The organism is Chromatiales bacterium (assembly GCA_014762505.1).
In the GTDB taxonomy this organism is placed as follows: domain Bacteria; phylum Pseudomonadota; class Gammaproteobacteria; order SpSt-1174; family SpSt-1174; genus SpSt-1174.
The window spans coordinates 1-55,800 of record JABURS010000019.1; the positions used below are offsets into that span (position 1 = coordinate 1).

Annotated in this window: 57 protein-coding genes (1 of these 57 only partly in view); 39 read left to right on the forward strand and 18 right to left on the reverse strand. The window is 65.2% G+C overall.

What is annotated here, in order from left to right; genetic code table 11:
- Positions 1-160 precede the first annotated feature (160 nt).
- The 7 genes from soxB to HUJ28_01675 form a co-directional block, all read right to left on the reverse strand.
- Positions 161-1,909, reverse strand: a complete 1,749-nt coding sequence (soxB, locus tag HUJ28_01645; protein ID MBD3618161.1) for a thiosulfohydrolase SoxB — start codon at positions 1,907-1,909, stop codon at positions 161-163.
- A 279-nt stretch (positions 1,910-2,188) separates the two neighbouring features.
- Complete coding sequence (gene soxA, locus HUJ28_01650; protein MBD3618162.1) at positions 2,189-3,025, reverse strand: sulfur oxidation c-type cytochrome SoxA; 837 nt, start codon at positions 3,023-3,025, stop codon at positions 2,189-2,191.
- A gap of 29 nt (positions 3,026-3,054) precedes the next feature.
- Complete coding sequence (gene soxZ, locus HUJ28_01655; GenBank protein MBD3618163.1) at positions 3,055-3,366, reverse strand: thiosulfate oxidation carrier complex protein SoxZ; 312 nt, start codon at positions 3,364-3,366, stop codon at positions 3,055-3,057.
- A 25-nt stretch (positions 3,367-3,391) separates the two neighbouring features.
- Positions 3,392-3,859, reverse strand: coding sequence for a thiosulfate oxidation carrier protein SoxY (gene soxY / locus HUJ28_01660; protein ID MBD3618164.1), 468 nt, complete (start codon positions 3,857-3,859; stop codon positions 3,392-3,394).
- A 28-nt stretch (positions 3,860-3,887) separates the two neighbouring features.
- Entirely contained in the window at positions 3,888-4,259 is a 372-nt protein-coding gene (soxX, locus tag HUJ28_01665; protein MBD3618165.1) for a sulfur oxidation c-type cytochrome SoxX, read from the reverse strand.
- Between the two features lie 252 nt (positions 4,260-4,511).
- Positions 4,512-5,882: a M48 family metallopeptidase gene (locus HUJ28_01670; protein MBD3618166.1), complete on the reverse strand. Its 1,371-nt coding sequence runs from the start codon at positions 5,880-5,882 to the stop codon at positions 4,512-4,514.
- 92 nt (positions 5,883-5,974) lie between these two features.
- A complete protein-coding gene (locus HUJ28_01675; protein MBD3618167.1) occupies positions 5,975-6,280 on the reverse strand; it encodes a hypothetical protein in 306 nt (101 codons plus the stop codon).
- 255 nt (positions 6,281-6,535) lie between these two features.
- Here HUJ28_01675 and HUJ28_01680 point away from each other — a divergent pair, with 255 nt between their 5' ends.
- The 14 genes from HUJ28_01680 to HUJ28_01745 all read left to right on the forward strand — a co-directional run bounded on the left by HUJ28_01680 (position 6,536) and on the right by HUJ28_01745 (position 19,195).
- Entirely contained in the window at positions 6,536-6,877 is a 342-nt protein-coding gene (locus HUJ28_01680) for a sulfurtransferase (protein MBD3618168.1), read from the forward strand.
- Positions 6,878-7,414: 537 nt separating this feature from the next.
- Positions 7,415-8,089, forward strand: coding sequence for a 4Fe-4S dicluster domain-containing protein (locus HUJ28_01685; protein ID MBD3618169.1), 675 nt, complete (start codon positions 7,415-7,417; stop codon positions 8,087-8,089).
- Between the two features lie 54 nt (positions 8,090-8,143).
- A complete protein-coding gene (locus tag HUJ28_01690) occupies positions 8,144-9,496 on the forward strand; it encodes a heterodisulfide reductase subunit B (GenBank protein MBD3618170.1) in 1,353 nt (450 codons plus the stop codon).
- Complete coding sequence (locus HUJ28_01695) at positions 9,496-10,545, forward strand: CoB--CoM heterodisulfide reductase iron-sulfur subunit A family protein (protein ID MBD3618171.1); 1,050 nt, start codon at positions 9,496-9,498, stop codon at positions 10,543-10,545. Before HUJ28_01690 ends, HUJ28_01695 begins: the two co-directional genes overlap by 1 nt.
- Positions 10,520-11,389, forward strand: coding sequence for a hypothetical protein (locus HUJ28_01700; GenBank protein ID MBD3618172.1), 870 nt, complete (start codon positions 10,520-10,522; stop codon positions 11,387-11,389). The genes HUJ28_01695 and HUJ28_01700 overlap by 26 nt, the downstream gene beginning before the upstream one ends.
- A gap of 35 nt (positions 11,390-11,424) precedes the next feature.
- Entirely contained in the window at positions 11,425-12,141 is a 717-nt protein-coding gene (locus tag HUJ28_01705; GenBank protein ID MBD3618173.1) for a 4Fe-4S dicluster domain-containing protein, read from the forward strand.
- Complete coding sequence (locus tag HUJ28_01710; GenBank protein ID MBD3618174.1) at positions 12,134-13,045, forward strand: CoB--CoM heterodisulfide reductase iron-sulfur subunit B family protein; 912 nt, start codon at positions 12,134-12,136, stop codon at positions 13,043-13,045. Before HUJ28_01705 ends, HUJ28_01710 begins: the two co-directional genes overlap by 8 nt.
- Before the next feature lie 101 nt (positions 13,046-13,146).
- A complete protein-coding gene (locus HUJ28_01715) occupies positions 13,147-13,593 on the forward strand; it encodes a glycine cleavage system protein H (protein ID MBD3618175.1) in 447 nt (148 codons plus the stop codon).
- 7 nt (positions 13,594-13,600) lie between these two features.
- Positions 13,601-14,002, forward strand: coding sequence for a DsrE family protein (locus HUJ28_01720; protein MBD3618176.1), 402 nt, complete (start codon positions 13,601-13,603; stop codon positions 14,000-14,002).
- A gap of 73 nt (positions 14,003-14,075) precedes the next feature.
- Positions 14,076-14,513 carry a glycine cleavage system protein GcvH gene (gene gcvH / locus HUJ28_01725; GenBank protein MBD3618177.1) on the forward strand — a complete coding sequence of 146 codons (438 nt, stop codon included), beginning with the start codon at positions 14,076-14,078 and terminating at the stop codon, positions 14,511-14,513.
- Between the two features lie 81 nt (positions 14,514-14,594).
- On the forward strand, positions 14,595-15,776 hold the full coding sequence (locus HUJ28_01730) for a radical SAM protein (protein MBD3618178.1): 1,182 nt from the start codon (positions 14,595-14,597) through the stop codon (positions 15,774-15,776).
- Entirely contained in the window at positions 15,773-16,882 is a 1,110-nt protein-coding gene (locus HUJ28_01735; protein ID MBD3618179.1) for a lipoate--protein ligase family protein, read from the forward strand. Before HUJ28_01730 ends, HUJ28_01735 begins: the two co-directional genes overlap by 4 nt.
- An 11-nt stretch (positions 16,883-16,893) precedes the next feature.
- Complete coding sequence (locus HUJ28_01740; GenBank protein ID MBD3618180.1) at positions 16,894-17,982, forward strand: NAD(P)/FAD-dependent oxidoreductase; 1,089 nt, start codon at positions 16,894-16,896, stop codon at positions 17,980-17,982.
- 58 nt (positions 17,983-18,040) lie between these two features.
- Positions 18,041-19,195 (forward strand): radical SAM protein, encoded by a 1,155-nt coding sequence (locus HUJ28_01745; protein ID MBD3618181.1) that lies wholly within the window; start codon positions 18,041-18,043, stop codon positions 19,193-19,195.
- Positions 19,196-19,319: 124 nt separating this feature from the next.
- On the opposite strand, the gene HUJ28_01750 is transcribed toward HUJ28_01745, so the two are convergent.
- Positions 19,320-19,637 (reverse strand): hypothetical protein, encoded by a 318-nt coding sequence (locus HUJ28_01750; protein MBD3618182.1) that lies wholly within the window; start codon positions 19,635-19,637, stop codon positions 19,320-19,322.
- A gap of 103 nt (positions 19,638-19,740) precedes the next feature.
- On the opposite strand from HUJ28_01750, the gene HUJ28_01755 reads away from it, so the two are divergent.
- The 25 genes from HUJ28_01755 (at position 19,741) to HUJ28_01875 (ending at position 45,894) form a co-directional block, all read left to right on the forward strand.
- Positions 19,741-20,172 (forward strand): hypothetical protein, encoded by a 432-nt coding sequence (locus HUJ28_01755; GenBank protein ID MBD3618183.1) that lies wholly within the window; start codon positions 19,741-19,743, stop codon positions 20,170-20,172.
- Positions 20,173-20,237: 65 nt separating this feature from the next.
- Positions 20,238-21,092, forward strand: coding sequence for a CbbQ/NirQ/NorQ/GpvN family protein (locus tag HUJ28_01760; protein MBD3618184.1), 855 nt, complete (start codon positions 20,238-20,240; stop codon positions 21,090-21,092).
- A gap of 66 nt (positions 21,093-21,158) precedes the next feature.
- The gene (locus HUJ28_01765) at positions 21,159-23,684 is read left to right on the forward strand and encodes a VWA domain-containing protein (GenBank protein ID MBD3618185.1); all 2,526 of its coding nucleotides are present in this window, start codon (positions 21,159-21,161) and stop codon (positions 23,682-23,684) included.
- Between the two features lie 12 nt (positions 23,685-23,696).
- Positions 23,697-24,914, forward strand: coding sequence for an acetoin utilization protein AcuC (locus HUJ28_01770; protein MBD3618186.1), 1,218 nt, complete (start codon positions 23,697-23,699; stop codon positions 24,912-24,914).
- A gap of 65 nt (positions 24,915-24,979) precedes the next feature.
- Positions 24,980-26,149 (forward strand): aldo/keto reductase, encoded by a 1,170-nt coding sequence (locus tag HUJ28_01775; protein MBD3618187.1) that lies wholly within the window; start codon positions 24,980-24,982, stop codon positions 26,147-26,149.
- Between the two features lie 25 nt (positions 26,150-26,174).
- On the forward strand, positions 26,175-27,752 hold the full coding sequence (locus HUJ28_01780) for a DNA mismatch repair protein MutS (GenBank protein ID MBD3618188.1): 1,578 nt from the start codon (positions 26,175-26,177) through the stop codon (positions 27,750-27,752).
- Between the two features lie 212 nt (positions 27,753-27,964).
- Positions 27,965-29,659 (forward strand): acetolactate synthase 3 large subunit, encoded by a 1,695-nt coding sequence (locus HUJ28_01785; GenBank protein ID MBD3618189.1) that lies wholly within the window; start codon positions 27,965-27,967, stop codon positions 29,657-29,659.
- Between the two features lie 3 nt (positions 29,660-29,662).
- Positions 29,663-30,157 carry an acetolactate synthase small subunit gene (gene ilvN, locus HUJ28_01790; protein ID MBD3618190.1) on the forward strand — a complete coding sequence of 165 codons (495 nt, stop codon included), beginning with the start codon at positions 29,663-29,665 and terminating at the stop codon, positions 30,155-30,157.
- A 74-nt stretch (positions 30,158-30,231) separates the two neighbouring features.
- The gene (gene ilvC, locus HUJ28_01795) at positions 30,232-31,248 is read left to right on the forward strand and encodes a ketol-acid reductoisomerase (protein MBD3618191.1); all 1,017 of its coding nucleotides are present in this window, start codon (positions 30,232-30,234) and stop codon (positions 31,246-31,248) included.
- A 56-nt stretch (positions 31,249-31,304) separates the two neighbouring features.
- Complete coding sequence (locus tag HUJ28_01800; GenBank protein MBD3618192.1) at positions 31,305-31,928, forward strand: phosphatidylserine decarboxylase; 624 nt, start codon at positions 31,305-31,307, stop codon at positions 31,926-31,928.
- Positions 31,929-31,966: 38 nt separating this feature from the next.
- Positions 31,967-32,758 (forward strand): CDP-diacylglycerol--serine O-phosphatidyltransferase, encoded by a 792-nt coding sequence (gene pssA, locus HUJ28_01805; GenBank protein ID MBD3618193.1) that lies wholly within the window; start codon positions 31,967-31,969, stop codon positions 32,756-32,758.
- A gap of 326 nt (positions 32,759-33,084) precedes the next feature.
- Positions 33,085-34,635 (forward strand): 2-isopropylmalate synthase, encoded by a 1,551-nt coding sequence (locus tag HUJ28_01810; protein MBD3618194.1) that lies wholly within the window; start codon positions 33,085-33,087, stop codon positions 34,633-34,635.
- 49 nt (positions 34,636-34,684) lie between these two features.
- Positions 34,685-35,470 carry a uracil-DNA glycosylase gene (locus HUJ28_01815; protein ID MBD3618195.1) on the forward strand — a complete coding sequence of 262 codons (786 nt, stop codon included), beginning with the start codon at positions 34,685-34,687 and terminating at the stop codon, positions 35,468-35,470.
- A 53-nt stretch (positions 35,471-35,523) separates the two neighbouring features.
- Positions 35,524-35,970, forward strand: coding sequence for a ribosomal protein S18-alanine N-acetyltransferase (gene rimI / locus HUJ28_01820; GenBank protein MBD3618196.1), 447 nt, complete (start codon positions 35,524-35,526; stop codon positions 35,968-35,970).
- A 68-nt stretch (positions 35,971-36,038) separates the two neighbouring features.
- On the forward strand, positions 36,039-37,625 hold the full coding sequence (locus HUJ28_01825; GenBank protein MBD3618197.1) for a peptide chain release factor 3: 1,587 nt from the start codon (positions 36,039-36,041) through the stop codon (positions 37,623-37,625).
- A gap of 172 nt (positions 37,626-37,797) precedes the next feature.
- Positions 37,798-38,373: an NAD(P)H-dependent oxidoreductase gene (locus tag HUJ28_01830; GenBank protein MBD3618198.1), complete on the forward strand. Its 576-nt coding sequence runs from the start codon at positions 37,798-37,800 to the stop codon at positions 38,371-38,373.
- A 127-nt stretch (positions 38,374-38,500) separates the two neighbouring features.
- Entirely contained in the window at positions 38,501-38,944 is a 444-nt protein-coding gene (locus tag HUJ28_01835; protein MBD3618199.1) for a hypothetical protein, read from the forward strand.
- Positions 38,945-38,954: 10 nt separating this feature from the next.
- Positions 38,955-39,155: a DUF2905 domain-containing protein gene (locus HUJ28_01840; protein ID MBD3618200.1), complete on the forward strand. Its 201-nt coding sequence runs from the start codon at positions 38,955-38,957 to the stop codon at positions 39,153-39,155.
- A complete protein-coding gene (locus tag HUJ28_01845) occupies positions 39,152-40,408 on the forward strand; it encodes an MFS transporter (protein ID MBD3618201.1) in 1,257 nt (418 codons plus the stop codon). The genes HUJ28_01840 and HUJ28_01845 overlap by 4 nt, the downstream gene beginning before the upstream one ends.
- Positions 40,408-40,626, forward strand: a complete 219-nt coding sequence (locus HUJ28_01850) for a DUF2970 domain-containing protein (protein MBD3618202.1) — start codon at positions 40,408-40,410, stop codon at positions 40,624-40,626. The genes HUJ28_01845 and HUJ28_01850 overlap by 1 nt, the downstream gene beginning before the upstream one ends.
- A gap of 330 nt (positions 40,627-40,956) precedes the next feature.
- Positions 40,957-41,409, forward strand: coding sequence for a cytochrome c (locus HUJ28_01855; GenBank protein ID MBD3618203.1), 453 nt, complete (start codon positions 40,957-40,959; stop codon positions 41,407-41,409).
- 51 nt (positions 41,410-41,460) lie between these two features.
- Positions 41,461-42,810 carry a cbb3-type cytochrome c oxidase subunit I gene (locus tag HUJ28_01860; protein MBD3618204.1) on the forward strand — a complete coding sequence of 450 codons (1,350 nt, stop codon included), beginning with the start codon at positions 41,461-41,463 and terminating at the stop codon, positions 42,808-42,810.
- A 51-nt stretch (positions 42,811-42,861) separates the two neighbouring features.
- Entirely contained in the window at positions 42,862-43,671 is an 810-nt protein-coding gene (locus tag HUJ28_01865) for an AAA family ATPase (GenBank protein ID MBD3618205.1), read from the forward strand.
- A gap of 38 nt (positions 43,672-43,709) precedes the next feature.
- Positions 43,710-45,641, forward strand: a complete 1,932-nt coding sequence (locus tag HUJ28_01870; protein MBD3618206.1) for a VWA domain-containing protein — start codon at positions 43,710-43,712, stop codon at positions 45,639-45,641.
- 4 nt (positions 45,642-45,645) lie between these two features.
- Positions 45,646-45,894 carry a hypothetical protein gene (locus HUJ28_01875; GenBank protein ID MBD3618207.1) on the forward strand — a complete coding sequence of 83 codons (249 nt, stop codon included), beginning with the start codon at positions 45,646-45,648 and terminating at the stop codon, positions 45,892-45,894.
- Here the strand turns inward: HUJ28_01875 and HUJ28_01880 are convergent.
- From HUJ28_01880 to HUJ28_01925, 10 genes are all read right to left on the reverse strand, one after another.
- Positions 45,891-46,337, reverse strand: a complete 447-nt coding sequence (locus HUJ28_01880; protein MBD3618208.1) for a hypothetical protein — start codon at positions 46,335-46,337, stop codon at positions 45,891-45,893. The two genes, HUJ28_01875 and HUJ28_01880, sit on opposite strands and share 4 nt — an antisense overlap.
- The gene (locus HUJ28_01885; protein MBD3618209.1) at positions 46,334-47,635 is read right to left on the reverse strand and encodes a nickel-dependent hydrogenase large subunit; all 1,302 of its coding nucleotides are present in this window, start codon (positions 47,633-47,635) and stop codon (positions 46,334-46,336) included. The genes HUJ28_01880 and HUJ28_01885 overlap by 4 nt, the downstream gene beginning before the upstream one ends.
- A 3-nt stretch (positions 47,636-47,638) precedes the next feature.
- Positions 47,639-48,445 carry a sulfhydrogenase subunit delta gene (locus tag HUJ28_01890; GenBank protein MBD3618210.1) on the reverse strand — a complete coding sequence of 269 codons (807 nt, stop codon included), beginning with the start codon at positions 48,443-48,445 and terminating at the stop codon, positions 47,639-47,641.
- Positions 48,446-49,279 carry an FAD/NAD(P)-binding protein gene (locus HUJ28_01895; GenBank protein MBD3618211.1) on the reverse strand — a complete coding sequence of 278 codons (834 nt, stop codon included), beginning with the start codon at positions 49,277-49,279 and terminating at the stop codon, positions 48,446-48,448.
- A 7-nt stretch (positions 49,280-49,286) separates the two neighbouring features.
- A complete protein-coding gene (locus HUJ28_01900) occupies positions 49,287-50,402 on the reverse strand; it encodes a 4Fe-4S dicluster domain-containing protein (protein ID MBD3618212.1) in 1,116 nt (371 codons plus the stop codon).
- Between the two features lie 73 nt (positions 50,403-50,475).
- Positions 50,476-51,030, reverse strand: coding sequence for a hypothetical protein (locus HUJ28_01905; GenBank protein ID MBD3618213.1), 555 nt, complete (start codon positions 51,028-51,030; stop codon positions 50,476-50,478).
- A 13-nt stretch (positions 51,031-51,043) separates the two neighbouring features.
- Positions 51,044-53,896 carry a valine--tRNA ligase gene (locus HUJ28_01910; protein ID MBD3618214.1) on the reverse strand — a complete coding sequence of 951 codons (2,853 nt, stop codon included), beginning with the start codon at positions 53,894-53,896 and terminating at the stop codon, positions 51,044-51,046.
- Positions 53,897-54,009: 113 nt separating this feature from the next.
- Positions 54,010-54,450, reverse strand: a complete 441-nt coding sequence (locus tag HUJ28_01915) for a hypothetical protein (GenBank protein MBD3618215.1) — start codon at positions 54,448-54,450, stop codon at positions 54,010-54,012.
- 4 nt (positions 54,451-54,454) lie between these two features.
- Entirely contained in the window at positions 54,455-54,883 is a 429-nt protein-coding gene (locus tag HUJ28_01920) for a DNA polymerase III subunit chi (protein ID MBD3618216.1), read from the reverse strand.
- Positions 54,884-54,890: 7 nt separating this feature from the next.
- A protein-coding gene (locus HUJ28_01925; protein ID MBD3618217.1) for a leucyl aminopeptidase crosses the window boundary here: on the reverse strand, positions 54,891-55,800 show its 3' portion. Its footprint extends 584 nt past the window's final position; the window shows 910 of its 1,494 coding nt (coding positions 585-1,494); its start codon lies off the right edge, out of view; it ends in the stop codon at positions 54,891-54,893.

Genomic DNA, 55,800 nt, shown 5'->3' on the forward strand with positions numbered 1-55,800 from the left:
GAGGCGTGAGGCGTGAGGCGTGAGGCGTGAGGCGTGAGGCGTGAGGCGTGAGGCGTGAGGCGAAAAGTCCTCTGTGCCCTCTGTGGCGCTTTGGTTTTTATTCCCAGCACAAAAAAGCCCCGCACGAGGCGGGGCTTTTTGTGCTCAGGACGGCAGCGGATCAGGCGAGGCCCGGGTTACCTGCCATGCCCTTGATCACCGGCTCGTTGAGCTCCAGGGACTTGATGGTGCCCTGGTTGCGCAGGTAGTCGGAGACCACGTCCCAGATCGGGATGCCGGTATCGCCGGCCGGCACTTCCTGCACGCTCGCCCAGCCAGCGACCACGTAGGTCTTGCTCGGGTCGATGGCCTTGCCGTTCAGGCTCATCTCGGAGATGCGGTTGCCGATCTGTGCGCTCGGGTCGATGGCGTATTTCAGGCCGCCAACGCGCACCATGTCGCCACCCTGCTGGTAGTAGGGGTCTTCATTGAAGATGTTGTCGGCCACGTCCTCGAGAATGGTCTTGATCATCTCGCCGCTCATTTCGTTGCGGGTGACGTTCGGGTAGGTGAGGCCGGTCTGCGTCATCACGTGCTCATAGGTGATGGTGTCGCCCGGCAGCACGCTCACGCCCCAGCGCACGCCCGGGGAGAAGGCAATTTCGGCGTCCTGGACCTCCATCAGGGCGTCGCAGATGAGCTGGTCGAAGGTGCCGTTGAAGTTGCCGCGGCGGTACAGCAGTTCCTCGGTGACGGCCAGTTCCTCGTTGAGGCGGTCGAGGTAGGGCGCGCGCACCTTCTCGATGTAGTCGGCCATTTCCTTGTCGGGTTCGATGAGGTTGGCGAACACCGGCAGCAGGTGATAGCGGTAGTCGACGATCTTGCCGTTGCGCACGTCGAAGTCCATGACACCGAGGAACTTGGTGTTGGAGCCGGCGTTGGTGACCAGGGTCATGCCGCCCGGGTTCTTCACTTCCACGGCCTTCGGCACGGCGTCATGGGTATGACCGCCGAAGATGGCGTCGATGCCGGAGACGCGGCTGGCCATCTTGAGGTCCACGTCCATGCCGTTGTGCGAGATCACCACCACGACCTGGGCGCCTTCCGCACGGGCCTGGTCCACGACCTGCTGCATGGCGTCGTCGCGGATGCCGAAGGACCAGTCGGGGATCATGTGGCTCGGGTTGGCGATCGGCGTGTAGGGGAAGGCCTGGCCGATGATGGCGACCGGCACACCGTTCATTTCTTTCATGACGTAGGGCTTGAAGACGCGCTCGCCCCAGTCGTTGTCGACCACGTTCTGGGCAACGAAGTCGATGTGGCCGGCGAAGTCGTTCTCGATGACTTCAACCACGCGGTCGGCACCGAAGGTCATCTCCCAGTGCGGGGTCATGATATCGACGCCGAGCAGCTTCTGCGCGTCGACCATGTCCTGGGCATTGGTCCACAGCGAGGTGCCGGAACCCTGCCAGGTATCGCCCCCGTCGAGCATGAGCGCGCCCGGGCGCGCGGCCTTGAGGTTCTTGACCAGGGTGCGCATGTGGGCGAAGCCGCCGATTTTGCCGTATTTCTGTGCAAGGTCTGCGAAGTCGATATAGGTGAAGGCATGGGCCTCACGGGTACCGGGCTGGATGCCGTAGTGCTTGAGGAAGGCGTCCCCCACCAGGTGGGGCGGGTTGCCCTTCATGCTGCCGATGCCCAGGTTGATGCTCGGCTCACGGAAATAGACGGGCAGCAGCTGCGCGTGGCAGTCGGTGTAATGCAGGAAGGAGACATTGCCGAAGGGCGGGATGTCGTAGGGATTGCTCTGCATCTGCTTGCCGGCCGTGCCCGGCGCAGCGTTCTTGTCCGTATCACAGCCTGTCAGATGAAAGCCCGCGGCGCTGGCGGCGGCCATCATCTGGAGAAATTCGCGACGAGATAAGCTCATGTCATCCTCCGAGGAACCGTAGTCGAGTGATCGAATTGGGTGTCGCAACGAAAACCGGTAGGTTTTTCTTTGTTCCGGGTCTTGTGCCCTGTTGGGCAAGGTTACCGTAATCAGATGCCGCGCGTCATGTATTTATTTCAAGGAAACTCGTTATAAATCATGATATTGCATTGTGCACCCCCGGTGGTTGCAGAATGCAATCGGCAGGCATGGGCCCGGAAATGAAAAAGCCCGGGATGCCCCGGGCTTTTTCTTCAGGTCTTGAAGCGGTCGGGTCGCTTACTTGCGCGCGCCCGGACCGTTCATTTCGATGCCGTTGCTCATGTAGGTGTGGAAGTACTCGAGCGCACGGTATTCCTCGCTCTGCGAGCCGAACTTCTTGGCACGGACCTGCTCGTTGCAGCCGCCGTAACGACGCTGGATGGTACCCAGGCCGCCCCACTTGGCGCGATACACCGGGAAGTGCGACACCTGACCCAGGGCGGGGCTCAGGATGTCCGCACGCACGCGGTTGCCGGCGTTGTACACGTGGCAGTCGGCGCAGGACATGTTCAGCTGGCCGCGCTTGGCGTAGAAGTGCTGCTTGCCACGCTCGTACCAGGCCTGGGCATCCGGGTCGTTGGGAACCTTGACGTCGATCTTGGCGCCGCGCGAGGTGTAGGCCATGTAGGCAGACAGATCGGCGATGGCGCCCTTGCTGTAGCCGAGCGGCTTTTCACCGTTCTGCACGCGGCACTCGTTGATCTCCTGCTCCAGGGTCTTCACCTGCTTGGTCTTGGCGTCCCAGTAGGGATAGTGCTGCTTGATGCCCTTGCCGCCGTTCTTGAAGCAATCCGCATAGGTCTTGCCGTTGGCGAACGGGGTGTTGAACATCTCTTCGCCCTTGGAGATGTTGAGCTCATAGGGCGGGAACTCCTCGATGGCTTCCCACTGTTCGCGGGAACCGGCATCGACGGCGTACACGCCGTTGGCGAAGTCCTGGAAGGGAACGCTCGGGAACCGGTCCTTGAAGTAGGCGCGGAATTCCTTCAGATCCTGTTCGGGGGTGGCCTGCGAGGCAATCGGCGCCATACCGAAGGCGACGATCGCTGCTGCCACAGCGAAGATTTTTTTCATTGTCTCTCTCCTCCAGATGTACCGATGGATTAGCCGATCTTGGTCTCGACCGAGTCGGACTTGCCCTCGTTGTCGACCCAGCTGATCTTCAGGGTGTCACCCTTGTTGCCGCCGGAAAACTTGAACGACAGGTAGGGGTTCTTGGAGATGGCCGGACCCCACAGGGCGGTGAGCACGTTGCTGCCGTTGTGCTCGGCATTCACTTCCTGGATGAAGTGGGCCGGGATCATCTTGCCGGTCTTGCTGTCCTTGCGCTGACCGGTTTCCATCGGATGGCTGATCAGGCACTTGACGGTGGTGCTGCCACCCTGTGCGTTCGCGCGAACCTTGATAGAAGACATTAGTTATACCTCTCTCCGAATTCGTTTAGCCGCCGCAGCCGCCGATGGTGACCTTGACTTCCTTGGTGGCGTTGTAGAGCTTGCCATCCGCCTTGACGACCGCGATGACGTCGGACGTCTTGCCCATCTTGATGCGGGTGGAGACGAAGCCCTCGGTGTTGCCACCGAGCATGTAGCTGGAGGTCAGGGGGTTGGCGTTCTCCTTGGCGAAGATGCTGATGGACTCGACGCCGGAGATGCTGGTGGAGACGGTGACCGGCACGACGGCGCCGGTTTCGGCGATGTCCGGGGCCTTGATGGAGATGGCGCCTGCGCGGGCGCTGGTGCCGCCCACGGTGGCCTGCATGGCGTCATCCATGCTCTTGGCCTCGAAGGCGTCCTTCGGCCAGGCGGCCATGACGGCGCGCGGAGTCAGCAGGCCGGCACTCACGGCCCTGCCGACGGTGCCGGCAGCCAGGGTACCCTTGAGGAAAGTTCTGCGTTTCATGCTCATGTGTATTCGCTCCAGTAAATCCCGTGCATTACAGGGTGTGGATGTATTCCACGACCTTGTCGATTTCGTCCTCGGTCAGGATGCGGTGCGCGCCGAAGGGGGGCATGATGGTGTTCGGGTTGGCGCGACGGGCATCCCAGATCTGTGCGCGCAGCACGGCCTTGTCGGGGAAGCGGGCCTTCATCGCCACCAGCGGCGGGCCGATATTGCCCGGCAGGTCCCCACCTTCAATGGCGTGGCAGGCCAGGCAGTTGCCCTTGCGGCGGTCGAAGGAAATCTTCTTGCCTTCCTCGATGACGGCAGCATCGGCTGCAGCAGCAGTCACCGGCACAAAAGCAAGCGTGCCGAGGATCGCGGCAACCGAAGCGACGCCCGAGATGAACTTTGCGGGGTTCCGCATGTGGTACCTCCTCACTTGGTTATTTCCAGTCTCGTCGGTTTTTCTTATATGAAGATCCATCTTCACTCACGAACCCTGAACCAGTAGCTAAAGCATGGTGCGGTTAGCATTCGTTAGCGATATAGCATACAGATCAGATGGGCGTTCGCAACAAAAAGTTAAGCTTTGGAATTTCGTGAAACGCTAATATACGTGTACGAATCGTCTGCTGCGCAAGCAGCATTACAAGGGGGGATGCACCACGGTGTGATTTTATTTCGTCGGGTTCAGTGCGCGCAGTTTCGAGCGGATGCGCGCCTCCGACGTACTGTCGAGGTCGCGTGCATCGAGCGCCAGTTCGAGCTGGCGCACGGCCGTGCTTACCTGGCCGTGCGCCAGGTAGTAATCGGCCATGGCCTCGTGGCTGAGCGAGACGAGGTCCTCTGCAGCCGCAGCCTCGGCACGCAGTTTGAGAAAGGCGGGCTCCTCGTGGCCGCTGGCCAGTATGGCCTCGATCTTGCGCCGTGCCTCGGTGGGCTTTCCGTTCGCCATGAGGGCGCGTGCCATGAGCGCGGTCACCGGGGCGTAGCGTGGATAGACGGCGTCCAGCGGCTCCAGGTTGGCGAGTGCATCGTGGGCCTTCGAGGCGCCGAGCTGCGCCTCGGCCAGCAACAGCTGGTAGGGCAGGGTGTCGGGTTTCTCGCGGTTGAGTGTCTGCGCCATCGCCAGGGCCTGGTCGTGGCGACCCGCACGTTGCAGGGCGATGGCCTGGGTGTAGCGTACGCGTGTCGTGCGGGCCGGCATCGGGGTCTCTTCGTATTCGCGCAGCAGGCGTGCCGGGTCGCTGCTCAGTGCGCGCGTCCTGGCCTGGATCAGCTGGAACTCCTCGCTGTCGCTGCGATAGTCACCCTGGTACTGGTCGGCGCGGGCGACGCTGTCGCTGATGCGGGAGGTGGTGACCGGGTGGGTGCTCAGGTATTCCGGGATGGCGTCCGGCGAGGTGAAGTTCAGTCGCTGCAGGCGCTCGAAGAAGGCGGGCATGGCATGCGGGTCGAAGCCGGCACCGGCCAGGGTGATGATGCCGATACGATCGGCCTCCTGCTCGTTCGCCCGGCTGAAATCGAGCTGCTGCTGGGCGCCGGCGGCGATGGAGGAGTACAGGGCCGCCTCTGCCGCCTCGGTGCTGTAGGCGCTGACCAGGATGGCAGCCAGTATGCCGAGCCCTGTGGCGAGGTCGATACGGCCGCTGCCCGCATAGCGCCGGGCGAGGTGACGCTGGGTGACGTGGGCGATTTCGTGCGCGACCACGGCCGCCACCTCGGCCTCGTTGCGTGCCGCGGTCAGCAGGCCGGTATTGATGGCCACCACGCCGCCAGGGGTGGCAAAGGCATTGATGGCAGGGTCCTGGATGACCAGGAAATGAAAATCCGGGTGGGCGTCGGGCCTGGCGGCGACCAGGCGCAGGCCGAGCGAGCGCACGTAGCTGGTGACCTCGGGGTCCTCGATCAGCGGCAGGTTGCGCCGGATCTCCTTGAGGATTTCGCGACCCAGCGCCTGTTCCTGCGCCAGGGTCAGAGCCTGGCTGGCCGGGTCGCCGATGTCGGGGAGTTCGATGTCCGAGGAGAAGGCGGGCAGGGGCGGCAGCCCCAGGCACACACAAAGCAACAGGGCCAGTGCCGCGCGTAGGCGGCCTCTGGCCCTGTTGCTGATGCGGGACGGAGTCAAGTGTCCCGTAATTACTTGCCCAGCCCGGGGTGGGAGGTGTAGGTGTGCATCACGTCCCGGTCCTTCCAGTTCTTCTCTTCCAGTACCACTTCCGGGAGCTTGAACTGGTGGTAGTTGGCGACCTGGATGGTCTTGACGATCTTGACGACGTCCTCGTACTTCAGCTTGTGCAGCAGGCTGGACTTGTCGGTGTTGCGCGCGATCATGTACTCGTCGTAGAGGCGGTAGACATAGAAGTTGCCCGGACGCAGCTTGCCGCTGCTGTCCTTGTAGGTCACCACGTACTTCGTGTTTACGGCGAAATCGTTCTTGGTCAAGGGATTGCTCCTCAGGATCGTTGGCCTAACGGGAAACCTGAAACATAACTGCGCAAGTTATCATGCCTGTGCGCGGGCTGACAATTCCGAATTCCCCGGGGTTCCGGCGGCCCTTGGGCACACCATATATATCGTGTTGAGAATCATTCTCGAAATCGCTGGTCCTGCTCCGCGGACAAGGCTTGACGTCTGCGGAGTCGGGCTAGCAGAATATCCTGATTTGCTAATAAATTCACCTCCGGGTGCAGGGTTACTATGTTCGGTTTCAACGAGATCGATGTCGCCACGCTGGAGCAGTGGCGCACCCAGGGCGAGGCGTTCCGCCTGATTGACGTGCGTACGCCGGCGGAGATCGCGCGCGGGGGCATCGGGGGTGCCGAGCCCCTGCCGCTGCATCTGATTCCCCTGCGGCTGTCCGAGCTGACAGGGGCCGACGGCAAGCTTGTGTTCTATTGCCAGAGTGGTGCCCGTTCCGCGCAGGCCTGCGCCTTTCTCGCGCAGCATGGGGTCTCGGAGGTATACAACCTGCAGGGCGGCATCATGGCCTGGGCAGGCAGTGGGCGACCCCTCGCGGAACTCCCCCTTGAAGGCGTCTGAACGGGATTTTGTGAAAATGATCAAGTCTTGCGTTTTGCAATGGCTTGGCATATAAGGTGCGAACTTTTTTTCAGGGCCATCCCCGGTACAGTGATTCGCGTGTAGCAATGACTCTTGCCCGTCACGAACAATCCGCTGTTTTTTCGCACCGCCAGCTGGCGGTGGCGCTGCCGTGGCTCGATGCCTGGATCTGTGGCGGGCATGGTCAGTGCGGCTCCCGCGGGTGAAATGATTTTCGAGAAGTCTTGGTGTCTGACAGATGCCAGGACTTTTTTATTGGCCGTAATCCTGCCGTTTCGGAGTGCCGGTGATCCCGCGCCCGGAGTGGTGTTTCGGGCCGCGTTAGCGGCTTCCCCCGGGAGATCCCGGGCGAGGCAAACTCTCATGCATGGATAACATCGGTTTCCATGCGGTAATTGGTTGAGGTTCAGAACTTTCGTGTATACTCTGGCAAACTCGAAAAGTTGAGCTTTTTGCTAGGGTTTACCGAGCTAAGGACCACTCGAACGAGGTGCATCTATGGCGACTTATGCTGAAATGCAGCAGATCTACGACGACATTCGTGGTGATTTCCGTTACGACCACGAACTGAACGGCTGCCTGAACTGCGGTATCTGCACGGCGACCTGTCCGTCTGCCCAGTTCTACGATTACAGCCCGCGTGAAATCGTTCAGCTTCTGTGGACCGAAAACGTCGAGCAGATCTACGATGCGATGCAGGAAAAGATCTGGGCCTGCGCCCAGTGCATGACCTGTGCGGCGCGTTGCCCCTTCAAGAATTCCCCCGGTGGTCTCGTCGCCATCATGCGCGAGGTCGCCATCAAGCATGAAATGCAGTCCGCCAAGGATGTGCTGCGTCCCTTCGGGCGCGTCATGCTCAAGCTGATCACGACCGGCAACCAGCTGTCTCCGGACATGATCCAGCCCGACCACTTCCCCGACTGGGGTCCCAACATCCAGAAGGTGGAGGGTGATCTGAACATCCTGCGCAAGGCGATCCCGGTCAAGACCCTGCAGACCGTGGAAACCGCGTGGGAAGTGTCGCTCAAGACTTCCGTCGAAATGTATACCATCTGGGAGATGACCGGCGTCCTCGACGCACTCGAACTGATGGATGAAAACCTCTTCGACGTTATCGAAGACTTCATCGACGAAAAGCGTGAAGACTACGAGGACTGGCTCGAAGAGCAGGAAGAGGACGACGACGATTAATCGGGTTCGGTTGTTCGCTAGCGACTGCTGAACAAGACAACGAGGAGACTCATTATGAATCCCACAGATCAGACTCCGGAAAACGAAGGTCAGGGTATTGCCGGTCACGGTTCCTTCTTCCAGGAAACCGACCTTTCCCGTGAAGACGCCATTCGTGCTACCGACTGGGTGCGCAAGCACGTCGACCGCCGCACCATCGATCTCGGTGATCGCATGGACGACGTCCGCGAGCACATGTACGAGCTCGAAAAGGAAGGCGAAATCATCATTCACCGCATTGGTGACGAGCACGACCCGAAGATGGTGAAGACGCTGTTCGGCTGGGACAAGAAGATCCCGACCCGTCAGCTGTGGCACCACAAGTCCTGCGGCCAGTGCGGCAACATCCCGGGCTACCCGACCTCGCTCATCTGGTTCATGAACGAGTTCGGTTACAAGCCGGGTGTCGACTACCTCGACGAAACCGACCAGACCTCCTGCACCGCCTGGAACTATCACGGTTCCGGTATCGGTAACGTGGAGGCCCTGGCCGCGGTGTTCCTGCGCAACTTCCACCAGGCCTACGTGTCCGGCAAGCAGCACGGCTACGAGCTGGGTCACTTCTTCCCGCTGGTGCATTGCGGTACCTCCTTCGGTAACTACAAGGAAATCCGCAAGTACCTGATCGAGTCCGCCGAGCTGCGCGAAAAGGTCACCAAGATCCTCGGCAAGCTGGGTCGCCTGGTCGACGGCAAGCTGGTCATCCCGGAAGAAATCATCCACTACTCCGAGTGGGTGCACGTGATGCGCAACCGCATCGCTTCCGAGCTGCAGAAGATCGACGTCTCCCACATCCGCGCCACTGCGCACGTTGCCTGCCATTACTACAAGATGGTGCACGAGGATGCGGTCTATGATCCGACCGTTCTGGGTGGCAACCGTACCGCCATCATCACCTCCACCGCCCAGGCCCTGGGTGCGCAGGTGATCGATTACTCCACCTGGTACGACTGCTGCGGTTTCGGTTTCCGTCACATCATCTCCGAGCGCGAGTTCACCCGTTCCTTCACCATGGATCGCAAGATTCGTGTGGCGCGCGAAGAAGCCAATGCCGATGTGATGCTGGCCAACGACACCGGTTGTGTCACCACCATGGACAAGAACCAGTGGATCGGTAAGGCGCACGGTCAGAACTTCCAGATTCCGATCATGGCTGAAGTGCAGTTCGCGGCCTTGGCTTGCGGCGCCGATCCGTTTAAGATCGTGCAGCTTCAGTGGCACGCCTCTCCCTGCGAAGATCTCGTCGAAAAGATGGGTATGAGCTGGAGTGAGGCCAAGAAAAACTTCCAGGAATATCTGAAGGAAGTTGAGGCAGGTAACATTGAGTACCTGTACAATCCCGAACTTGCTTATGGGGGTAAGGCTTAATGCAGGATACAGTGCTTGTTGTCGGCGCGGGCCCCGCGGGTCTGTCGGCCGCATCCAGCGTTACCGCAGCTGGTTTCAAGGTGGTGATGGTCGAGAAGGAAGAAGTGCTCGGCGGTGCCCCGATTCTGTCGGGTTACGCCAAGCTGGTTCCTTCCGGTGAATGGGCGAAGGACGCCATCGGTCGCATGGTCAGCCGTGTGGAAACCGACGGTAGCGTCACCGTTCACAAGAACACCAAGGTCACCCAGCTGGAAGGTGAGGCTGGCAACTACACCGCCACGCTGAGCAATGGTGAGAAGGTCGGTGCGGGCGCTATCGTCCTGGCTACCGGCTTTACCCACTTCGACTCCATCAACAAGCCGGAATGGGGCTTCGGTACGTACGAAGACGTGCTGACCACCACCCAGATGGAGCAGATGGTTGCCAGCGGCAAGATTGCCTGCCCGTCCGACGGCCGTGTGCCGGAGCGTGTGGCGATCCTGCTCTGCGTCGGCTCCCGTGACCGCCAGATCGGTCGTGAATGGTGCTCCAAGATCTGCTGCACCGTTTCCGCCAACCTGGCCATGGAAATCAAGGAAATCTCGCCGCAGACGGACGTGTTCATCTACTACATGGACATCCGCACCTTCGGTCTGTACGAAGACAAGTTCTACTGGAAGTCCCAGGAAGAATTCAAGACCAAATTCGTGAAGGCACGTATCGCGGAAGTGACCCAGGGTCCGGATGGTCGTCTGCTGGTCAAGGGTGAAGACACCCTGGTCAAGCGTCCGATCATCATTCCGTTCGATATCGTGGTGCATGCCATCGGCATGGATCCGAACGAGGACAACCCGGAAATCTCCAAGATCTTCGGCGTCGGTCTCGAGAAGCATGGCTTCATCGAGCGTGCTGAGCACTACACCAATACCTGTGGCACTACCCGTAAGGGTATCTACTCCTGTGGTGCGGCCTACGGTCCGGAAACGATCGATGACGCAATTTCCCAGGGTGCTGCCGCCGGTTCGCGTGCAGTTGCGGATCTGAATGCTCTGGTTCGGAAAGCAGGCTAAATCTTCGGGTGGCGGGGGTGATGGCGATGCCATCGTCCCCGGCCAGCTCGAAGTAACCTTCGATAAGGATATCGCGGGCAGTAAGCTGGATGATCTGTTGAAGCTCACCAGTGAGCGCAACAGTACGCTGGAAGTCTTTACCGAGGCCCTGGGTCTCAAGCGTGAGATGTTCCAGCGTCTCCTGCCGCCCGAAAAAACGGAAGCCGCTTTTAGCCGCGACGGTTTCAATGCCGTGCTGGAAACAGTGTTTCCGGCACGGCGCAAGCTCGGTGAGACCTTCGCCGCGCTCAGTGACGACGAACTGCAGTATGCGGTTCTGACACTAGTATATGGCGAAGGTGCAATTGGTGACCGTATGGTCGCCTTTTGCGAGCTTGTGCCGAAGGACAAGGAACATCGCAAGGCCAGGCGTGCCATCTGGGATCTCGCCGCCGAGCTGCTGCATTTTCGCGACCCCGACCGCATACCGTTGATGACGCGGTGGGTCTGGGATGTGAATACCAGCACCGGTGCGTTACGCGAGTTCATCCGCGGGAATGACTCCATGGAGACCATTCCCCTGGAACCCAGGCCCGAGACCTTCGAGGGTGCACGCGTCTGGTTTGCCGAGTTTCTCGGTGAGCGCGGTTTTTACCGCGACCTGCCGTTTCTTGTCGATCTGCTGCAGGCGCATGCCTACAGCGATTACGTGAAGGCGATGTCTTCGCGTATCGGCATGATCGACGCGGAGTTTGGAGCAAAGCACGACCCGCTGGAGCTGGTGCTCAAGCTGCTGGGTATCGATGTCCGGACGCGGGACCTCAAAGAGGCCGAGTCCGGTGATCAGCAGCCGACGCTTCATTAAAGAACACGATATTTGATTGATATTCGGAGAAGATCATGGCTATTCATGAGAAGTCACTGATTGAGCCGGAACGCCTCCTTTCGCAAGATTCGTTGGTGGTGGACGGTGTTGACGTGTCCGGGCACTGGAACACGATGATCATGCCGCGCACCCTGCGTGACTACGACGATGACTTCGAAAAGATCATCCAGAAGTACAGTGGGGGTGAAAACGTCCACCGTTGCTGGCAGTGCGGTTCCTGCACCAACTCCTGCACCATGTACGGTCAGAATGTGCAGTTCAATCCGCGTTTCTGGATCTACCTCACCCGTCTGGGTCTGAAAGACGAGATCCTCAAGGACAAGGACATCATCTGGCAGTGCGTCTCGTGCAACAAGTGCACGAACATCTGCCCGAAGGACGTCCGTCCGGAAGGCGTGATGAAGGCGCTGGCCCACTGGATGGAAGACGAGGGCATCACCGAAAAGGCGCCGTCCACCATCTTCGATGAGGAGTTCTGGTCGCAGATCTACAAGACCGGACGCATCGAGGACAGCCACGTGATGATGCACTTCTTCCAGAAGACCAACCAGCCGCTGATCCAGGACTGGCTGAAGGTGTTCGTCATGCGCATGATGAAATACCTGCCGGTCACCCAGCTGATGAAGATGGGGCTGAATCTGGTCTTTACCCCCAAGACCAAGTCCTGGGGCAAGACGGGCGACGTGCTGGCCAACTACGTGCGTGAACAGAAGGAGGCCGCTCATGGCTAAGGTTGCATACTATCCTGGCTGCGCGCTGGAAGGTTCCGGCGGTCCTTACGACAAGTCCACCCGTGTGCTGGTCAAGTCGCTGGGTCTGGAGATGGAGAACCTGCGCGACTACAACTGCTGTGGCGCGATGGAGGTCAAGAACATCCATCCGATGCTGCAGACCTATCTCTCTGCCCGTAACCTGGCCATCGCCAGCGAGCAGATGGGTCTGGATGCCGTGATGGCGCCGTGCAACGGCTGCTACCACAACCTGAAGAAGGCCGAGTACGAGACTGCCACCTCCGAGAAGGCGATGCAGACCGTACAGGATCTGGCCAAGAAGGCCGACGATCCGGTCTACAAGGGTGATGTTCGCACCCTTCATCTCCTGGAATGGCTGATGGAAGAGCTGGGTCCCGAAGGGATCAAGCAGAAGATGAAGAAGAGCCTGAACGGCATCAAGATCGCCAACTACTACGGCTGCATGTACACCCGTCCGCGCCAGATTTTCCCCGAGAAGGATCAGGGCCCGGATTCGGAATCCAGCTACAAGCCGCACTTCATGGATGACCTGCTGGCGGCTGCCGGCGCGGTGAATGTCGAGTTCCCGCTGAAGACGGCCTGCTGTGGCGGTGCCCACACGCTGTCCGATTCGGATACCTCGACCCAGCTGGTGCTGAACATCCTGCAGGCTGCAGAGGAGAGCGGTGCCGAGGTTATCGCGACCGAGTGCCCGACCTGCCATTCAGGTCTGGAGATGCACCAGGTGCGTGCCGAGACCGAATTCGGCATCAAGACCGGCGTGAAGGTGCTTTACTTCACCCAGTTGCTCGGCCTGTCCATGGGCCTGTCCGCGCGCAAGCTGGGCATCCATGAAAACGTCAGTGACTCCATCGGGTTCCTGAAGGACAAGGGCGTCATCTGAGGATGAGAAGCGGGGGCGGGCGCAAGCCCGCTTCCCGCTTTTGCTTTTGTCGCCAAGAATAATTCTCGTTTATTCAGTTTTCCGCTTTGCCGTGGGGTCCCATGGATTGTAACGGTTGCGAATTCCACCCCGAGTTGTTTTACGACGACGAGTTCCAGATCTGGGTCCGTCGTGAGGATGACGACTCGCTGACTGTCGGCATGACGGACATCTCACAGACCATTGCGGGCAAGATCCTGCACGTGCGTGTGCGTCGTCCGGGTACCATGCGCCCGCCGGGCAAGCCGGTGGCCACCATCGAGAGCGGCAAGTGGGCCGGTCCGATCCCGAATTTCATCGAATGCGAGATCGTGGAAGGCAATGCCGAGGTGCTCGAGAACCCCGTGCTGCTCAACAGTGATCCGTACAACGCCTGGATCGCGCGTGTGAACGCGACCGGCGGTGTGGACAAGGCCCTGGAAGTCTTTCTGACGGGGGAAGAGGCACGCAAGGGTTATTGCGAGCGCGCCACGCGTGAAGACATTCACTGCCAGCGCAAGGTCCGGTAACGACACGATGGCCTACGAAGAACATTATCTCGACAACGACGAGAAGACCGTCGTGTTCATCATGACCAGTGGTCCGAGTACGCCGAACCGCTGCGCGACGCCTTTCTATCTCGGTGCCATCATGGCCTCGATGGATGTGGACGTGCATATCTTTTTCACCATGGAAGGGGTGAAACTGATGCAAAAAGGCGTGGCGGATGACCTGGTCGCAATGGAAGGTGGCAAGAAAGTCATTGATTTTATTAGAGATGCCAAGCGTGCCGGTGTCGTCCTGCATGTTTGCCAGCCTGCATTGCCAGGGTATAAAATCGACGAGGACACGGACATCATCGAGGAGGCAGATCACGTCTCCCGTGCCAGTGTTCTGGCCGATCTGCTTCTGACGTGTGACAAGGTGATCACGTTTTGATGGGTTCTAGGGCTGTCTAGGCCCGTTTTTTGTTTAAGTGCTTGTTAATCAGTCTCATTAGGAGGAAATAAAAATGGGCGCTGTACGCGGATGCAATATCCCGGAAGACCTGCTCTACAACGTCGATAACAACGTGTGGGTCCGTAAGGAAGCCGACGGTAACGTGACGGTTGGTCTGACCTCTTATGCCTGTTCGCTGGCTGGCCAGATCGTTTCCTACACCCCGAAGAAGGTCGGCAAGTCGGTGAAGGCCGACAAGTCCTGCGCCACTGTCGAATCCGGCAAGTGGGTGGGTCCGGCCAAGACCCCGATCGGTGGTGATATCGTCGAAACCAACGACAAGGTGGCTGCCAACCCGGGTCTGATCAACGAAGATCCCTATGGCGAAGGCTGGCTGGTCAAGCTGTCCGCCGAAAACTGGGACGGTGATTCCGCCTCCCTGAAGACCGGTGGTGACGCCCTGGCTGCCTTCGAAGCCAAGATGGAAGCCGACGGCTTCGGCGGCTGCTGATCGGTCGTTAAGCTGTGCTGCTATCCCCCCGCACTGCGGGGGGATAGTGCTTTCTGGAATTGCAAAGACGGGTGGATTTCCATGAGTGACTGGTACGATCTCATCCAGCATGTCGAGCCGCTGGAAGACCTGCCGCTCGATTCGGGCCTGATTCGTTCGTTCGAATCCGACTGGGCGTCGCTCGATGCGAATGCCATTCCTCCCGTTAATTTCTATACCCCGACGTTCAAGGCCTATCAGACTTCCGAGCTGAGCGACTGTGGCAAGAGCGCATGGCCGGCCGTGTCGATCACGGGCGGTGACTGCAAGCTGCAGTGCGACCATTGCAAGGCCAAGATTCTCGAACCGATGATTCCTGCCCGTTCCCCCGAAGATCTGTGGCGCGTGGTCAACGGGATCGTCGAGGATGGTGGTCAGGGCATGCTGCTGACCGGCGGCTCCAACCATCAGAACCATGTCGAGTACGACGACTACTACTCGACCATTCGTCGTATCAAGGACGAATTTCCCGATTTCAAGATCGCGATGCACACCGCACTGGTGACCGAAGACATCGCGATGAGCATGGAACAGTCCGGTATCGATGCGGCCATGATGGACGTGATCGGTTCCCAGGACACCATCACGCAGGTCTATCACCTGCGTCGTACCGTGGATGACTTCGAGGCCACCCTCGAGCATCTCGTCAATACCAAGATGAAGGTCGTCCCGCATATCGTGATCGGCCTGCATTACGGGCGCCTGCTGGGCGAGTGGAATGCACTGGAAATGATCTCCCGCCACCTGCCGGATGCGGTGGTGCTGGTCGTGGTCATGCCCTTCTACGCCCCCGAGAGCCGCCCCTTCGAGACACCCGACACCTCCGCCGTCGGCCGTTTCTTCATGGATGCCCGCCAGGCGCTGCCGAGCACCCCGCTGCTGCTGGGCTGTGCGCGCCCGCCGGGCAAGGCCAAGATGCAGATCGACGCCTACGCGGTGATGGCCGGCCTCAACGGCCTGGCCCACCCCTCCGATGGCATGGTCGAACTGGCCGCCCGCCTCGAGCGCCGCGTGAAGGTCACGCCGGCCTGCTGCTCGATCGCCGTGGGCGACGAGGTCATGGCGCTGGAAAACCTCGACGCCGGCCTCGAGATCGACATCAACGCGATCATCGAGTCCGAGCGCGAGCGCCGGCGCGCCGCCAAGCTTGCCGCCAAGGGTCTCGGCGGTATCCGCATCGTCACCGAAAACGCACCTGCCGCGGGCGGCTGCTGCAGCGCATGAGCGGGCGTAACCCCACAACATGGCGTCTGATCGATACCGGCGTGCGGCGCGCGGCGGAAAATTTCGCGCTCAACCGCGCCCTGCTCGAAGGGCACCAGGAGGGCGTCTCGCCGCACACGCTGCGCTTCCTCAGCTTCAAGCCCTCGGCGCTGCTCGGCTTTCACCAGGATGTCGAGCAGGAGCTCAATGTCGACTACTGCCGTGAGCAGGGCATCGACATCCAGCGACGCGTGACCGGCGGGGGGGCTCTGTACTTCGACGAGACCCAGATCGGTTGGGAGCTCTATCTCGACAAGCAGACCCTCGGTACGGCCGACATGTCGGCCATTGCCCGGCGCGTCTGCGAGGCGGCGGCACGCGGCATCAGCTCGCTGGGCGTGGCGGCCAAGTACCGCCCGCGCAACGACATCGAGGTGGACGGGCGCAAGATCTCCGGCACCGGTGGCGCCTTCGATGGCGACTCCATCCTGTACCAGGGTACGCTGCTCATCGATTTCGACGTGGAAAAGATGCTGCGCGTGCTGCGCATTCCGGCCGAGAAGCTCTCCGGCAAGGCGATCGCATCGGCGCGCGAGCGCGTGGTGAATCTGAAGGAGCTGTTGGGTGATCTGCCGAGCGTCGAGGCCGTCGAGGCGGCCATGGCGCAGGCCTTCGCCGATGAGTTCGGCGTCAGCTTCGAGCGTGCCGAGGATATCAGCGCGCGCGAGCAGGAGATCTTCGCAGAGGCCCTCGAGGAGATCGACTCCGAGGAGTGGATCTACCAGCACAATCGCCCGGTCGATACCGCGCCGATGGTGGAGGGGATCTACAAGTCCGCCGGTGGTCTGATGCGCGCCAACGTGATGCTGGACCCGGAGAAGGGGCGCCTGAAGCAGCTGTGGCTCACGGGTGACTTCTTCATCAAGCCGCGTCGCCTGGTGGTGGATCTGGAAGCTGCGCTGCGCAACACGAAGATCGACGAGCTCGACGCCAACCTGGATGCGTTCTTCGCCGACTACGGCGCGGAAATGCTGCAGCTCACGCGTGACGACTTCGCGACGGTGATCCGCATGGCGATCGACAACGCACAGAATCCGAACGCCCAGGCGGCGTCCGGCGCGGCCTGAGCGGGTAGGACATGGAGCGCTTCGACGTCGTCGTCATCGGTCTGGGCCCGGGTGGGGCGAGTGCCGCCCGCACGGCCGCCGAGGCCGGCCTGCGCGTGCTCGGTATCGACAAGAACAAGGCCGTCGGCGTGCCCGTGCAGTGCGCCGAGTTCATTCCGCTGCCCATGGGTGCCTATGCCCAGGCCGAGGGGGTGTTCAGCCAGAAGATCGTCGGCATGAAGAGCTTTCTGCCATCCGGCGACCGGCACGACTCCGATTTCCCGGGGATGATGATCGAGCGCGACAAGTTCGACCAGGCCATCGCCGCACGGGCCGAAGCGGCTGGCGCGCAGTTCTGGATGGCCTCGCGCATCGTCGGCCTGGACACCGCGGCGCGTACCGTGACCGTGCGCCGGGGGGATGACGAGATCGAGGTGGGTTACGAGGTCCTGGTGGCCGCCGATGGCCCGCATTCGCCGGTGGCAAAACTCATGGGCCTGCCGCCGCTCGAGATCGTGCAGACACGCCAGTACACCGTGCCGCTGCTCAAGCCCTACGAGGACACCGACATCTGGCTGTCGGACGAGTATCCGGGTGGTTATGCCTGGCTGTTCCCCAAGGGCGACGTGGCCAACCTCGGGCTGGGGGCGGATCGTGAATTCGAGGCCGATCTCAAGGTCCCGCTGGACCGGCTGCACCAGCAGCTGGTGGCGGCCGGTCTGCTGGGCGAAGACATCCTCTACCGCACGGGCGGGGCGATCCCCGTGGGCGGTTTGCGGGAGCACCTGGTGGAGGGTAGAGTCCTCTTCATCGGTGATGCCGCCGGGCTTACGCATCCGATCACCGGCGCCGGCATCGCCGCCGCGGTGGTCTCGGGGGAGCTCGCCGGCAAGGCCGCCGCCGCCTTCCTCAGGGATGGTGACGAGGAGGCCTTCGAGGATTACGAGGAAGACGTGCGCGACCAGTACGAATCCTCGGTCGAGCGTGCCGTCGAGCGGCGCCAGTACCTCAGGCAGTACTGGCGTACGGAAAAGGCCAACACGGACGCCGTCCAGCGCAAGGGCTGGGTGGCGTTCGACGAATATTTCAGCCGTGACGCCTCGCAAGGGGCGGCGGTCTAACTTTTAAACGTGCATTCGCGTCGGTAGTGAATACCGCAGAACATCGGGAGGTTTCGTCATGAGCGCTAGCGCCGATACCATCGTCCAGCCGGTGAATTTCTACCGGCCGGATTATCACATCAAGACCCCGGAGATGCGTTCGCCGGAATACGTGCAGATGTCCACCGCCGCCGCGATCTCGCTGGGTCTGGTGCCGGGCAACATGCACCGTACCGCCTGCACGCACTGTCTCAACCTCCTGGTCACCTACCCGGAAGGCTGCCGTGCCAACTGCACCTACTGTGGTCTGGCCCGTCATCGCGAGGAATCGCGTGATTATGCCGACCGCAACTTCATCCGCGTCGACTGGCCGACCGCCCGTTACGACGAGGTGATCGAGAAGGTCAAGGCCGGTCACGACAAGGGTCAGTTCGAGCGCATGTGCATCTCCATGATCACGCATCCGAACTCCGATCACGACACCATGGTACTGCTCAAGCAGTGGATGAAGGAGTTGTCGCACATCCCGGTATCCATCCTCTCCAACCCGACCAGCATGAGCTACGACGACCTGGTCGCCCTGCGTGACGAAGGCGCCGACATCTTCACCGTTGCGCTGGATGCCGTCACCCCCGAGATCTTCGAGCGCACCCGCGGCAAGACCGTCGACTCCCCGCACCGCTGGGACAAGTACTGGCAGGCCATCGAGTGGGCCGCCGAGATCTTCGGCCCCGAGAAATTCGGTGCGCACCTGATCGCCGGCATGGGCGAGACGGAAAAGGAAATGATGGAGGTCTGCCAGAAGATCCGCGACATGGGTGGTCACAACCATATGTTCGCCTTCTTCCCCGAGCAGGGCTCCATGATGGAAGACTGGCCGGCCTGCCCGAAGGACCAGTGGCGCCGCGTGCAGCTGGGTCGTTTCGTCATCGACTACGCCGGTGGCCACGTCAACGACATGAAGTTCAACGAGCAGGGCCAGATCGTCGACTTCGGCCTGGACCAGCAGGAACTGGAAGCCCTCATCAACTCCGGCAAGCCGTTCCAGACCTCCGGCTGCCCCGGCAAGTCCGACGAGGAAGTCTCTGCCTGCAACCGCCCCTACGGCGACTCCAGCCCGACCGACATCCTCTCCTTCCCGTTCGCGCTGAACGGCAAGGACGTCGAATTCGTCAAGCGCCAGATGGCCGGCGAAAACATCGGCACCTTCGATCACGATAGCCTGGACGACTGAGTCCGGCCGTTGTCCGTATCGGCATAAAAAGGCCCCGCCATGCGGGGCCTTTTTCTTGCTGGAGGCCGGCAAACAAAAACGCCCGCGATGTGCGGGCGTTTTGCATGAACAGGCCGGGAGGCGCTTAGCCGATCCAGTCGTGTTCCATCACGTCGATGCGGATGTCTTCCTTCACGCTCTCGCCGTTGCCCTCGATGACGAGGGTGCCGATGCGGGTGCCGGCGGTATCGTAGCTGAACTTGGTTTCGAAGGTGCCGGGCAGGTCGACCTTGCCTTCACCGACGACCTTGCCGTCCACTTCGAACTTCGCACTGGCGGTGCCGCTGCCGTTGAGGAGGGCCTGCAGACGGAAATCCTTGTTCACCGAGCGACGGTAGACCTGCGGGTCGCGGTTCATGTTGTACTGCAGGTTGTTCAGTTTGATCATCTTGAGCAGTTTCATCGCGGCTCCCCGTGAACTATTTCGTTGAACTATTTCTGAGTATATTAGTAGGATATAATACAGCCGATCATCATACCGCATTTGAGAGGATTTTCGTACACCCATGCCACATGACATCCCGCAGGACCCGCAGCAGCGCAATCGCTGGCTGGAAGACCGTCTCGATGACCTCGACGCGCGCATTGGCGCGCTGGAGGCCGCAGAACGCGAGGGTTCGCTGGGCGAGCTGGGGTCGGTCTTGCCCGAGGGGGCTGGTATCATGCGGGACCTGCTGCTGGCCTATGCCGGGCATGCGGGCAAGCCGATGCCGGCCTCGGACGACCTGCTGGAGGTGCAGAAGGCCTTCGTCAAGGGTGATCCGAGCCTGAACGCGGTGCGGGACAACGTGCGCGAGCTGGTGTTCTACCAGAACTGTCTGGCCAGCGACCGGGCCGATGCCCTGCCGCCACGTCCCGCGACCATGATGGTGCGCACGCTGCGTCACGTGTACCTCTATCTGCGTACGCGCTGCCTGCAGGAAGACCGGCTGCCCTAGCCCCTGCAGACCAATCCCATGCCGGGCCCCTGGCTGCGGCGCCGAACGACGTTTGGAGTATTTCGATGAAGAATCTGATCAATCGCCTGCGCGGTGTGGAACAGGATGCCGTGCAGAAACCGGTGGCCGGGCAGGAGCCGTTCTACGTCGCCCAGGGTAACGAGATCGAGCTGTTCGAGGCGGCCTACAAGAAACGTCTGCCGGTGATGCTCAAGGGCCCGACCGGCTGTGGCAAGACCCGCTTCGTCGAGTACATGGCCTACCGGCTCACGCGCCCGCTGGTGAGCGTGGCCTGCCACGAGGACCTGACCAGCTCCGACCTGGTCGGCCGCTACCTGCTGGAAGGCGACGAGACCGTCTGGCACGACGGCCCGCTGACGCGTGCGGTGAAGGAGGGGGCCATCTGCTACCTGGACGAGATCGTCGAGGCGCGCACCGACACCACCGTGGTCATCCACCCGCTCACCGACCACCGTCGCGTGCTGCCGCTGGAGAAGAAGTCCCAGATGATCGAGGCCCACGAGGACTTCATGCTGGTGATCTCCTACAACCCGGGCTACCAGACCGTACTCAAGGACCTCAAGCCCTCCACCAAGCAGCGCTTCATCGCCCTGCAGTTCGACTACCCGAACGAGGAGATCGAGCGCCAGATCGTGGCCAAGGAATCGGGCGGGCTGGACGCGGAGATCGTGGACAAGCTCGTGGCCGCCGGCCGCAAGGCCCGCGCCCTCAAGGACCACGGCCTGGAGGAGGCCACCTCCACCCGCGCACTCACCTACGCCGGGACGCTGATCCAGGCGGGTGTCGATCCCATCGAGGCCTGCCGCGCGGCGATGATCCACCCGCTGACCGACGATCCGGAGCTGGTCGAGGCCATCGAGGAGATCGTGCGCGCCCATTTCGGCGCCGCCGACGAGTAGGCCGCCCCGTCCATCCTGCAGGCAAACGCCCCGGCCGGTATGCGCCGGGGCTGACCGACGAGCCCCATGACCGACGCAGAAGCCCTCGTAGAGATCCAGGAGATCCTCCAGCACCTGGAGCAGATCAGTTTCGTGGCGCAGCGCGATGCCCGCGAGGCGCTGCCAGTGCTGGAGCCGCTGGGCGCCCAGCCGACCCTGCGCTGGCTGGAGGCCGCCCGCGACCTGTTCTTCCACGATCGCGAGGCCGGCAAGGTCTTCATGCGCGCCAGCCCCGCGGTGGTGGAGAAGACCGGCGAGGTGGACTTCTGGGTGGCGCAGGCCCGCGGCTTCTCGAAGTGGGTGAATTCCTGGGGGGCGCTCGAGGGCTTCATGGCCCAGGTGGGCGACGTGACGGCCGAATGGGGCCGCGAGGCCGAGCAGCGCTGGTACGACATCGGCCTGCGCTGGTGTGAGCGCCACCTGGAGGACGCCGCGCACTACTTCCGCGCCCCCTTCCGCGAACTCGGCGACGGGCGCGGCATCGAGGGTATCGAGGACCTGATCGCCCCGGCCGAGAAGCTCTTTGACGAGCGCGGCCTGACGCTGGATGCCTATCTCGAGGGGGCGGTGATCGCGCGCAACATCGTCGGCGTGGCGGGCATCGAGAGCTGGGCACGGCGCGGCGCCGACATCATGCAGGCCGGCCGTTCGCGCGGCGAGGAATACTTTCGGCTGGAGAGCGAGGAGAGCCTGCGCCTGCTGCTGGACGGCATGCCGGGCTACCGCCCGCGGCGCCACAGCCGCTTCCTGCAGCTGCTGACCACGGCCTGGTTCGGCCACCTGGTGCCGCTGGCCGATGGCGACTGGCGTCCGGGCCGGGGGCGCCCGATGATGGACACCGACGGGCATACCCTCTACCTGCCCGCCGTGCTGGAGGGGCGCGAGGAGGCCATCGTCGCGGTGCTCCACACCATGGGGCACCTGCGCTTCGACACCTATTTCCTCGACCACATCGAGGCGCTGTTTGGCGAGCTGGGCATGGAACACCCGCCCGTCGACGCCGATCAGCGCATCACCTGGCGTCCGCTCTACGCCCACTTCGAGGAGCGCATGTTCCGCTTCCAGGTGCTGTTCGACCTCTGCGAGGACCTGCGCGTGGACGCGCGCCTGGACACCCTCATCCCCGGTTACCTCAGACGCGTGGTGCACCTGGCCGACGCGCATGAGCAGCCGCAGGGTCCGGCCGGCGTGTTCTACCGCTACGCGCTGGCCCAGTACGAGGCCCTGGCCCTGGGGCGCGGTCTCGATGCACGCCTGCAGCCGCTGCTGGCGGAGGACGCCAGCGTGGTGGATGCCTTCCGCGTGTCCCGCGGGCTGTTCGACGAGGCCGAGTTTCCCGAGATCGGTATCGACGCGCGCGACGACGCCTACCTGCCGGGTCACGGGCACAACACCGGTCGCCCGGTATACCCGCGCCGGCGCTGGCAGGACGAGGTCTACGTCAACGACTACGACGTGCACGCCGACAACAAGGCCGAGGCCGAGAAGCAGAAGGAAGAGCAGCCGCAGACCACGCAGGAGATGCGCCAGGTCGACCCCGACCCGGACATCAACGTGCCGCAGGAGAACACCTCCGGCAGCGGCGGGCGCATCGGCGTGGGCATCCCCATGCCGGCCCAGGTGGTCGGCCGCGGGGCGACCGTACACGAACTCACCGAGGGCTATCCCTATCCCGAGTGGGACTACCGCGAGCAACGCTACATCCACGAGTGGGCGCGGGTGCAGGAACGCCGGCTGGAGGAGATGGAACCCGAACGCGCGGAGATGATCCGCGCCGATCATGCCGGGGCGCTCAAGCGCCTGCGCCGCGCCCTGGAGATGCAGCGCCCGAGCCGCATGGCGCCCCTGCGCCGCCAGCTCGAGGGCGACGAACTCGACATGGAGGCGGCGGTGGGGTTCGTCGCCGAGAAGAAGGCCGGGCTCTCGCCCAAGCCCTTCATCTACCGCCACCGCACCCGCCAGCACCGCGACACGGCCGTGATGCTGCTGGCCGACATGTCCACCTCCATCATGGCGAGCCATGCCGGCGGGCAGGGCAAGCTCATCGACCACCTGCGCGCGGGCCTGATGATGTTCGCCGAGGCGATCAACGACGTCGGCGATCCGAACGCGATCTGCGGCTTCGCCTCGAAGAACCACGACAACGTGAACTACTACGTGCTCAAGGACTTCGACGAGACCATGAACCCCGACGTGCGCGCGCGCATCGCCGCCGTCTCCGGCCGCCTGGCCAGCCGCATGGGTGCGGCCATCCGTCACTCCATCGAGCGCTTCAACGGCGTGTCCGCCCATCATCGTCTGCTGCTGCTGCTCACCGACGGGCGTCCGGCCGACTACGACGACGGCGGCGACACACGCTACCTGCACGAGGACACGCGCATGGCGATGAAGGAGGCCGTGGATCGCGGCATCCACCCCTTCTGCGTGACGCTCGACCCCTCCGGCAGCGAGTACCTCCCGGCGATCTTCGGCCCCGGGCACTACACCGTCATCGACCACGCGGCGGACCTGCCGGCCCGACTGCCCGAGATCTACCTGCGCCTGCGCCGCTGAGCGCCCCTGTCCATGAGCCAGACTGCCGACGATCTCAACGCGAACCCCGTGGCCGTCCCGCCGACCCGCAAGGCGGTACTCACCGCCGCCGCGCGCTATCGCCGGCACTCCTACGGTGACAACCACCCGCTCGGTATCCCGCGCGTGTCGCTCACCCTGGACCTGATCCGCGCCTACGGCGCCCTGGACGAGGCCACCGAATACCTGCCCTCGCGCAAGGCCCTGCCGCGCGAGCTCCAGTGGTTCCACACCCGCGAGTACGTCTCGGCCATGCAGCGCTGCGAGGCCGTGGGCAAGGTGTTCGACAAGTACCGCCAGCGCCACAACATCGGCAATTACGAGAACCCGTATTTCCCGGATTTCTTCGCCACGCCCGCCACCGCCACCGGCGGCAGCATCCAGGGCGCCGAGGAGGTGCTGAAGGGCCGCGTCGCCTTCAGTCCGGCCGGCGGCATGCACCACGCCCTGCCGGATTCCGCCCAGGGCTTCTGCTTCTTCAACGACCCTGCGCTGGCCATCCTGCGCCTGCGCCAGGAAGGGCTGCGCGTGCTGTACGTCGATATCGACGCGCATCACGGCGACGGCGTGGAATACGCCTTTCGCGACGACCCCGGCGTCTGCACCTTCTCCCTGCACATGGACACCGAGTACGCCTATCCCTTCAAGGGCGGGCAGGTGACGGATACGGGGCCGCAGGGCAATGCCGTGAACGTGCCGCTGCCCCGCGAGATGAACGACAGCGAATACCGTCACGTCTTTACCCGGGTCTGGCCCGCGGTGCTGGCGGCCTTCGAACCGGAGGTCGTGGTGCTGCAGACCGGTACCGACATCCTGCGGCCGGACCCGCTCGGCAAGTTCCGCATCTCCACGCAGCTGTTCCTGGAGCTGGTGCAGCGCATCCTCGACGACAGCCCGACGCATGCCGACGGCACGCCGCGCCTGCTGGCGGTGGGCGGCGGCGGCTATCACCCGCTGGTGCTGGCGCGCTGCTGGGTCGGCGTGTGGGCCATCCTCTCCGGGCGTGAGCTCCCCGCCGAGCTGCCGGATGCGGGACAGGCCCTGCTGCGCGCGGTGGACTGGGACCAGGACGAGGACGAGGAGTATTTCGAAGGCCTGTTTGCCAGCCGGCTCGACCCCGCCTACGAGGGCGAGCTGCGCGCCGAGGTGCGTGCGCTGGCCGACCGGGTGCTGGACACGCACCCGCTGTTCGCCGGGGCCGCCGTGCGCTGAAGCCCGGCCCCGATTCTGATAACCTTCTGCGGTTTACGACCGCAGTCCAACCGATACCCGTGACGATGCAGCCAAAACCGACCCTGATCACCGGACATGCCAACGCCAAGGCCACCCGCGCCTACGCCGAGCAGCACCAGCGCGAGGGGCACGCGGCCGAGGGCCATTACAGCGAGTTCCTGCGCGCACGCATGCAGCTCTCGAGCCTGGGCGTGGGCACCTTCCCGGGCGCGGCCACGCCCGAGGTGGATGCGAAGATCGCGGCCATCGTCACCCGTGCCCTGCTGTCCGGCGTCAACGTCATCGACACCGGTGCGCATTACCGCTACGGCCGTTCGCTGGCCGCGGTGGGGGCGGGCGTGCGTGCCGCGGTCGAGGCCGGCGTGCCGCGCGAGGCCATGTTCCTGATCTCCAAGGGGGGCTTCCTCACCCTGCGCGGCGGGCCGCCGCCCGACATGCAGGCCTGGTTCGAGCAGGAGATCGTGGCGCAGGGCTACGGCAGCATGGAGGACCTGGCCAAGGGCTGCCATCTGCTCACGCCGGCCTACATCAATTACCAGATCGAGCTCTCGCGCAACCTGATGGGTGTGGAGACGCTGGACGCCTTCCTCGTCGACCAGCCCGAGGTGCACATCCCGGAGATCGGCAAGGAGGCGCTCAACCGCAAGCTGCTGCCGGTGTTCGAGGTGCTGGAGCGGGCCGTTGCCGAGGGCCGCATCCGCTACTACGGCATCGCCACCTTCGACAGCCTGCGGGTGGAGACCGACGACAAGCTGTTCCAGTCCATCACCTCCATGCAGGGCCTGGCCGAGAAGGCGGCGCAGGCCGCGACCGGCCAGGACATGGCGCGCCACCACTTCAAGCTCATGACCATGCCCTTCAACCAGGTGATGCTGGAGGGCTTCACGCGCTTCAACACCGCCACCGGGCAGGGCAACGTCGGCTCGCCGGTGCAGGCCGCGCATCAGCTCGACGTGTACATGATGGCCAGCCACAGCATGTTCAAGGGCCATCTGGCGCAGCAGTCCATGGACGTGGTGGAGCGTGCCATCGGCAACGTCGCCAATCCCGCGCAGCGCGCCCTGCAGTTCAACCGGTCCACGCCCGGCATCGGCACCTCGCTGGTGGGCATGAGCACGCCCGAGCACCTGGACGACGTGCTGGCCGTGGCCAAGCTCCCGCCGCTGCCGCGCAAGGACTACCTCGCCATGTACCAGAAGGCCGAGGGCGTGTAACCGCCCCGCCCGGAGACGAGACCCGATGCAAGCCGACCTCAAGGCCCTGGAGTTCGACGCCATCCGCCGGCTCCTGGAAAAGCTCACCGCCACCCCCTACGGGGCCGACGCGGCCCGCGCCCTGGAGCCCGCGCCGAGTCTGGACATCGCCCGCAACATGCAGCAGGCGGTGACGGTGGCCCGCCAGCTCGTCGACGCCGGCCAGGCCCCGTCCATCGGCCAGCTGCCGGACGTGCGCGCCGCCCTGCGCCAGGCCGCCTCCCCGGGCGCGGCCCTGAGCAGCCAGGCGCTGTACAACCTGCAGGTGGTGATGAACGCCGGCAGCCGGCTGGCCGATGCCCTGGCCGGCCGGCCCGGACTCTATCCCGGCGATCTGGCTGAACTGCGTCCGCCGCAGCCGATCGTCGACATCCTCGCCCGTACCCTGGTGGGCGCGGGTACCCTGCGTGACGATGCCAGCGAGGCCCTGGTGGGCTATTTCGGCGAGCGCCGGGCGCTGCGCGAGCAGGTGGAGGACGTGGTGCGCAAGCGCATGGCGAAGGCCGACATCAAGGACCAGTTCGAGGATGCGAACCGGGTCGACTGGTACAATGAGCGCGCCGTGATCACCCTGCGCGGTACCGAGGCCGACAAGGTCAAGGGGGTGCGCCGTGGCTCGGCCATGGGCGGGCGCGACGTCATCATCGAGCCGATGGAGGCCGTGCCGCACAACAACCAGCTGGAGACGGTGAACGGCAAGATCACCGGCGAACAGCAGCGCCTGCTGCGCGAGATCACGGGCGTGATCCGCGAGCACGTCGAGTCCCTCCAGCAGCTGCTCGCGGCCATCACCTGGGTGGACCTCGCGCTGGCCGCCGGCGAGCTGAGCCGCGCCATGCACGGCCACGCCCCCACGCTGAGCGAGTCGGCCGGCGTGGAGCTCAACCAGGCCTATCACCCGCTCCTGCTGCTGCAGTTCGCCGGCGGCCGCGGCCCGCAGCCCGTGCCGCTGTCGATCCGTCTGGGCGGCGAGGACACCATCCTGCTGATCACCGGGCCCAACACCGGTGGCAAGACCGTGGCGCTCAAGACCCTGGGGCTGCTCACGGTGATGGCCTACTGCGGCCTGCACATCCCGGCCGAACAGGATTGCGTGATCGGCAACTACCGCAAGGTGATCGTCGATGTCGGCGACCACCAGAGCCTGTTCCACCACCTGTCCACCTTCGCCGGCCACGTGGAGGTGCTCAAGCGCATCCTCGACGAGGCCGACGGCGACACCCTGGTGCTGCTCGACGAGCTGGGCACCGGCACCGACCCGGAGGAGGGCGCGGCACTGGCCATGGCGGTGTTGGACGAGCTGCTGGAGCGCCGCGTGCAGGGCATCGTCAACACCCACCTCTCGCCGCTCAAGGACTACGCCGACCGTCACGCCAACATCGTCAACGCCTCCATGCAGTTCGACCACGAGCGCCTGGTGCCCACCTACCAGCTGCAGATCGGCGTACCCGGCGTCTCGCTGGGGCTCACCATCGCCGAGAAGAACGGTCTGCCCCGCGACCTGATCGGCCGGGCCCGCGAGCACCTGGCCGAGATCTCCGAACTGAGCGCCCGCCACGGCTGATGCCGTCGGCGGCCCGCCCGCGGGGCCGGATCTCCCCCGGCCACGCGCAATATTAATAGTTCGTGAAATCTTGAATCGAAGCGGTTAAGATTAAAGTCTTTCGCTTTCCGTACCCTCGGCGGCAATCGTGTTGATTTTATGGGGTTTTTTCTCCCGGCCGGTTATGGGACGGTAGGCGTGTTTCTGAGAAACTTCCGTATGGGGACTTGCAAGTGGAACTGACCGGTGCCGAAATCTTCGTCCGTTGCCTCAAGGAAGAGGGCGTAGATGTCATTTTCGGGTATCCCGGTGGTGCGGTCCTGCACATCTACGACGCGCTGTACAAGCAGAAGGACGTGACCCACGTCCTCGTGCGTCACGAGCAGGGCGCGGTGCACGCCGCCGAGGGCTACGCGAAATCCTCCGACCGTCCGGGCGTGGCGCTGGTCACCTCGGGCCCGGGTGCCACCAATGCCATCACCGGCATTGCCGACGCCTACATGGATTCGGTACCGCTGGTCGTCTTCTCCGGCCAGGTCAATACCGCGCTCATCGGCAACGACGCCTTCCAGGAAGTGGACACGGTGGGCATCACGCGCCCGATCGTGAAGCACAACTTCCTGGTCAAGGACGTGAAGGACCTGGCCGAGACCATCAAGAAGGCCTTCTACGTGGCGACCACCGGCCGTCCCGGTCCGGTGGTGGTGGACATCCCCAAGGACGTGACCGCCAACAAGGCCGAGTTCAAGTACCCGCGCACGGTGAAGATGCGCTCGTACAACCCGACCGTGAAGGGGCATCTGGGCCAGATCAAGAAGGCGGTGGATCTCATCCTCGCGGCCGAGAAGCCCATGATCTACAGCGGCGGCGGTGTGATCCTGAGCCATGCCTCCAAGGCGCTGACCGACTTCACGAAGTACCTCGGTTATCCCATCACCAACACGCTGATGGGCCTGGGCGCCTATCCGGCCACCGACCGGCAGTTCGTCGGCATGCTGGGCATGCACGGCACCTACGAGGCCAACATGGGCATGCACCATGCCGACCTCATCATCGCCGTCGGGGCACGTTTCGACGACCGCGTGACCGGCAACATCGAGAAGTTCTGCCCGCATGCGAAGATCGTGCACCTGGACATCGACCCGGCCTCCATCTCCAAGAACGTGAAGGTGGATGTGCCGATCGTGGGCGACGTGGACCATGTGCTCAAGGAGCTGATCAAGGAACTCAAGGCGCGCAAGGAAAAGCCCGATGCCAAGGCGCTGGACGCCTGGTGGAAGCAGATCGAGGAATGGCGCGCCATGGACTGCCTCAAGTACGACCGCGAGAGCGAGCTGATCAAGCCGCAGTACGTGATCCAGAAACTCTGGGAAGTGACCAAGGGCGATGCCTTCGTGACCTCGGACGTGGGTCAGCACCAGATGTTCACGGCGCAGTTCTACAAGTTCGACAAGCCCAACCGCTGGATCAATTCCGGGGGACTCGGCACCATGGGCTTCGGCCTGCCGGCCGCCATGGGCGTGCAGATGGCCAACCCCAAGGAGCTGGTCTGCACCGTCACGGGCGAGGCCAGCATCCAGATGTGCATCCAGGAGCTGTCCACCTGCCTGCAGTACCAGCTGCCCATCAAGGTCGTGAACCTCAACAACCGCTACATGGGCATGGTGCGTCAGTGGCAGGAGTTCTTCTACCAGGGCCGCTACGCCATGTCCTACATGGATGCCCTGCCGGACTTCGTGAAGCTGGCCGAGGCCTACGGACACGTCGGCATGCGCATCGAGAAGCCGGCCGATGTCGAGGGCGCGCTCAAGGAGGCGATGAAGCTAAAGGACCGCCTGGTCTTCATGGACTTCATCACCGACCAGGGTGAGAACGTCTATCCCATGATTCCCGCCGGTGCGGGGCAGAACGAAATGATCCTGGTGTAAGTCATGCGGCACATCATCTCCATACTGATCGAAAACGAGTCCGGGGCCCTGTCGCGTGTGGCCGGCCTGTTCTCGGCGCGCGGCTACAACATCGAGTCGCTCACCGTGGCGCCCACCGACGACCCGACCCTGTCGCGCATGACCCTGGTGACCCGCGGGTCCGACCAGATCATCGAGCAGATCACCAAGCAGCTGAACAAGCTGGTGGACGTGGTCAAGCTCATGGATCTCACCGAGCATCGCCATATCGAGCGCGAGATGATGCTGGTGAAGGTCAAGGCACAGGGCTCGGCGGAACGCGATGAGGTCAAGCGCCTGGTCGATATCTTCCGCGGCCGCATCGTCGACGTCGCTGCCACCACTTACACGGTGGAGCTCACCGGCACCGGCGACAAACTCGACGCCTTCATCACCGCGCTGGAAGGCAGTGTCATCCTCGAGGTGGTGCGTTCCGGCGTCATGGGCATCGCGCGTGGCGACGTGGCGCTGAAGATCTGAGCATCGATTTCCGACGCCGCCGACCGGCGGCGTCCAGAACCTTTGAATCACTGGCTTTACGTGGGGAACATCCAATGAAGATCTATTACGACAAAGACTGCGACCTCTCCATCATCAAGGGGATGAAGGTCGCCATCATCGGCTACGGCTCCCAGGGCCACGCCCATGCGAACAACCTCAAGGATTCCGGCGTCGACGTCACCGTCGGCCTGCGCCCGGGTTCCGCCTCCGTGGCCAAGGCCGAGAAGTCCGGCCTGACCGTGAAGCCGGTGGCCGAGGCCGTGGCCGCCGCCGATGTGGTCATGATGCTGACCCCGGACGAATTCCAGTCCCAGCTCTACAAGGCCGAGATCGAGCCCAACCTGAAGAAGGGTGGCGTGCTGGCCTTCGCGCATGGCTTCGCCATCGTCTACAATCAGATCGTGCCGCGTGCCGACATGGACGTGATCATGATCGCGCCCAAGGCCCCGGGCCACACCGTGCGTTCCGAGTTCACCAAGGGCGGCGGCATCCCGGACCTGATCGCGATCGAACAGGATGCCTCCGGCAAGGCCCGCGACATCGCGCTGTCCTACGCCTCCGCCATCGGCGGTGGCCGCACCGGCATCATCGAGACCACCTTCCGTGACGAGACCGAGACCGACCTGTTCGGCGAACAGGCCGTGCTCTGCGGCGGCGCCGTGGAGCTGGTGAAGGCCGGCTTCGAGACCCTGGTCGAGGCGGGCTACGCGCCGGAGATGGCCTACTTCGAGTGCCTGCACGAGCTCAAGCTCATCGTCGACCTGATGTACGAAGGCGGTATCGCCAACATGAACTACTCCATCTCCAACAACGCGGAGTACGGCGAGTACGTGACCGGTCCGAAGGTCATCAACGAAGAGAGCCGCTGGGCGATGAAGGAAGCCCTGCACAACATCCAGACCGGTGAATATGCCAAGCGCTTCATCCTCGAGGGGCAGACCAACTATCCCGAGATGACCGCGCGCCGCCGCCAGAACGCCGAGCACCCCATCGAGGAGGTCGGTGAGAAGCTGCGTAGCATGATGCCCTGGATCACGGCGAACAAGATCGTCGACAAGACGAAGAACTGAGCAACAGGGGCCGGCGGGGCAAAAGTACCGCCGGCCTTTTTCGTTGTGGAGGACTGATGTTCCCGATCGCGCGCGAGGCCCGTCTGTTCGTACTGGTGCTGCTGGCCGTGGCCGTGCTGGCCTCGATCTATCTGCCGCTGGTCGTGGCGGCGGTGTTCTGGTTGATGCTCCTGCTGCTGGCCTTTCTGCTGCGCGACCTGCGGAGGCTGGTGCCGTCGCGACCGCTGGCCGTGGTCAGTCCGGTGGATGGCGTGGTGACCTCGGTGTCCGAGGCACGTGACCCCTATCTCAAGCGCGAGGCCCTGGTCATCCGCATCCGCCAGCACTGGTTCGGCGAGTTCAACGTACATAGCCCGGTGGAAGGCAAGATCACGGAGCGCTGGTGGCCGGAACGCACGCGCGAGGACGAGGACGAGCTCCCCCCCGGGCACTTCGCCATCTGGATGCAGACCGACGAGGGCGATGATGCCGTGGTGGCCATTGATCTGCAGGGACGGTTCCGGCTCATGCACTGCAGCGCACAGGCGGGCGAACGCACGGGGCAGGGGCGGCGCTGCGGCCTGATGGGCTTCGGCCGGCCGGTCACCGTCTATCTGCCGGCCACTGCCCGCGTGGCCGTGGCGCCGGGGCAGCGCCTGCTGGCGGGGAGCGACGTGATTGCTTCCTTCGTGCATGGCTAACATAATCGGTCCGACATACACGTCTATGCAGGATGCGCATGAGCACTGAAGACCAGAAGTCGCATCGCGCGATCTATCTCCTCCCCAACCTGTTCACCACGGCGGCGCTGTTTGCCGGTTTCTACGCCATCGCCGCCGCCATGGCCGGTCGCTTCGAGGCGGCGGCCGTGGCCATCTTCATCGCCATGGTGCTGGACGGCGTGGACGGGCGCGTGGCGCGCATGACCAATACCCAGAGCGCCTTCGGTGCCGAGTACGACAGCCTCGCCGACATGGTCTCCTTCGGCCTGGCCCCGGCCCTGGTGATGTATCAGTGGGCACTGGTCTACCTCGATCCCCTGGGTTTTGGCTGGGCCAAGACCGGCTGGCTGGCCGCCTTCCTCTATACGGCCTGCGCGGCCCTGCGGCTGGCCCGGTTCAATACCAAGGTGGGCGTCGCCGACAAGCGCTTCTTCCAGGGGCTGCCGAGCCCGACGGCGGCGGCCGTGCTCATGGGCATGGTCTGGGTGCTGAACGACCTCGAGGTGGAAGGGGAGGCCCTGCGCTACGTGGCCCTGGCGGTCACCGTGATCGTGGGCCTGCTGATGGTGAGCAACATCAGCTACTACAGCTTCAAGGACATCGATTTCCGCAACAAGGTGCCGTTCATCGCCATGCTGCTGGTGGTGGTGGTCTTCGTGGTCGCCTCGCTGGACCCGCCCAAGATCCTGCTCGCGGCCTTCGGCATCTACACCCTCTCGGGGCCGGTACTGGCCGTGATCCGCTGGCGGCGCAAGCGTGAACGGGCGCAGGAGTCCTCCGAGGAGCCCGATGCCGGGGACGGCGGCTAGAAAATCCCGCCCCGATACTTGGCAAGGCCGGTTTCGGCCGTTATAGTGGATCCAACTGCAACTGATTATCGATTGACCAATCAATGCCCCATCCGATGTCACAGACTGCGTTCCCGCACACCGCCTCCGCCGGTGTCGCGCGTCTGTGCCTGTCCGATCTGTCCCTGCTTGTGCTGCGACTGCCGCTGTAGCGGCGTCCATCTGGCCTGGCGAGGCGAAACGCACCCATTCTTTATCTATTTCGGAGTCCTGCTGGCCAGGACGATCCGGTACACTATCCCGATTCAGACGATCCGCCCGGCGCGGGTCGAACGGAGAATGTGAACATGGCGGACAAAGACAAACTCATCATCTTCGATACCACCTTGCGCGACGGCGAGCAGAGCCCGGGCGCCTCCATGACCAAGGACGAAAAGGTGCGTATCGCCAAGGCCCTGGAAAAGATGCGCGTGGACGTGATCGAGGCCGGTTTCCCGATCGCCAGCCCCGGCGACTTCGAGGCCGTGCAGGCGGTGGCCCGCAGCATCAAGGACAGCACCGTGTGCGGGCTTTCCCGTGCGCTGGACAAGGACATCGACCGTGCCGGCGAGGCCCTGAAGGACGCCAACTCGGCGCGCATCCACACCTTCATCGCCACCTCGCCCATCCACATGCAGGCGAAGCTGCGCATGGAGCCCGACCAGGTGCTCGAGCAGGCCGTGCGCGCGGTGAAGCGTGCCCGCCAGCACACCGACAACGTCGAGTTCTCGGCCGAGGACGCGGGGCGCTCCGAGCTCGATTTCCTCTGCCGCGTGATCGAGGCGGTGATCGACGCGGGTGCCACCACCATCAACATCCCGGACACCGTGGGCTACAACATCCCGCAGCAGTTCGGCGAGCTCATCGGCAACCTCATGTCGCGCGTGCCGAACGCCGACAAGGCCGTGTTCTCCGTGCATTGTCACAACGACCTGGGCCTGGCCGTCTCCAACTCGCTCGCCGCCGTACTCAACGGGGCGCGCCAGGTGGAGTGCACCATCAACGGCCTGGGCGAGCGTGCCGGCAACGCCTCGCTGGAGGAGATCGTCATGGCCGTGCGCACGCGCCAGGACGTCTTCTCCTGCGACACCGACCTCGACACCACGCAGATCGTGCCCTGCTCGCGCCTGGTGTCCGGCATCACCGGCTTCCCGGTGCAGCCGAACAAGGCCATCGTCGGCGCCAATGCCTTTGCCCACGAGTCCGGCATCCACCAGGACGGCGTGCTCAAGTCGCGCGAGACCTACGAAATCATGCGTGCCGAGGACGTCGGCTGGAGCGCCAACCGCATCGTGCTCGGCAAGCACTCGGGCCGCAATGCCTTCCGCACCCGCTGCCAGGAGATCGGCATCGAGTTCGAGACGGAGGAAGAGCTCAACCTGGCCTTCTCCAAGTTCAAGGACCTGGCCGACAAGAAGCACGACATCTTCGACGAGGACCTGCAGGCACTCGTCAGCGAGGCCAGCACGGCGGTCGAGGACGAGTGCTACAAGCTGCTGGCCCTGCGCGTGTGCTCGGAGACCGGCGAGACGCCGGTGGCGGGCATCACGCTCAGCGTCGACGGCGAGGAGAAGGCCGGCGAGTGTGCCGGCAGCGGGCCGGTGGATGCGGCCTTCCGCGCCATCGAGGAGATTGTCTCCAGCGGCACCCAGCTGCAGCTCTACTCGGTGAACAACATCACCAGCGGCACCGATGCGCAGGGCGAGGTGACCGTGCGCCTGGAGAAGGCCGGGCGCATCGTCAACGGCCTGGGGGCGGATACCGACATCGTCATCGCCTCGGCCAAGGCCTATCTCAACGCGCTGAACAAGCTGGTGGACCAGACCCAGCGCGCCCATCCCCAGCGGGACGGCGTATAGGAACCGAGGGGCCGGCATGACCGGCCCCTCGCGTGTGCGAGACCCGACCATGCACGACGAACGACAACGCCGTTACCTGCAGGCCATGGGCATCCCGCTCTGGGTGCCGCGAGGTCCGTTGCCACGCGCGGCCACATCGGCGCAGGCCGTCACCGCACCGGTCCCGTCCCCGCCATCACCAGCGCAAGAACCGGAGCCGGTGGCGCCCGTCGCCCCGCCACTGGTCGAGGTGCCGCATGAGGCGGCATCACCGGCCGTGGCCATCGAACAGCTCGACTGGAATGGGCTGCGGGAACAGGTCGCCGCCTGCACACGCTGTGCGGAACTGGCCGCCAGTCGTACCCAGACCGTGTTCGGCGTCGGCAATCCGGATGCCGACTGGCTGGTGATCGGCGAGGCCCCGGGCGCCGAGGAGGACCGCCAGGGCGAGCCCTTCGTCGGTCGCGCCGGCAAGCTGCTCGATGCCATGCTCGCGGCCATCGCGCTGGACCGCCAGCAGGCCTATATCGCCAACGTCCTCAAGTGCCGTCCGCCGAACAACCGCGACCCGCGGCCCGAGGAGGCGGCCAACTGCCGGCCCTGGCTCGATCGCCAGATCGCGCTCATCCGGCCGAAGCTCATCCTCGTGGTCGGCCGGATCGCCGCACAGACCCTGCTCGGCACCGACGCGCCGCTCTCGCGCCTGCGCGGCCAGGTGCACCGCCTGCCAGGAGCGGACATCCCGGTGATCGTCACCTACCACCCGGCCTATCTGCTGCGCATGCCGAAGGACAAGCGCAAGGCCTGGGACGACCTCAAGCTGGCCTGTCGGGTGATGGCCGGCGAGGTCGGCTGAAGGGGGCGGGCGTGAACGCCGTCCGCGACCTGCCCAACCCGCTGCTGCGGCGCATGCGCACCGACGACCTGGACGCCGTGATGGCGATCGAGGTCCTTGCCTACCCCTATCCCTGGACGCGCGGCATCTTCCACGACTGCCTGCGCGTGGGCTATTCCTGCTGGGTGTACGAGGATCGTGGCACCCAGGCCCTCATGGCCTATGGCGTGATGACCTTTGCCGTGGACGAGTACCATGTCATGAACCTCACCGTGCGCCCGGAGCTGCAGGGGCAGGGGCTGGGCCGGCGCCTGCTGCGCGACCTGGTGGAGATGAGCCGGCTCGCCGGCGCCGCGCGGGTGCTGCTCGAGGTGCGCCCGAGCAACGAGAACGCGCTTGCGCTCTACCGCTCCGAGGGCTTCGCCGAGGTCGGCCGGCGCAAGAACTACTACCCCTCCGCGGCCGGACGCGAGGACGCCCTGGTGCTGATCCGTGAGCTGCTGCCCGCCGCGGATGCCTGATGCCGCCCGCGTGAATCCGGTATAATGCCGGACCGTTTCTTCCGACCCATACCCACACAGTCCTGTCCATGTCCGACTTTCTCGAGGAACTCGGCCGTCGTCGCACCTTCGCGATCATCTCGCACCCCGACGCCGGCAAGACCACCATCACCGAAAAACTGCTGCTCTACGGCGGTGCGATCCAGCTCGCCGGTACCGTCAAGGGCAGAAAGTCGGCGCGTCACGCGACCTCGGACTGGATGGCCATGGAAAAGGAGCGCGGTATCTCCGTCACCTCCTCGGTGATGCAGTTCCCGTACAAGGGACGCATCGTCAACCTGCTGGATACCCCGGGGCACGAGGACTTCTCGGAAGACACCTACCGCACGCTGACCGCCGTCGACTCGGCGCTGATGGTCATCGATGCCGCCAAGGGCGTCGAGGAGCGCACCATCAAGCTGATGGAGGTCTGTCGCCTGCGCACCACGCCGATCATGACCTTCATCAACAAGCTCGACCGCGAGGGCCGCGAGACCATCGAGCTGCTGGACGAGGTCGAGAACGTGCTCAACATCCGCTGTGCGCCGGTCACCTGGCCCATCGGCATGGGCAAGCGCTTCAAGGGCGTGTACCACCTGCATCGCAATGCCGTTCACCTGTTCAGTCCCGCGCACGGGGGCAAGGTGCAACAGGGCGAGGTCATCGAGGGCCTGGACAATCCGCGCCTGGACGAGCTGCTGGGTGACCAGGCGCGCGAGCTGCGCGACGAGATCGAGCTGGTGCAGGCGGCGAGCAACGAGTTCGATCACGCGGCCTACCTCGCCGGCGAACTCACGCCCGTGTTCTTCGGTTCGGCGATCAACAACTTCGGCGTCAGCGAGCTGCTGGACGACTTCGTCGAGTACGCCCCGGCGCCGCAGCCGCGCGAGACCACCACGCGCGTCGTCGAGCCCCAGGAGGAAAAGCTCACCGGCTTCATCTTCAAGGTGCAGGCCAACATGGACCCGCAGCATCGCGACCGCATCGCCTTCATGCGCATCTGTTCCGGCACCTTCACCAAGGGCATGAAGCTGCGCCAGGTGCGCATCGGCAAGGACGTCAAGATCAGCGACGCGCTGACCTTCATGGCCTCGGATCGCGAGCATGTCGATGAGGCCTTCCCGGGCGACATCCTCGGCCTGCACAACCACGGCACCATCCGCATCGGCGACACCTTCACCCAGGGCGAGGACCTGGCCTTCACCGGCATCCCCAACTTCGCGCCCGAGCTCTTCCGTCGCGCGCAGCTGCGTGACCCGCTCAAGATGAAGCAGCTGCAGAAGGGCCTGTCGCAGCTCTGCGAGGAGGGCGCCACCCAGCTGTTCCGTCCGCTCACCAACAACGACCTGATCCTCGGTGCGGTCGGTGTGCTGCAGTTCGACGTGGTCGCGCAGCGTCTCAAGGACGAGTACAACGTCGACTGCCAGTTCGAGGCCGTGAACGTGAACACCGCGCGCTGGGTGACCTCGGACGACAAGAAGCGGTTCGAGCAGTTCAAGGACAAGGCCGCCACCAACCTCGCCCTGGATCATGCCGGTGAACTCGTCTACATCGCGCCCACCCGCGTGAACCTGCAGATGGCCATCGAGAAGTGGCCGGAGATCGAGTTCCACGCGACCCGCGAGCACGGCGGCTGAGTGCAGCGTTCCGGGGGAATGCGCCACCCCTGATCGCGCCTTGCAGCGCTCCTACGGTTGCCTGTGTTCGGGGCCGGGCGGGAGTCCCGTCCGGCTGACTTTGCACCCGGTGCCCCGATGCGCGACCATGAGGCCGTTGGTCCCGTTGCCCCGAGGGGCAGAGGAGGGGAGTATGGCCAGGCGCATCGTCATCATCCAGGGGCATCCGGACCCGGACCCTTCGCATCTCGACCACGCGCTGGCAGCGGCGTATCGCGAGAGCGCGGAGGCGGCCGGCCACGAGGTGCGTGTGATCGAGGTGGGACGACTCGATTTTCCACTGCTGCGCAACAAGCAGGACTTCGACCACGGCGAGGCACCGCCGGCGATTATTGATGCACAGCAGCACATCGAGTGGGCCGAGCATCTGCTGGTCCTGCATCCGCTCTGGCTTGGCGACATGCCCGCGCTGCTCAAGGCCTTTCTCGAGCAGGTGTTCCGGCCGGGATTCGGTTTCGAGGGTGGGCGGCGCATGCGCCCACGGCTCAGGGGGCGCAGCGCGCGCGTGGTGATCACCATGGGCATGCCGGCCTTCATCTACCGCTGGTATTTCGGTGCCCATAGCCTGAAGCTGCTCAGGCGCCATATCCTGGGCTTTTGCGGCTTCGGGCCGGTACGCAGCACGCTGCTGGGGCTTGTTGACACCAGCGATGCCCGCCGGCAGCGTTGGCTGGAACGGATGCGGGCCCTCGGGCGTGCCGGGGCGTAGGGATCGGGATGGCCCGGGAGAAGACTGTACAACGCCAAACCAAGGGTAGGCACAGGCATGGTCCTCTGTGATCCCTGTGCCCCCTGTGGCCAAATGATCCAACTCACGACGGGATGCTGGAGGACGAATGCTCAAGCTTCGGGTGCTGTTCGGTCTGCTCGCGCTCTCGCTGTTCGCCAACGCCTATCTCTTTGCCCGTTCCCAGGCGGCTTTACCGGCGCCACGGCCGGCGGTGATGCTGATCGCCCCCGCCGACCTCGGTCTCACCCCCGACCAGGCCCTGGCGTTGGAATCGGTGCGCCGCTTCGCCGAGATCCGTGCCGCGCGCCGCGAGGAGCAGCGCGCGGTGCCCGAGGCGCGGTTGCGGCAGGCCCTGACCGATGCGACGGTCTCGGCACAGGCGCTGGACGAGGCCCTGGAAGAGATTGGCGCCATCGATGCCGAATACCGCTATCGTCTGGTGGGCGAGCTCATCCACTGGCGCGACGGCCTGAGCCCGGCGCAGCGCGGGCGGCTTGCGACCGAACTGGAGCAGCGGGGCCTGGGGGGCCTGATCTCACAGTGGCGTTGAGAGGATGGCCATGCAGAAGACCCTGGTGATCATCGGTATCGTCATCCTCCTCGCGGGCCTGCTCTGGCCCTGGCTCGGCAAGCTGCCCATCGGCCGCCTGCCGGGCGACATCGTCATCGAGCGACCGGGCTTCAAGGCGTATTTCCCGCTTGCCACCATGCTCCTCGCCAGTCTCGTGCTCTCGCTACTGCTGTGGCTGTTTCGCAAATGATGCATCACTCCATGGATCGGCGCCGCATGCTGGCCTGGACGCTCTACGACTGGGGCAATTCCGCCTTTGCCACCGTCGTCATGGCCGGTTTCTTCCCGCTGTTCTTCCGTTCCTACTGGAGCGCAGGACAGGACAGCGCACAGATCACCCTGCACCTGGGCATGGCCAATTCCATCGGCAGCCTGGTGATCGTGCTCAGCGCCCCCCTCCTCGGTGCGCTGGCCGACCAGGGCAGCTTCAAGAAACGCTTCCTGAGCCTCTTCGCCCTGCTCGGTATTGCCATGACGCTCGGTCTCTACTGGGTGGCACAGGGCGAGTGGCTGCTTGCCGCCATGCTCTATGCCGCCGCCAGCATCGGCTTCATGGGCGCGAACATCTTCTACGATGCACTGCTGGTCGACGTGGCCCCGCGTCACAAGTACGACTTCGTCTCCGGTCTGGGTTATGCCATGGGCTATCTCGGCGGCGGCCTCCTGTTCGCCTTCTGCGTCTACATGGTGCTCAATCCCGCCGACTTCGGTTTTGCGGACGATGCCGCGGCCGTACGCCTGTCCTTCCTGCTGGTGGGCATCTGGTGGCTGCTGTTCACGATGCCGCTGCTCTTCCTTGTGAAGGAGACGCCACACGCCACGCCGCGTGCGGGCATGGTCAAGGGGGGCTTTCGCCAGCTGATCGATACCTTCCACGAGGTGCGGCGTTATCGCGAGGTCTGGTGGTTCCTGCTGGCCTACTGGCTCTACATCGACGGTGTCGACACCATCGTGCGCATGGCGGCCGACTATGGCGCGGCGCTCGGATTCTCCACCGGTGACCTGATTCTCGCCCTGCTGATGATCCAGTTCATCGGTTTCCCCGCCGCCATCGCCTTCGGCAAGCTCGGCGAGCGTATCGGGCCGAAGACCGGCATCTACATCGGCCTGGCCGCCTATGCCGCGATCACGGTCTGGGGCGCGCTCATGACCGAGCTCTGGGAGTTCTTCGCCATTGCGGTTGGCGTCGGCCTGGTACAGGGTGGCGTGCAGTCGCTCAGCCGTTCGCTCTACGCGCGCCTCATTCCGCAGGACAAGGCCGCCGAGTTCTTCGGCTTCTACAACATGCTGGGCAAGTTCGCGGCCGTGGCGGGTCCTTTCCTCATGGGCATAGTCGGCGTGCTCACCGGCAGTCCGCGCATCGCCATCTTCTCCCTGCTTGTGTTCTTCATCCTCGGCGCGCTACTGTTGCTCAAGGTACCCGAACGCAAGGAGCAGACGTGATGAACGACGAGCGTCGCCAGGAATCGGTCGGTTTTCTCGGTACGCTGAAGAGCGTGCTGTCGGCCTTCTTCGGCGTGCAGAGCGAGTCCAACCGTGCGCGCGATTTCGAGAAGGGCAATCCCGTACATTTCATCGCCATCGCGCTCATCGCGACCGTCGGCTTCGTGCTGGTCATGTGGGGAATCGTGAGCGTGGTGCTGGGGCTGGCAACGGGGTAGCTGGCGTACCGGCTGCATCTCTTCACGCACGAGGCCCTCGCCCCTGTGCTCCGGTCCTGCGGATGCAGTGTCCCGCGTCCCCGCATGTCGTCCCGGTATATCTCCCAGCTTTTTCCCAGGCAGTTCCCGGCCGGGATCCGGTAGATGCCGTTCAGGCGTCTATACTCGGGCGTGCAGGGGCAGGCCATATTATATGTAAATGTTATATATGTTATAAATCCGCGAGGGGCATGCCCCGGGTACGCAATGCAGGGCCCAGGCAGCTGGGAGACGCATCGTGGGCCAAGGGGCACAGAAACCCGGGCCTGCGGAATCAAGGGAGGACGAGAAATGCATGAGGGACTCACCAAGGCGGCGGCGCGCAATATCTTCTATGGCGGTTCGCTGTTTTTCTTTCTGCTGTTCGTCGGCCTCACGGCGCACAGCCATCTCTATATCGTCAATACCTCCACGGACCGTGAGGGACTGACCGAGTCGGTACGGCATGGCAAGGAGGTCTGGGAGAAGAACAACTGCATCAACTGCCACACTATCCTCGGCGAGGGCGCCTATTTCGCCCCGGAGCTCGGCAATGTCTGGACCCGTTTCGGCGGCCGGGAGAATCCCGAGGCGGCCCGCGCCGCGATTGCGGGCTGGATGCGTGCCATGCCCACCGGCGCGCCGGGCCGGCGCCAGATGCCGTACTTCGATCTCAGCGACGAGGAGATGGATGCGCTGATCGATTTCCTGCAGTGGACCGACTCCATCGACACACAGAACTGGCCACCCCATCGTTCCGGCTGAGCGCTGCGGGCGATTGCATACGGTATTCACGATCCAAGGAGGACAGGACGTATGAAATATGAGACACAGCGGGTGGCTTACCCGTTCTTCATCGTGGCGATGGCGCTGTTCGCGGCCCAGGTCTCGTTCGGCCTGCTGAGTGGCGCCGTCTTCGTCTGGCCCAACTTCCTGGCCGAGGCCATGCCCTTCAACATCATGCGCACCAGCCATACCAACCTCCTGGTGGTGTGGCTGCTGATAGGCTTCATGGGCTGTACCTATTACCTGATGCCCGAGGAGGCCGAGCAGGAGATCTACAGCCCCCGGCTCGCCTACATCCAGCTGGCCATCTTCGCCTTTGCGGGGGCCGCGGCGCTGGTCGGCTACCAGTTCGGCATCCACGAGGGGCGCGAGTTTCTGGAGCAGCCCACCTGGGTGAAGGTGCTCATCACCCTTTCCTTCCTCATGTTCCTGTTCAACGCCAGCATGACCCTGCTCCGGGGGCGAAAGACGGCCATCAACATGGTGCTGATGCTCGGGCTCTGGCTGGCCGCCATCTTCTGGCTGTTCGCCTTCTACAACCCGGGCAACCTGTCGGTGGACAAGCTCTACTGGTGGTACATCGTGCACATCTGGGTGGAGGGGGTCTGGGAACTGATCATGGCCTCGCTGCTCGGCTACCTGCTCATCAAGATGACCGGGGTCGATCGCGAGGTGATCGAGAAGTGGCTTTACGTCATCGTGGGTCTGTCGCTGTTCACGGGGCTGCTGGGCACCGGCCACCATTATTACTGGATCGGCACGCCCGGCTACTGGCAGCCCATCGGCAACGTCTTCTCCACGCTGGAGGTGGTGCCGCTGTTCGCCATGGTGGTGTTCGCCTTCTACATGTTCTGGAAGGGCAGCCGCAACCATCCCAACAAGGCCGCCATGCTCTGGACGCTTGGGTGTGCCACCGTCGCCTTCTTCGGTGCCGGTGTCTGGGGCTTCATGCACACGCTCTCGTTCATCAACTACTACACCCACGGCACCCAGGTCACGGCGGCCCATGGACACCTGGCCTTTTACGGCGCCTACGTGATGCTGGTGCTGGCGATCGTCAGCTATGCCATGCCGCAGCTGCGTCGTGTCCAGCCCTACAATCAGGTGCTGAACATGTGGGCCTTCTGGATCACCACCTCGGCCATGGCCTTCATGACCTTCACCCTGACCTTCGCGGGCGTTGTGCAGACGCATCTGCAGCGCGTGATGGGCATGGGCTACATGGAGGTGCAGGAGCAGATCACCATGTTCTACATCATGCGCTTCGGTGCCGGGTCGGTGGTGGTGATCGGTGCGCTGCTGTTCATCTACGCGGTGTTCGGTCCCGCCCGTGAACAGGCGCCGGCCTATGCCAGTGAGGCATCCGTCACCGCGGACTGATCGCGGTCCGGGTCGCCGTTCCCCGCATGTCATCATGATCAGGAGTCGTCCATGCCGCTGAATGCAAGCCCTGCACCGACGGACCGCGAGCTGCCGTTCTACCAGCCCGTCGGCAGCGAGTGCGATCTCTTCGAGCGAGCCTACCGGCAGCGGCTGCCGCTGTTGCTCAAGGGCCCCACCGGCTGCGGCAAGACGCGCTTCGTGAGTCACATGGCGGTGCGCCTGGGACGCCCCCTGTTCACGGTCTCCTGCCACGATGACCTCACCGCCGCCGACCTCACCGGGCGCTATCTCCTCAAAGGCGGGGAGACCCGATGGGTGGACGGTCCGCTCACCCGGGCTGTGCGCGAGGGCGGCATCTGCTACCTGGACGAGGTGGTCGAGGCACGCAAGGACGTGACGGTGGTGCTGCATCCGCTCACCGATGACCGACGCCTGCTGCCGCTCGAACGCACGGGCGAGCTGCTGGAGGCGCCGGACGAGTTCATGCTGGTGGTCTCATACAACCCGGGTTACCAGCACATCCTCAAGTCTCTCAAACCGAGCACGCGCCAGCGCTTCGTGGCCACGAGCTTCTCCTTCCCCCCGCCCGGGCTGGAGCGCGACATCGTGGCCCGCGAGAGCGGTCTCGCGCAGGCGCAATGCGCCGCACTGGTCAACCTGGCCGTGCGGCTGCGGGCGATGAAGGGGCAGGACCTGGAGGAGGGCGTTTCCACGCGCCTGCTGGTCTACTGCGCCACGCTCATCGCCTCCGGCATGCCCATCCTCGAGGCGGCCCGCGTCACGCTGGTGGAGCCCCTGAGCGATGACGAGGACGTGCAGCAGGGGCTGCTCGAGGCCATCCACGCCACCTTCGGCTGAAGACAGACCGGCCGCACAGGCCGCGGGAGGTTCGGCACATGTTCCAGTTCCTCGAGGTCGAGGAATTCGTCGGTCGTTACTGGCACCGCTGGGCCACACGGGCCGCCAGCTACCCCCGCCATCCGGAGGCGGCGGTGTCGCTCGACACGCTGCGCCCCGTGCTGGGGGTGTTCTTTCGTGCCAGCGGCGGCGAGGCGGGACTGGCGGTGGAGGCCATCGCCGCCGGGGGCTCGGGCCATCGCCTCAGCCTGCGCCAGCGCCTCGGCCTGGACGAGGAGCACCTGGACCTCGCGCGCCGCGACGAGGAAAACCTGCTGCTGCCGCCGCAGATCGCGCTCTTTCCCGAGCGCCCCCTCAACCGTGATCTCTACTTCTGGCTGACCGCCTTCCTGGCGCTGGCCCGCCACCCCGGGCCCCAGGCCGACCCCCTGCGCCGGGACATCGCCTGGTTGCGCGAGGCCTTTCGCGCGCAGACGGCGGTGCTCGCGCAGTTCCCGGGGCTGCGCGAGCGCCATGCGCGCCTCCGCCAGGCCCTGCTGGCCATCCGCCCGCGACGCCGCCTGCCCAGGGCGGAGTCCATGGTGGAGACGGTCATCCGCGCCCTGCTCGGTGACGATGGCCCGTGCGCCGGGGAGGCCCGCGCGCTGCTCGATCTCGTGCGTGCGCCGGGCGAGGTCGTGCTGACGGCCTATCGCGTACCGCGGGACTACCGACCGCCGCTGCCCGTGCCCCTGTGGGGGCAGGTGACGACGCTCGGCACCGGTGAGGCCCGGGCACCCGAAGACGAGGGCGACGACGAGGGGGGCGACGCCCGGGCGGTCGATGGCGGCAGGCGCCAGGCGCAGCGCCGCCGGCAGGACCAGAGCGAGCGCGACGACCCGCTGGTGTTCAGCCGCTTCGAGAAGCTGCTGAGCCTCAGCGAGATGGTGAACCTCAACCGGCTGGTCGAGGACGAGGAGGACGAGGCGGCCCGGCGCGCCGCCGACCAGCTCGAGGAGATCGTCATCGGCCCGCACCAGCGGCGTGCCGCCACCCGCCTGCGGGTGGAGCTCGACCTGGCCCCGGATGCGGTCACGGGCGGGCGCCTCGCGGGGCGGTACCGCTACCCGGAGTGGAACCACCGCCGGCAGGCCTACCTGCCGGACCACTGCCTGGTGCTCACCGACCGGCAGGCGGAAGGGGAGGACTGGGTGCCCGACGAGGCCACGCGGCGGCGCATCCGGCGGGTGCGTCGCGAGTTCGAGGCCCTGCGTCCGCGCCGCGAACTGCTGCGCGCGCAGCTGGACGGCAACGAGCTGGATACCGATGCCCTGATCCGTGCCCGCTGCGACCTCGCCGCCACCGGCGAGTCCGGCGACCGGTTCTACCTGGCCACCCGCGCGCAGGCCCGCGACCTGGCCGTCTCCATCCTGGTGGACGTCTCGCTCTCCACCGACGCCTGGCTCGACGACCGCCGGGTGCTGGACGTGGAGAAGGAGGCGCTGCTGGTGCTGGGGCACGGGCTGGCGGGTTGCGGCGATGACTACGCCATCCACAGCTTCACCTCGCATCGCCGCCACCGGGTCTGGGTGAACACCCTCAAGGACTTCGAGGAGCCCATGGGCGAGCGGGTGACGCGCCGCATCGCGGCGCTGCAGCCCGGCCACTACACCCGCATGGGCCCGGCCATCCGTCACGTCACGGCCGGGCTGGCCGAGCGCCCCAACCGCCACCGCCTGCTGCTGGTGCTCACCGACGGCAAGCCCAACGACACGGACTACTACGAGGGGCGTTACGGGATCGAGGACACGCGCAAGGCGGTGCTGGAGGCGCGCCGGCAGGAGGTGCGCGTCTTCGGCGTGACCATCGACCGTGAGGCGCAGCAGTACATCCCGCATCTCTTCGGCCGCGGCGGCTACGCCATCGTCAACCGCCCCGAGCACCTGGCGCTGGCCCTGCCGGGCATCTACCGCCAGATCATCGGGCTCTGAGCGCATGGGTAGCACGCGCCCCGCCCTCGCCATCACTGCCGGCCTGCTCGTCGCCCTGGCGGTCATCGCACCGCTGGCCTGGCTCGTCCATACCCGGGACTGGGGCGTGACGCTGATCCTGCTGGCGCCGTTCGTCATCTACGGGCTCATGCGCCTGGGCCGCGCCCTGGCCGACTGGGCGGATACGCCGCCTCCCTCATCGGATCTGCCCATTCGTGGGCCTGACGAGCCGGATCGGGACGGGGCGGCCTAGGGACCGGTCGGTTCCCAGCCTCGCAGGATCGTCGTTGCCAGCTGTACCAGCTCCTCACGCCAGCCCGTGTGCCCCACCGGTATGCCGATCAAGGCCCAGCGGGCCGGCAGCGTGCCCAGGGCGTCCAGGAGGCGCAGCGTGGTGCCCACGCCGATGCCGTGGCTGCTGGCGTCCTGCCAGTGCACGAGTTCGTCGAGCGTGATGGGGCGGACCGCGTCTATCCTGCTATCCGGGGTGCTGTCCGGGGCGAGGGCGTCGAGCAGCAGGGCATGGCTTGCGGGGGCGAGCAGGGCGGGCAGTTCGGCGGCGGGATTGCCGGTGAGGCGGGTCTCGAGGTCGATCGATGCGCTGCCGGCGAGCGCGGCCGCGAGGTGACGGGCGGCTACCCAGCCCAGGGTGTCGGCGCCGAAGGGGGAGCCGATGCCGACCAGCGTCAGCCTCATGCCCCGTCGCGGCGGACGTTCACGCGCAGGAAGTGCGTGGCGCAGGAGATGCAGGGGTCGTAGTTGCGGATGACGGTCTCGGCATGCAGGCGGATGGCGTCGTCCGAGTGGTCGAGGCCGAAGGCCTGGATGGACCGGTGCAGGTCGTCCTCGATGCGGGCCTGGTTCTGCGCCGTGGGCGGCACGATGCGCGCGCTTTTCACCCGACCGTCCGCGTCGAAGTCGTAGCGGTGCCAGAGGATGCCGCGCGGCGCCTCGGTGACGCCGAAGCCCGTGCCCGCCCGCGGCGTGATCTCCTCGAAGGGCCGGTCGGGACGGCTGTAGCCCTCGAGCAGGCGGATCGCCTCCAGCAGGGCGTAATGGATCTCGATGGCGCGTGCGACGATGCTGTGGAACATGTTGCGGCTGGGAAACTGCACCGGCAGCTCGTCGAGCAGCGGCAGGGCCTGGGCGAGCTGCTCGCGGTTGAGGTTGACGCGCGCCAGCGGCCCGGTGAGATAGGGCTGGTCGTCGACATAGGAATACAGCGCCGTGGAATGCGGCACGTGGGCCTCGCGAAAATGCGTCTCGTAGTCCTCGGCGGCCAGCGACAGGCCGGTGTCGGTGATGACGCGCCCGGCGTAGATGCCGTACTCGTCCGGATGGTGCAGGGCGACGTTGATGAAGTCCTGGCGGTCGTCCGGGAAGTCCAGCGTGGCAGTCCAGCGCACCAGGTTCTCGGCATCGACCAGGGCCGCGCGCAGGGCCTGCAGCAGCGCGTCGGCCTCGGCATAGGAGGGCGCGTGGTGGAAGCCGCCGGGTCGGATGCCCACCGGGTGCACGGAGCGCCCGCCGAGGAAACGGATGAGCCGGTTGCCCAGCCCCTGCAGGTGCAGGCCGCGCTTCACCTCCTCGGGGAAGTCGCGCGCCATCTCGATGGCGCTGCCAAAACCCAGGAAGTCCGGCACGGCCAGCAGGTGTACGTGCAGGGCGTGGCTCTGGATCCATTCCCCGCAGTACATCAGGCGGCGCATCTCGCGCACCCAGGGGCCGGCCGCGTGACCGAAGGCCTGCTCGATGGCCTGGGCGGCGCTCATCTGGTAGGCCACCGGGCAGATGCCGCAGATGCGGGCGACGATGTCCGGGATCTCGTGGTGGTTGCGACCCTCGAGGAACTTCTCGAAGTAGCGCGGCGGCTCGAAGATGCGCAGCCTGAGCTCGCGGATCGCGCCGTCACGGATGTCGAGGTCCAGCGCGCCCTCGCCCTCGACGCGGGCGAGCACCGGGACGTTGATGGTGATGGGGCGGTTGACGTCCATGGCCTACTCGCTGCGGTGCTTGTTGCCGGCCACGCGAAAGGCCGGGGCGTGGCTGTTGATGAAGTGGAAGCGCCGCGTGACGTCACCCGGCTGCAGGCCCAGGGTGCCGAGCCGCTGGCCCAGGGCGTCGGTGTTGACCGTCTCGGCCGGGCCGTAGCAGGCGTAGCAGTCGCGGCCATAGCGCGGGCAGATCGCGCCGCAGCCGGTCTGCGTGACCGGGCCCATGCAGGGCATGCCCTTCGCCACCATCACGCACACGGCGTTCTGGCGCTTGCACTCCAGGCAGACCTTGTCGCGCGACTGCGTGGGCTGCACGCCATGCAGCAGGTCGTGCAGCACGCCCACCACCTGCGCGGTGTTCACCGGGCAGCCCCAGATCTCCAGGTCCACCTTCACGTGCTCGGCCACCGGCGTGGCGGTGTCCAGGCTGGCGACGTATTCGGGGCTCGCGTACACCGCCTGGCGCCACGCGTCCACGCCGTCGGCATAGAGGTTGCGCAGGGCCTGCAGGCCGCCGGAGGTGGCGCAGGCGCCGATGCTGATCAGGTAACCGCTGTGCGCGCGGATGTGTTCGAGACGCTCGCGCTCCTCGGGCGTGGAGACGCTGCCCTCGATGAAGGCGATGTCGGCGGGCGCATCCGGATCGACGGGGCCGGCCTCGGCGAAGTGCACGAACTCGACCAGCTCGCTCACCGCGAGCAGGGCCTCGCCGGCGTTGAGGAAGGCCAGCTGGCAGCCGTCGCAGGAGCTGAACTTGTGCACCGCGACCCGCGGCCGGCGGCCGGCGAAGCCCGAGTAGTCAAAGCCCATTCAGAACCCCCTCACGCCCAGCAGCGGGGCGAGCTCGGTGTAGTTGAACACGGGCCCGTCCTTGCAGACGAAGTGCGGGCCGAGCTGGCAGTGGCCGCAGTGGCCGACGCCGCAGTGCATGTTGCGCTCCATGCTGAGCCACAGGTTCCCGGCGGCCATGTCGCGGGCGAGCAGCGCCTCGGCGCAGGCCTGCATCATGCGCTCGGGGCCGCACATCATGGCGATGGCATTGTCGCGGTCGAACTGCGCGCGGTCGATGAGCTCGGTGACCAGGCCGACGTGGTAGGGCCAGCCCTGGCCGGCGATGTCGGCGGCGAGCAGGACCTGGGTGTCCGGCAGTTTCGCCCAGGCCATGTAGCGGTCGTGCCAGATGAGGTCGTCGGTGTGCTTCACGCCCTGCAGGATCACCAGTCGGCCGAAGCGTTCCCGGCGCCTCACCACGTAATTGATCACCGAGACCAGCGGGGCGCAGCCCAGGCCGCCGGTGATGAGCACCACGTCGTGGCCACAGGCCTGGTCCAGCGGCCAGCCTCGGCCGAAGGGCCCGCGGATGCCGACGCGCTGGCCGGCCCTGAGCTGCTCCAGGCCACGGGTGACGCGTCCCACGGCGCGGATGGTGTGGTCGAGCAGACTGTCGTCGTCCGGGTCGGAGACGATGGAGATGGGCACCTCGCCGATGCCCTGCAGGTAGACCATGTTGAACTGGCCGGGGACGAAGGCATAGGCAGCGTGCGCGGCCTGGTCGGTCATGCGCAGGCGCAGGGTGTAGATGCTCTCCGATTCCTGGATGCGCTCGACGATCTCGGCCTCGGCCGGCAGGCTGGGGTTGGGCATGGGCGCCTCAGTCATGGTCGCCTCCGGTGGCATGGATGCGCGCCACCTCCTCGGTGAGGTCGATGCCCACCGGGCACCAGGTGATGCAGCGCCCGCAGCCGGTGCAGCCCGAGCGGCCGTACTGGTCGTGCCAGCCGCCGAGTTTGTGCGTGAGCCACTGGCGATAGCGCAGGCGCGTGTCGCTGCGGATCACGATGCCGGCGAGGTAGCTGTGGCCCTCGGTGAAGCAGGAATCCCATTCGCGGTAATGCCGGCCCTGGTCGCCATCGAGTAGCGGCACGTCGTGTTCGGCATGGCAGAAGCAGGTGGGGCAGACCGAGGTACAGTTGCCGCAGCTCAGGCAGCGCGCCGCCACGTCGTCCCACTGCGGGTGATCGAGGTTGGCGAACAGCAGGTCGCGCAGGTTGCGCGAGGGCAGGGTGCGCGTCTGGCGTTCGCCGGCCGCCGCGACGGCGGCCTCTGCCTGCGCGACCTGCGTGCCGGAGGCCTCCGGGAGCGAGAGCGAGGCGAGCACGCTGGTGCCCGCCTCGCTGCCGGCAGCGACGAGATAGCCCGCATCCGTCTCGTGCAGCGCGAGGTCGAAGCCTGCCGTGCACAGCGGGCCATCACCCGTGGAGGCGCAGAAGCAGGTGGCGGCCGGTGCCGTGCAGTGCACGGCGACGATGAAGAGGTTCCGGCGGCGGGCGGCGTAGTAGGCGTCGGCATGCGCGCCTTGCAGAAAATGCTGGTCCTGCAGGTGCAGGGCGGCGAGGTCGCAGGCCCGCGCCCCGATCACGGCAACCTTCTCCCCGGCGGGCAGGGTGGCGGCAAACTGCAGGTGGCCATCGGCACCGATGCGGCTCTCCCACAGCGTCTCGCGCGGGGCGAAGGTGAGCGGCTTGATGGCCTGCGGGCCGTTGGCCCAGGCAAAGGCGCGGGAGGGATCGGCGTGTTGCAGGCGGTAGTGGCCGGGGGCCTGTTCGTCCTGCCAGCCCCAGGGCAGGTCGGCGGCCTGTCCCAGGGTGTCGAAGACGATGGCGCCGTCGCGCGGCTGTGGGCCGACGCAGCGATAGCCGTCCTCGCGCAGGGCGGTGAGCAGGGTGTCGAGTGCGTGGCTGGCGAGTACCCGTTGAGATGTCCCCATGCGCCCAAGCATAGCGCGAAATCGTGACGGGTGTTTGACCTGGGGCAGGCCCTGGTCGGAAAGAACGGTGGCCTCAGTGGGCCTCGAGCTTGCCCAGCTCCGCGACGATGCTGTTGAGCAGGGACTCACCCTGGGCCCCCATGCCCTTCGCCAGCCGGTCCACGTCGCGCTCGCCGTTCACCAGCCGGCGCATGATGCCGCCCAGGCGGGCCATGTCGCCGCCGGCGGCGGTCATCTGCTCGGCCATGTGGGAGAGCAGGCTCAGGGCCTCGGCATTGCCGCGCGCGGCCTGGTGGATCATGTGGGCGAGCCCGGGGGCGGCCATGGTGGGGTCGGCGCTCTGCGCGGGATCGGGCAGCGTGCCCGGGTCCTGCAGGCCGCGCAGGATGGCCTCGACGATGATGCTGTCTTCCTCGTCCAGGCCGCCCAACAGGGCCATGTCGCGGCTGCCGTCGAGGATCTTGCGGATGGCGGCCACCAGCGCCACCCAGCCGTTCTGCTCGGAGACGCGCAGCGGCTCGTCGAGCTGGTGTTTCAGTGCCGGGTTCTGCGCCGCCTGCACCACGCCGACGATGAGGGCGGCGTGGGCCTGGACGATCTGCTGGTCTCTTTCGGGCAGCTTGGCCATGGTGCGGGTCCTCCTACAGGGCGCGGATCTTCTCGCGCTGGGCCTCGAGCTGTTCGAGGGCCGTGCGCATCTCGGCCTGGCGGTCGCGCTCCTTCTGCACCACCTCGGCCGGGGCCTTGTCGGCGAAGTTGGGGTTGGCGAGCTTGGCCTCGGTCTTCTCCAGGTTGGACTGGATCTTGCCGATCTCCTTGTCCAGGCGCGCGAGCTCGGCGTCCTTGTCGACCAGGCCGGCCAGCGGGATGAGGATCTTCATCTTGCCGACCAGCGCGGTGGCCGATTCCGGCGCCTCGGCATCGGCGGCCAGCCACTCCACGCCCTCGGGCCTGGCGAGGAAGTTGATGAAGGGGGCGTTGGCCGTGAAGCGGGCCTTGTCGGCCTCGGTCCAGTCCTGCAGCAGCACCGGCAGCGGCTTGCCCGGCGGGATGTCCATCTCCGCGCGGATGCGGCGCATGCCGAGGATGAAGGTCTTCACCCACTCGATGTCCTGCATCGCCTGCGGATCGACCTTGCCTTCGTCCGCCTCGGGGTAGGGCTGCAGCTGGATGGTGTCCCCCCGGCTGCCGGCCAGCGGCGCGATCTGCTGCCAGATCTCCTCGGTGATGTACGGCATGATCGGGTGCATCAGGCGCAGCAGGGTCTCGAGCACGCGCACCAGGGTGCGGCGGGTGCCGCGCTGGGCCGCGGCCGGTGTGTGCTCGTCGAACAGCACCGGCTTGGAGAGTTCCAGGTACCAGTCGCAGTACTCGTGCCAGGTGAACTCGTAGAGCGCCTTGGCGGCCAGATCGAAGCGGTAGTGCTCGATGTGGTCGCGCACCTCGGCCTCGGTCTGTTGCAGCAGGCTCGTGATCCAGCGGTCGGCCAGCGACAGCTCGACCTCGCCCTCGATGCCGGTGGCCGCTCCCGACGTCCTGTCTCCCGTGGCACTTGTACCTCCCTGTACATCGTCCTTCCCTTCCGTCTGCATCAGCACGTAGCGCGCGGCGTTCCACAGCTTGTTGCAGAAGTTGCGGTAGCCCTCGATGCGGTTGAGGTCGAAGCGGATGTCGCGGCCGGTGGAGGCCAGCGAGGCGAAGGTGAAGCGCAGGGCGTCGGTGCCGAAGGCGGGGATGCCGTCGGGGAACTGCTTCTTCGTCGACTTGCGGATCTTGTCGGCCATCTGCGGCTGCATCAGCCCGCTGGTGCGCTTGGCGATCAGGTCGTCGAGCGCGATGCCGTCGATGAGATCGATGGGGTCGAGCACGTTGCCCTTGGACTTGGACATCTTCTGGCCCTCGGCGTCGCGCACCAGGCCGTGGACGTAGATCTCGTGGAAGGGCACGTCGTCCATGAACTTCAGGCCCATCATGATCATGCGGGCCACCCAGAAGAAGATAATGTCGAAGCCCGTGACCAGCACCGAGGTGGGGTAGAAGGCCTTGAGCTCGTCGGTGTTGTCCGGCCAGCCCAGGGTGGAGAAGGGCCAGAGCGCGGAGGAGAACCAGGTGTCGAGCACGTCCTCGTCCTGGGTGAGCACGACGTCGTCGGCAAGCCCGTACTTCGCGCGCGCCTCGGTCTCGTCGTGGGCAACGTAGACCTGGCCGTTCGCGTCGTACCAGGCCGGGATGCGGTGGCCCCACCAGAGCTGGCGGCTGATGCACCAGTCCTCGATGTTCTCCAGCCAGTTGTAGTAGGTCTTGTCCCAGTTCTCGGGCACGAACCTGATGCGCCCGCCGCGCACGGCGTCGATGGCCGGCCGGGTGATGGCCGCACGGCCGCCCGGGCGGCCGTCGTCCTGCTGCTCGCGTGTGAGGTCCACGAACCACTGGTCGGTGAGGTAGGGCTCGATCACCGCACCAGAGCGGTCGCCGCGTGGCACCATCAGCTTGTGGTCGACGACCTTCTCCAGCAGGCCCGCGGCCTCGAGGTCGGCGACGATCTGCCTGCGCGCGTCGTAGCGGTCGAGTCCGCGGTATGCCTCCGGCGCGTTGTCATTGATCTTCGCGTCAATGGTGAAGATGTTGATCTGCGGGAGGTCATGCCGCTGCCCGACCGCGTAGTCGTTGAAGTCGTGCGCGGGGGTGATCTTCACGCAGCCGGTGCCGAACTCGGGGTCGACGTAGTCATCGCCCACGATCGGGATCTCGCGGCCGGTGAGCGGCAGGCGGATCATCCGGCCGATGAGGGACTTGTAGCGTTCGTCCTCCGGGTGCACGGCCACCGCACTGTCGCCGAGCATGGTCTCTGGACGGGTGGTGGCGACCACCAGGTGCCCGGAGCCGTCGGCCAGCGGGTAGCGCATGTGCCACATGTGGCCGTTCTCCTCCTCGGAGACGACCTCCAGGTCGGAGATGGCGGTGTGCAGCACCGGGTCCCAGTTGACCAGGCGCTTGCCGCGGTAGATCAGGCCCTCCTCGTGCAGGCGCACGAAGACCTCGGTGACGGCGCGTGACAGGCCGGCGTCCATGGTGAAGCGTTCGCGGCTCCAGTCCAGCGAGGCGCCCATGCGGCGCAGCTGGCGGGTGATGTGGCCGCCCGATTCCTCCTTCCAGTCCCACACGCGATCCAGGAAGGCCTCGCGGCCGAGGTCGTGGCGCGTCTGGCCGGCGGCGGCGAGCTGGCGTTCCACCACCATCTGCGTGGCGATACCCGCGTGGTCGGTGCCCGCCTGCCACAGCGTGTTGTCGCCCTTCATGCGGTGGTAGCGGATCAGCGCGTCCATGATCGTGTCCTGGAACGCGTGGCCCATGTGCAGCGTGCCGGTGACGTTCGGCGGCGGGATCATGATGCAGTAGGGCTGGCCCTCGCCCTTGGGGGCGAAGTGACCGGCCTGTTCCCAGGTCTGGTACCAGTGCTGCTCGATGGCGTGCGGGTCGTAGGTCTTTTCCATGGATGCGGTCGCGTCAGCGGATCGAATACGGTGTGCCGGCCGGTGTGCCGTCCTGACGGACGCGCGACCGGGGCGCGTAAAGCGGGGAAGTATATCGCAAGCGGGCGGGCGGTTCAGGCCGGCGGTTCGTCGGCCGGGCCGGCGAGCTCCTCGTGCAGCGCGGCCATCACGCGGCCGACGATCTCGTCGCGGGCCTCGCGCAGCTGGCGGGAGAGGGCCTCGTCCACCAGGGCCTCGATGCGCGGCTCCAGGGCGCTGAGCAGGGCGGCGGCATCGATGTCTGCTGCCGGGCCGGAGGTCCCGCTGCGTTCCGGGGCCGCCGGGGAGGCGTCCTCGTACGCCATCCCCAGCCACGCCTCGGCCTCGCGCACGGCCTCGGCGAAGAAGTCGGCATCCTCCGGTTCGGCGGCCGGGGCGTCGGTGGCCGGCTCCGGCTCCAGCTGCATGTCCAGCTGGCCGTCGGTGGCGGGTGCCGGTCTCGGCCGGCTGTGGCTGCCGGGCTGCACCAGGTCGGTGAGGGTGGGGATGTCGGTGTCGCGGTCTCTGGCGGTCATGGGATCACCGGTCGAGTTCGTGGGTGGCGAGCGGGTAGCCCCGGTCGCGGTAGAAGCGGAAACGCTCGCGGCCGAGGCGGCGGGCCGCCTCGTCGCGGTCGATGATCTCGGCCACGCGCTCGAAGCGGCTGAAAAAGCCCGGCACCTCGGGGGCGAGGTTGATGAGCACCTCGCACTCGCCGGTCGGCTCCCAGCACTCGCTGAGGGTGACTGGACAGTCCGCGCCGGCCTCGGTCACGCGCTCGTGCGGCAGGAAGCTGCCGTCGCGAAAGGTCCACAGCAGCTCGTCGAGCATCACGGCCTCCTCGGCGGAGGCGGCGTGCAGGTGCACCCGATGTCCCATGCCCCAGGCCTTTTCCGCCAGCCGGCAGGCCGTGAGGTGGCGGCCTGCCCTGGCGTCATCGCCGAGGATGTAGAAGTCGACGCGGGTCATCGGCCGGTCAGTGCGCCCGTTTGAGCAGCCAGGACATGAGCAGCGGCACCGGCCGGCCGGTGGCGCCCTTGTCCTTGCCGGACTTCCAGGCCGTGCCGGCGATGTCCATGTGCGCCCAGTGGTACTTCTTTGCGAAACGCGAGAGGAAGCAGGCGGCGGTGATGCTGCCGGCCGGGCGACCGCCGATGTTGGCCATGTCGGCGAAGTTGCTGTCCAGCTGTTCCTGGTAGTCGTCCCACAGCGGCAGTTCCCAGGCCGGGTCCACCGCGTCCTTGCCGGCGGTCAGCAGGTCGTTCACCAGTGGGCTGTGGTTGCCGAGCACCGCCGAGGCGACGTGGCCCAGGGCGATGATGCAGGCACCGGTGAGGGTGGCGATGTCCACCACGGCGGCGGGGTGGTACTTCTCCACGGAGGTGAGGGCGTCGCAGAGTACCAGGCGGCCCTCGGCGTCGGTGTTGAGGATCTCCACGGTCTGGCCGGACATCGTGGTGACGATGTCGCCGGGCTTGCTGGCGCGACCGTCGGGCATGTTCTCGGCGGCGGCCACCACGCCGACGATGTTGATCGGCAACTGCAGTTCGCAGACGGCGGTGATCACGCCGAACACGCTGGCGGCACCGCCCATGTCGAACTTCATCTCGTCCATGGCCGCCCCCGGCTTGATGGAGATGCCACCGGTGTCGAAGGTGATGCCCTTGCCCACCAGCACCACCGGTCTGGCATTCTTGTCGCCGCCGCGATAGTCCATGGTGATGAGCTTGGCCGGCTGTTCGCTGCCCTTCGATACGGAGAGCAGGGCGCCCATGCCGAGCTTCTCCATGTCGGTCTCTTCCAGCACCTCGACCTTGAGCTTGCGGAAGGTCTTCTTCAGGCGCTGGGCCTCTTCCGCCAGGTAGGTCGGGGTGCAGATGTTGCCC

Excerpts from the sequence above, each read along its gene's own strand:
- HUJ28_01825 (MBD3618197.1), top strand. The coding sequence starts at position 36,039 with ATGTCCGACTTTCTCGAGGAACTCGGCCGTCGTCGCACCTTCGCGATC.
- HUJ28_01780 (MBD3618188.1), top strand. The coding sequence starts at position 26,175 with ATGCAAGCCGACCTCAAGGCCCTGGAGTTCGACGCCATCCGCCGGCTC.
- HUJ28_01870 (MBD3618206.1), top strand. The coding sequence starts at position 43,710 with ATGTTCCAGTTCCTCGAGGTCGAGGAATTCGTCGGTCGTTACTGGCAC.
- HUJ28_01760 (MBD3618184.1), top strand. The coding sequence starts at position 20,238 with ATGAAGAATCTGATCAATCGCCTGCGCGGTGTGGAACAGGATGCCGTG.
- HUJ28_01735 (MBD3618179.1), top strand. The coding sequence starts at position 15,773 with ATGAGCGGGCGTAACCCCACAACATGGCGTCTGATCGATACCGGCGTG.
- HUJ28_01740 (MBD3618180.1), top strand. The coding sequence starts at position 16,894 with ATGGAGCGCTTCGACGTCGTCGTCATCGGTCTGGGCCCGGGTGGGGCG.
- soxA (MBD3618162.1), bottom strand. The coding sequence starts at position 3,025 with ATGAAAAAAATCTTCGCTGTGGCAGCAGCGATCGTCGCCTTCGGTATG.
- ilvC (MBD3618191.1), top strand. The coding sequence starts at position 30,232 with ATGAAGATCTATTACGACAAAGACTGCGACCTCTCCATCATCAAGGGG.
- HUJ28_01715 (MBD3618175.1), top strand. The coding sequence starts at position 13,147 with ATGGATTGTAACGGTTGCGAATTCCACCCCGAGTTGTTTTACGACGAC.
- HUJ28_01850 (MBD3618202.1), top strand. The coding sequence starts at position 40,408 with ATGAACGACGAGCGTCGCCAGGAATCGGTCGGTTTTCTCGGTACGCTG.
- HUJ28_01905 (MBD3618213.1), bottom strand. The coding sequence starts at position 51,030 with ATGGCCAAGCTGCCCGAAAGAGACCAGCAGATCGTCCAGGCCCACGCC.
- HUJ28_01800 (MBD3618192.1), top strand. The coding sequence starts at position 31,305 with ATGTTCCCGATCGCGCGCGAGGCCCGTCTGTTCGTACTGGTGCTGCTG.
- soxY (MBD3618164.1), bottom strand. The coding sequence starts at position 3,859 with ATGAGCATGAAACGCAGAACTTTCCTCAAGGGTACCCTGGCTGCCGGC.
- rimI (MBD3618196.1), top strand. The coding sequence starts at position 35,524 with ATGCGCACCGACGACCTGGACGCCGTGATGGCGATCGAGGTCCTTGCC.
- HUJ28_01880 (MBD3618208.1), bottom strand. The coding sequence starts at position 46,337 with ATGAGGCTGACGCTGGTCGGCATCGGCTCCCCCTTCGGCGCCGACACC.
- HUJ28_01860 (MBD3618204.1), top strand. The coding sequence starts at position 41,461 with ATGAAATATGAGACACAGCGGGTGGCTTACCCGTTCTTCATCGTGGCG.
- HUJ28_01750 (MBD3618182.1), bottom strand. The coding sequence starts at position 19,637 with ATGAAACTGCTCAAGATGATCAAACTGAACAACCTGCAGTACAACATG.
- HUJ28_01770 (MBD3618186.1), top strand. The coding sequence starts at position 23,697 with ATGAGCCAGACTGCCGACGATCTCAACGCGAACCCCGTGGCCGTCCCG.
- soxZ (MBD3618163.1), bottom strand. The coding sequence starts at position 3,366 with ATGTCTTCTATCAAGGTTCGCGCGAACGCACAGGGTGGCAGCACCACC.
- HUJ28_01765 (MBD3618185.1), top strand. The coding sequence starts at position 21,159 with ATGACCGACGCAGAAGCCCTCGTAGAGATCCAGGAGATCCTCCAGCAC.
- HUJ28_01710 (MBD3618174.1), top strand. The coding sequence starts at position 12,134 with ATGGCTAAGGTTGCATACTATCCTGGCTGCGCGCTGGAAGGTTCCGGC.
- HUJ28_01745 (MBD3618181.1), top strand. The coding sequence starts at position 18,041 with ATGAGCGCTAGCGCCGATACCATCGTCCAGCCGGTGAATTTCTACCGG.
- HUJ28_01895 (MBD3618211.1), bottom strand. The coding sequence starts at position 49,279 with ATGCCCAACCCCAGCCTGCCGGCCGAGGCCGAGATCGTCGAGCGCATC.
- HUJ28_01680 (MBD3618168.1), top strand. The coding sequence starts at position 6,536 with ATGTTCGGTTTCAACGAGATCGATGTCGCCACGCTGGAGCAGTGGCGC.
- HUJ28_01830 (MBD3618198.1), top strand. The coding sequence starts at position 37,798 with ATGGCCAGGCGCATCGTCATCATCCAGGGGCATCCGGACCCGGACCCT.
- HUJ28_01890 (MBD3618210.1), bottom strand. The coding sequence starts at position 48,445 with ATGGGCTTTGACTACTCGGGCTTCGCCGGCCGCCGGCCGCGGGTCGCG.
- HUJ28_01695 (MBD3618171.1), top strand. The coding sequence starts at position 9,496 with ATGCAGGATACAGTGCTTGTTGTCGGCGCGGGCCCCGCGGGTCTGTCG.
- HUJ28_01835 (MBD3618199.1), top strand. The coding sequence starts at position 38,501 with ATGCTCAAGCTTCGGGTGCTGTTCGGTCTGCTCGCGCTCTCGCTGTTC.
- HUJ28_01900 (MBD3618212.1), bottom strand. The coding sequence starts at position 50,402 with ATGGGGACATCTCAACGGGTACTCGCCAGCCACGCACTCGACACCCTG.
- HUJ28_01705 (MBD3618173.1), top strand. The coding sequence starts at position 11,425 with ATGGCTATTCATGAGAAGTCACTGATTGAGCCGGAACGCCTCCTTTCG.
- HUJ28_01840 (MBD3618200.1), top strand. The coding sequence starts at position 38,955 with ATGCAGAAGACCCTGGTGATCATCGGTATCGTCATCCTCCTCGCGGGC.
- HUJ28_01775 (MBD3618187.1), top strand. The coding sequence starts at position 24,980 with ATGCAGCCAAAACCGACCCTGATCACCGGACATGCCAACGCCAAGGCC.
- HUJ28_01755 (MBD3618183.1), top strand. The coding sequence starts at position 19,741 with ATGCCACATGACATCCCGCAGGACCCGCAGCAGCGCAATCGCTGGCTG.
- HUJ28_01915 (MBD3618215.1), bottom strand. The coding sequence starts at position 54,450 with ATGACCGCCAGAGACCGCGACACCGACATCCCCACCCTCACCGACCTG.
- HUJ28_01910 (MBD3618214.1), bottom strand. The coding sequence starts at position 53,896 with ATGGAAAAGACCTACGACCCGCACGCCATCGAGCAGCACTGGTACCAG.
- HUJ28_01855 (MBD3618203.1), top strand. The coding sequence starts at position 40,957 with ATGCATGAGGGACTCACCAAGGCGGCGGCGCGCAATATCTTCTATGGC.
- HUJ28_01885 (MBD3618209.1), bottom strand. The coding sequence starts at position 47,635 with ATGGACGTCAACCGCCCCATCACCATCAACGTCCCGGTGCTCGCCCGC.
- HUJ28_01720 (MBD3618176.1), top strand. The coding sequence starts at position 13,601 with ATGGCCTACGAAGAACATTATCTCGACAACGACGAGAAGACCGTCGTG.
- soxX (MBD3618165.1), bottom strand. The coding sequence starts at position 4,259 with ATGCGGAACCCCGCAAAGTTCATCTCGGGCGTCGCTTCGGTTGCCGCG.
- HUJ28_01865 (MBD3618205.1), top strand. The coding sequence starts at position 42,862 with ATGCCGCTGAATGCAAGCCCTGCACCGACGGACCGCGAGCTGCCGTTC.
- HUJ28_01690 (MBD3618170.1), top strand. The coding sequence starts at position 8,144 with ATGAATCCCACAGATCAGACTCCGGAAAACGAAGGTCAGGGTATTGCC.
- HUJ28_01845 (MBD3618201.1), top strand. The coding sequence starts at position 39,152 with ATGATGCATCACTCCATGGATCGGCGCCGCATGCTGGCCTGGACGCTC.
- HUJ28_01875 (MBD3618207.1), top strand. The coding sequence starts at position 45,646 with ATGGGTAGCACGCGCCCCGCCCTCGCCATCACTGCCGGCCTGCTCGTC.
- gcvH (MBD3618177.1), top strand. The coding sequence starts at position 14,076 with ATGGGCGCTGTACGCGGATGCAATATCCCGGAAGACCTGCTCTACAAC.
- HUJ28_01700 (MBD3618172.1), top strand. The coding sequence starts at position 10,520 with ATGCTCTGGTTCGGAAAGCAGGCTAAATCTTCGGGTGGCGGGGGTGAT.
- pssA (MBD3618193.1), top strand. The coding sequence starts at position 31,967 with ATGAGCACTGAAGACCAGAAGTCGCATCGCGCGATCTATCTCCTCCCC.
- HUJ28_01730 (MBD3618178.1), top strand. The coding sequence starts at position 14,595 with ATGAGTGACTGGTACGATCTCATCCAGCATGTCGAGCCGCTGGAAGAC.
- HUJ28_01810 (MBD3618194.1), top strand. The coding sequence starts at position 33,085 with ATGGCGGACAAAGACAAACTCATCATCTTCGATACCACCTTGCGCGAC.
- ilvN (MBD3618190.1), top strand. The coding sequence starts at position 29,663 with ATGCGGCACATCATCTCCATACTGATCGAAAACGAGTCCGGGGCCCTG.
- HUJ28_01815 (MBD3618195.1), top strand. The coding sequence starts at position 34,685 with ATGCACGACGAACGACAACGCCGTTACCTGCAGGCCATGGGCATCCCG.
- HUJ28_01920 (MBD3618216.1), bottom strand. The coding sequence starts at position 54,883 with ATGACCCGCGTCGACTTCTACATCCTCGGCGATGACGCCAGGGCAGGC.
- HUJ28_01685 (MBD3618169.1), top strand. The coding sequence starts at position 7,415 with ATGCAGCAGATCTACGACGACATTCGTGGTGATTTCCGTTACGACCAC.
- soxB (MBD3618161.1), bottom strand. The coding sequence starts at position 1,909 with ATGAGCTTATCTCGTCGCGAATTTCTCCAGATGATGGCCGCCGCCAGC.